The following is a 54,056-nucleotide window of genomic DNA, read 5'->3' on the forward strand; positions in this document are numbered from 1 at the left end:
TTGCCCCACCCCTGTGCTTCAAGAGTTAAGCGGACATCTTCCTGGAGACGCTGAAAAGCACTGAGGCGTAAGAGAGGGCTAAAGTCATCCGTGAGCTGTGTGATGCGCCGCATCGCCGCAGGAATTTGTTTATTGAACTCGTCAAGCCTTCGCCCTCTCTGGCCACTAGCTGTACGCAGTGCCTCACGCAACACGGTTTTAGGATCGGCCAGATTTTCGAGCTGTGCAAGCGTTGGTAGATTTAATGCCGCTCGACTATTTCGGTTTCCTGCTGCCTGTCGTAAAACGCCTATATCAAAGAGAAGCCAAGCTTCCATCATGCGTACAGGGACAACATAAATACTAGGCACTTCGACTTTTGCATCTGTGAGAGCAACCTGAATTTCTTCGTAGCGCCGAATGGGTTCTTCGCGGTCGGAGTCGCGATGAATAAAAAGTAAATCACAAGGAGCATCTTCCATAGCATTACTAATTTTCTCTGCTAAGCCTTGCCCTCTACGATAGGCAAACTCCCCTGTAAAAATGTGCTTCGTGTGCCTTTGAATAGTCCAGTCAAGAATTGGCAGTAGTGCCGCATCCGTTGAGCCTTCCGTTAAAAAGGTGTAGCGTAGCATCATCCTAGAGTAGGGCTCCAAACAAGTTGCCCGACAGCATTGGGTTCTAAATAGGCTTGTTCTAAGGGGCGCAGATACCGCATTAACTTCCCTTTACTAATACTAGGGGTTTGTGGTTCGGCACTTGCTCGCCAGGTTCCTTCAATACAAGAGAGACTTAGATGCTGGTAGCGCTGTCCTTCTTGCTGGCTTGAGATTAGCTCAGCAGCGAGAAGGCAATCGCTGGGAACTAGTCCAACTACTGTAGGAGAATGAGTATTAATAATCACTTGACGTAGCGGATTGTGTTCATCAATGGGACGCGAAGTGTCCACAGCAATAGCCCGCAGCAAGTTTAGCATAGCCTCGATTCGTTCAGGATGAATACCATTCTCAGGCTCTTCCAAGCAAAGTACACCATGAAACTCAGGATCAGCCTCTAAAACGGCTAGGGCTAAAAAACGCAAAGTTCCATCCGAGAGTGCACGCGCCGAGTGCTGTGTGCCATCAGCGCCTGCTGCCCACAGAGTGAGAATATCTCGCTTGTCGTCGCGCTCGATTCCTACCTCACGAATCTCACGTACAAGCTCGCTCACTCGCAGAGCAATACGATCATACACGGAAGTCTCATCACGCTCTCCTTCAGGCGTACGATAGCTCTGTGCAAGCCGATAGAGAGTCGCCGCGAGATGCTCACCACTTGGCGTCAAATGCCCAGGTGTATTGATCTCATCTACTTCACGCAAAGCTGTAGGCTCTAACTGCAAAAGGGACCAAGAAGACATCTCATTTCTAGCAAGAACTGCCGTTCTGTACTCCGCAGCATTTGCCAGATGAATCAGAGTTCGGGGCAACGTTCGCGCAGGACGAGGCGTTGGACGACCACCACCAATACCGCCGCGATCTTGATGAAGACGGATCTCAATTTCCCCGTTTGCATTCTCAAGTGTAGAAATCAAGGGATCAGTACGTCGACCATTAATTACCGAATCACGCCAGCTTTTTGAAGGCTTAAAGGGCAAATTTACTCTAGCATCACTTTTATTGATATGAACTAAAGACTCGTACTTCACCTCAAGGCTACTGTCTATTTCGCGGTAACCCAGCTCTAACGTGTAACGCAAAAAAGTCATGCTGGCAACGGCACGCTGTCCCAAATCATCGTCTCCCTCTTTAGGGACGATCATTTCTGCCTCAAAGTACATTGTTTGTGCATATTGGTTTCCGAATCGATGGAAGAGCGAGCGTGCATCTGGCCTTCGATTGTCTCGTACAGACTTAGCAGCCCCAAGCAAAGTGTCGCTTGCCAAAGCACTTAAGAATCGTATGGCATCGAAGAGGTTCGACTTTCCTACTCCATTTGCTCCCGCGATACAGGTGAAAGCCCCAAAGCGTACATCCACGTCCACAAGATTTTTAAAACCACGTACCTTTAGCCTTGTTAGCATAGACCTATTGTACTCCTGCCAGTGGTTCGGAGGCGCGTGTCTCGAAGTCTAAGTTGGCGGTACGGCCATTTTGTAGGTGCCAGTAGCCTGCGCAGGCGATCATGGCGGCGTTGTCGGTGCACAGGGCGACGGGAGGATAGAACAGCGCGAGCCCCGCCTTGTCGCAGCGCTCCTGCATGACGTCCCGCAGGCGCGTGTTGGCGGAGACGCCGCCCGCCAGCAAGACGCGCTCCACACCCAGCTCTTTTGCGGCCAGAATAGTCTTCTTGCTGAGCACATCCACCACGGCCTCTTGGAAGCTCGCAGCAATGTCGGAGATGCTCGGCAGATTCTCACCTTGTAGGGCGTAGCGCACCGAGGTCTTGAGGCCCGAGAAGCTAAACTCATGGGTGCCTTGGAGCAGGGCTCGGGGAAACGTGATGGCTTTGGGGTTGCCGCCTTCTGCTGCTTTCTGCACGGCTGGCCCACCGGGATAGCCAAGGCCCATCAGTCGGGCACACTTATCAAACGCCTCGCCCGCCGCGTCGTCGCGCGTGCGGCCTAGTAGCACATAGTCGCTATGCCCACGCAGGTGAAACAAGTCCGTATGCCCGCCACTCACGACTAAGGCGACGGCTGGGTAATCTACCTGTACACTGGCTCCCCCCCCCGCCCCCGCACCCAGAGGGTACCCGGGGGGAGCCAGTGTATGCAGCCAGTTGGCGTAGAGATGCGCCTCGATATGGTGCACGGGCACGACGGGCTTTTTCAGCGCCATTCCGAGCGCTTTGGCCGCCGATGTTCCGACCAGAAGTGCGCCGAGTAGTCCCGGACGGTTGGTCACGGCGATGGCGTCAATGTCAGCCCAAGTGCATCCTGCCTCGGTAAGTGCCTGACGAAAGACGGGAATCAGCACTTCGACATGGCGGCGGCTCGCCAGCTCAGGGACAACGCCACCGTAGAGCGCGTGCTCTTCCATCTGCGAGGCCACGATATTGGAGAGCAGCACCCGCCCGTCTTTTACCACTGCCGCGCTCGTTTCGTCGCAGCTTGTCTCGATTCCAAAAACAATCACAAGCTCTATTGTAGCCGACGACGTGCCAGAAGTGTCCCGCCGACGATCAGGCTGGGGGCGAGAAAGAGCCCAACAAAGGGGACGAGGGAGAGAAGCCCTGCGGCGAAAGCGAAAGTGAGGGTGTGGGCATCGGGCTTTTTGAGGAGCAGCCTCGCCTGTGGCCCCAGAGTCGTGCCACGTCGCAGAAACGCGGGCGAGGTGTAGTCCAGCAAGCTCACCAGTCCCGCTCCAAGAACCCCCGCGATTGGCCCCAGAGCGGCTCCTAAAGCGAAGGCAAGGAGACAGATCGCGCCATTGAGTAGCAACCGCTTGCACGTATCGCCAAAGAGCTGCCAGAAATTTAGGGGGCAGACGGGAACTTCTCCCCCCAGCAAGCACTCCGTCTCCCGGCTCAGCGGATCGAAGACCAGCCCGAGAAAGCTGCTGCTCAGCAGGTAGAACGCAAAGGGGAAGAGCACCAGATAGAGAAGAAAAGCGGCAACGCGGGCTCCTTCTTCTAGTCCCGCTCCGTAGCGCTGCCAGCCGATCCAGCCTAGGATGACATAGAGCACCGAGGCGACGAGCCCTGGAACCATCGCGAGAGGCCAGAGGCGCGGGTGCTTGAGGAGAAATCCAATTCCTTTAAGGGCGTCCATTACAAAATAAGACAGCCGCGCCCCCTTGCGGTTGCGCGGCTGTTGAAGGATTCACTCTCTTCGTTAAGCGAAGGCGAAGCGGCCTGCGTCGGCATGCTCTTTGAGGCGCTTGAGGCCACGCTCGGCCTGCTTGCGCACACACGCGGCATTGGTGCCCAGCTCCTCGGCGATCTCATCGTGGCTGGCTCCCTCGGCACGGCGAAGAACGACCAGTGCCTCGTTGGGCTTGAGTAGCTTGAGGAGCGCCTCGCGGATCGCTCGCTGCTGAATCCGCGCGATTACGCAGTCCTCGACGCGGGTCTCTAGGTCTACGATATCGCGGGTCTCCCCCTCTTCGGTATCATCGAGTGAGAGCGCCTGCTTGTCTTGGCCACGGCGAATTAAGTGGCGCTGGCGGTCGATGAGCAGGTTGGTCGCGATCCGGGCGATGTAGGCTCCGGTGGGCTCTGTGCTGGCTGGGCTCTGGAGCAGACGGATCACCACTTCCTGGGTGAGATCTTCTAGCTCGTTGGCCAGAAGCGTCCGTGCCTGTCGCGCGAGCGTCGCCGCGCAGAGTGTCTTAACCTGGCGGCGTAGCTGCTCACCTGCAAGATCACGCTCGCGCTTGGTGCTTTCGGTGCTACGGACGACCGCAAGTAGCTCTTTATTGGTCTGCCGCTTCGGTGCGGCTGGGGCTGTCGCTGTGATGGCGGGGGCAGGTTTAGGGCTGACCTCGTCGTGCCATGCTTTTAGTCCCTGGAGTGCATTTAGCGCCTGTACATTCATTGTATTTAGCCTTCTCTCTGGATCTTTGAATCTTTAGCTACAAAAGAAACGACTACCCGCCACCCTTGGTTGGTGGAGGGGGGGAGGTCACATCGGCATGAGCAGACGGAATCATAGTGATAGCCAGCAACAGTGCGGCAGCGATCAGACTTGCAACTTTTTTCATTTATTTTCTCCCAAAAACAGACGTAGTGAAGAATACTTCGCCACATACTCTGCTAAAACCTCCTGCGACGGTGCGGCTTTTTCCACACGTCGCCAGAGGCGTTGCGCGCTCTCTTTTTCTCCCAGCTCCAGCTTCACATAGGTCCAAGGGCAGAGCAGCTCAAGTCGCTCGTGCTCCGCTAGCGCGTTGGCTAGCTCATACTCTCCCTCTGCCAGTTTTAGGTAGGCCCGATCTCCTGTGCGACGGTAGCGCACCAAACGGGTGTAGCCCAGGTTCTGCCGCAAGATGCTTGCCACCTCACGGGTCAGCCACTCCCCATCGGGCTCGATCGCACAGAGCCGAACGAAGATTCCCTCGGCCTTCTCAATGCTCTCTGCGGTATTGTCCATTAAACAAACAATCGCCAGCTCCACCCAGACCCGGAAGTAGAGCGGATCGTGCTCCAGAGCCTCTTCGTAGGACCGCATCGCCGCAACGGCGTCTTTGTCCTCGTGGAGCGCTCGGTAGCCCTCACGGTAGCACTCCAGAGCCGCTACATTGTCCGAGTGATCGGGCCAGATCGTCCCCTGGGTTCGCTGCCCAATCAGTAAAACGGGAAAGCGCTCGTGAAAAGCCGCCGAGAGGGGCTCCTCCTCTGCCTGCCCTTCCGGGAACAGGCGGGGAAGGGCGGTTAGGTTTTCGTCCACACTCACAGCGCTCTTCATTGCTTTCCTGATTGGTTAGACGTCAGGCGAGTAGGAAATGTGACAGAACTTAAAAATTATTTTTTCAGGCCGCGATATACTGACCGACGATATGAAATTGAAGCTTGGCTTGCCTAAAGGCAGCCTACAAGAAGCCACTTTTAAGCTCTTCGCGCAGGCCGGTTGGAGCGTGCGTGTGGACTCCCGCTCCTACCATCCCGTGATAGATGACCCAGAGATTGAGGCGATTCTGATGCGTCCTCAGGAGATCCCGCGCTACCTAGAGGACGGTGTGATTGATGCGGGCCTCACGGGCTGGGACTGGATCAAGGACAACGGCGTAGACGTAAAAGAGGTCTGTGAGCTGACGTACTCGAAGGCGACGCGCAACGCGATGCGCATTGTCCTAGCCGTTGCCGCCGACTCGGAGATTCACTCCGTCAAAGATCTAGAGGGTAAGCGCCTCGCCACCGAGTACGTGCGTCTGACGAATAAGTGGCTGGAAGAAAACGGTGTCGCGGCCCATGTGGAGTTTAGCTGGGGCGCGGACGAGATGAAAGTCCCGCAGCTCGTGGACGCGATTGTCGTCAACACCGAGACCGGCTCTAGCCTCAAGGCCCATAAGCTGCGCATCGTCGGCGACCCGATCCTCACGTCCACCACGCGCTTTGTTGCCAATCATGCCGCCTGGACAGACCCTGAGAAGCGTGCCAAGATCGAGAGCATGGCGATGCTGCTCACCGGCGCTCTGAATGCCGGAGCCCTGGTCGGACTCAAGCTCAATGTCGCCAAAGACGACTTCGATGCCGTGATCGCCCAGCTTCCTGCCCTCAAGAAGCCCACCGTCAGCCCCCTCTGGGGCGATGAGGGTTTTGCCGTGGAGATCATCATTGAGGAGCACCTAGCCCGCGAGCTTATCCCACGCCTCAAGCGCGCCGGTGCCAGCGGCCTCGTCGAGTACCCTCTCAATAAAGTCGTCTACTAAAGTACGGCCAAACCGCCATCGGGGGCCAGATTGGCCCCCGTGATAAAGTCCGAGAGCGGCGAGCAGAAGAACAAGACGGCGCGGGCGACATCTTCGGGGGTGGCAAGACGGCGCAGGGGCGTGCGCTCGGCGACGGCGGCTTTGAGTGCCTCGGGCAGGCTCTCTGAAAACTCCGTGAGGGCCATGCCGGGCGAGACGGCGTTGACCGTGACTCCCTCCGGGCCGACCTCGCGGGCCAGTGAGCGGGTGTAGGCGAGCACGGCGGCCTTGGCCATGGCGTGGGCTCCCTGCCCTGGCGCGGGGCGCTGTAAAAGTGTCGCGGAGAGATTGACGATCTTGCCAGATTTTTGCGCCTGAAAGTGCGGCAGCGCGGCTCGCGTCACGGTGATCACGGGCTTGACCACGGCCCGCCACTCCGTATCTATCTCGTCCCAGGTGTACTCGGCGAGAGGCTTGAGTGGCCCAAAGCCCGCCGCATTGTTCACCAGAATATCCAGCCCTCCCAGCTTCGCAAAAGCTTCGGCAACCAAACTTTCCGCCTGCGCGGTGTCCGTCAGATCGGCTTGGAGCGCCATGCCCCCGATCTCTTCCGCAAGCTTTTCGGCACTCTCTTTCGAGGCACGATAGGCAACGGCGACCGTTGCCCCCTCCGCGGCCAGCAAACGCGCAATTGCGACTCCAACGCCGCGGCCAGCCCCTGTCACCAGCGCTTTTTTTCCTTGTAGCATGGCTCGTATGGTATCATGAGCAAACAGAAATCAAACTTTAATTTACCATGTTGATTCTTGAAGACTGGATTGTGGACAGGCAGCGGCGCGAGGCGATTCACTTGCCCTCGGGAGACTGGGTTCCGCTCGCCCTGCTCTACCGACAGGCGCGGATTGACGGCGAGATTATCCCGGAGTGTTTGTTTCGTGTCCCCGAGCCCAGCGACGACGAAGTACGGCAGAAAGAGCCCGACGCTTGGGAGAGCTATGCTTGCGAGGAGTGGGACTTCTCTCAGGTCGAGAGAGAAGAAAGAGAAGAATGGTCGGTACTGGATTCGAACCAGTGACCCCCGCCGTGTGAAGGCGGTGCTCTACCACTGAGCCAACCGACCCGAGCGAGAGAGAGTATATCACCTCACCGAATAGCCGTCAAACCTACCTTGCTATTGGGAAGGAATTTACGATATACTATTTATGTAATCGAATCGACTCTATGTGAGAAGAGAAAGCGACTGTGCCGTGCGGCAGGTCGCTGTTTTTGTTTGTAAGGATCAGAATCTATGTTCAATCGCGTCGCCTTGTTAATTCTGGATGGCTGGGGAATCCGTGAGAAAGAGTCTGGGAACTCCACTCAGCTAGCAAAGACTCCCAATGTCTCTCGATGGCTAAGAGAGTACGAGCGCTCGATTCTTGTCGCCTCTGGTGAGGCGGTGGGGCTGCCTGAGAATCAGATGGGCAACTCAGAGGTGGGACATCTTAATTTAGGGGCGGGGCGCATTGTCTACCAGGACATTCTCCGTATTGATCGTGACTTTAAGTCGGGGGCGATTGAGAGCAACCAAGCGCTCGTGGAGCTTCTCGCCCACCTGAAGCCCGGTGCGAAAGTGCATCTGGTTGGCCTACTGAGCTCGGGAGGAGTGCATAGCCATGAGCGCCATCTTCACGCTCTGATTGAGATTTTAGATAAAAAAGGCGTCACCGTGGTCATCCATGCCTTCTCCGACGGGCGCGACACGGGGCCGCAAGAGTCGATTTCCTCCGTGGAGAAGCTCTTAACCCAGATTAAAGAGAAGAAAAATTGCCATCTTGCCAGCATCACCGGCAGGTACTTTGGGATGGACCGAGACCATCGCTGGGAGCGCACGAAGCTTGCCTACGATGCCCTAGTCTCTGGTATTGGAAAGCCAACAGCGGACTTCAAAGCAAGCATTGAGGAGTGCCATGCCCAGGGTGAGTTCGATGAGTTTCTCAAGCCACTCGTGAATCAGACTGTAAGCGTCGAAGAAAATAGTATTTGTGATGGCGATGGGATTATCTTTTTTAACTATCGCTCCGATCGAATGCGGCAGATCACGGAAGTTTTTATCAATAAGAGCTTCAATAAATTCCCTACCAAGGACTTTAAGAATCTAAAGCTCGTCTCGTTTACCGAGTACAGTGACAACGATGCGATTGCAGTCATGTTTCCCTTGGAGAAGATCAAAAACTCTCTGGCAGAGACGCTGAGTGCCCATGGGAAAAAACAATTTCACGCCGCAGAGACAGAGAAATATCCCCATGTGACGTACTTCTTCAATGGCCGCGAGGAGACGATCTTTGAGAACGAGGAGCGTCTGCTGGTTCCCTCACCCTCGGTTGCCACGTACGATCTCCAGCCGGAGATGAGCGCCTACAAGCTCATGGAGGGCGTTCTGGCGCGGCTCGACGAGCACGATGATGCCTTTCTCTTAGTGAACTTTGCTAACCCCGACATGGTCGGCCATACCGGTGTGCTGGAAGCGGCGATTAAGGCAGTCGAGGTCACGGACGAGTGTGCGGGCAAGGTTGTCCAGAAGGTCTTAGAGACGGGCGGTGTCTGCCTCGTCACGGCAGATCATGGGAATGTGGAGTGCATGATAGATGAGATCACCGGCCAGCCCCATACCTATCACACCACCAATCCCGTCTCGTTCTTTGTGATCGCCAAGGACTATATTCCGCTGCATCCCTTGGGCATTCTGGCCGATGTCGCGCCGACAGTGCTCCACTTGCTGGGAATTGACAAGCCTGTGGAGATGACCGGAAAGTCGCTGATCAATGTCGTTTGAGTTCCCCGATCACGAAGGCTTTTTTACCCAAGGCTCGCCGGTTTTCGTGGCGCGGGCTCCGGGCCGCCTCGACGTGATGGGGGGTATCGCGGACTACTCGGGCTCACTGGTGGCGGAGCTGCCCATTGGCCAAGCCGCTCTGTGTGCCGCGCAGGCAGACTCTTCAGGCAAGCTGACGATCCGCTCGCTCAATATCGGTCGGACAGTGAGTGTGGCGACGGGCGGCGAGAAAAGCACCGAGCGCTGGGCGGTCTATCTGGCGGGCTGCGTGGCACTTCTCAAAGCGGAGGGCTTGCTTGCGAAAGACGCGGGTGTGCGGCTCTTGCTCACCTCCGATGTTCCCTTGGGAGCGGGCGTGTCGTCGTCGGCGGCGATCGAAGTGGCAACCATGCGGGCGATTGCCGCCGCGTTTGCCATCGAGCTAGACGGCCTGACTCTGGCGCGGCTCTGTCAGCGCGTGGAGAACGAGTGGGTCGGGGCTCCGTGCGGCGTGATGGACCAGGTGACGAGCGCGTGTGGCGCAGAGGGCAAGCTGCTCTTGCTACGCTGTCAGCCCCACACCATCGAAGGCTACACCCAAGTTCCTACCGGCTGGACGGTCTTTGGAATAGACTCCTGTGTGAAGCACAGTGTGGGGGGCACCGGCTACACGGGGGTGCGCTGTGCGGCGTTTATGGGGGCAAAGCTTCTTGGCCTCGCGCCCACCGACTATCTCTGCAACCTCACCCCGGAGAGCTACAGAGCCCTCGGCATCACCCTGCCTGACTCACTCTCAGGCGCGGTATTTTTAGAGCAGCACGGCCCCACTTGGGACCGTGTCACCACAGTAGATCCCAAGCAGCACTACCCCGTTCTGGCGGCCACCGAGCACCCGATCTTTGAGAACCAGCGTGTCGAGACTTTCTTAAAAGCCCTCGATGCGGGGGACTTCGCGCTTGCAGGCAAGCAGATGCTCGCGGCGCACGCCAGCTACAGCCGCTGTGGTTTGGGAACCAAAGAGACCGATCTTCTGGTCGAGCTTGCCATGGAGCAGAGCGGGGTCGCGGGAGCCAAGATCACGGGCGGTGGCTCCGGCGGAACGGTCTGTATTCTCTGCCCTTCCGACCGAGAAGCCGCTATCGCTGAGAGCGTGGCGGGCTCGTATGAAAAACACACCAGCACCGAGCCGCGCGTGATCCAGGGGACATCACCCGGCGCTCTGAGCACTCCGGTAGGCCTGCTTCAGGTGCGTCAGCGCCGTTTCTAGCTCCGCCTCAAGCTGCCCTTCGGTGAAGTTGCACTCAATAGAGATGCGGGCATCGTAGCCTGCGTCTTTGAGTGTTGCGAAGAGCGCAGCGTGATCGTAGCTACCCGTGCCAGGCGCTTTTCGTCCGGTATCCGCTGTGTGCACATGGGCGAGGCAGTCGGCGCTGGCGATAATATCGGCCAGAGATTCGTCGCCGTTTCGCTCCATATGGTAGGTATCCGCAAGATTTCGCACGCCGGGCCGTCCCACTTCGCGTGCCAGCGCCGCCCCCTCGGCCACGGTGTGCAGTAAGTTGCACTCGTGGCGATTCAGCGGCTCTATGGCGACCACGACTCCCGTTTTCTCGTAGGCATCGGCGCACTGATTCAGAAACCAGAGAAGCTGCGCGTGCGCCTGCTCCACGCTCCAGCCCTCCACAAGCTGCCGCGCACCGCCGCTCCCAAAGACGATTATTTTTCCGCCTACTTCGGCGGCGCGTGTGAGCGCCGTGTGCACATAGCGGGTGAGCACCACTTGGCTGACTTCAGGCCCCGTAATCTTCAGCTTGCCGGGCACAAAGAGATTAAACGTCTCGCACGGTAGGGGCAGGGCAAGAAGCGTGGCTTTTCTCTCCGCCCACACTGCTGAATCTTCCCGCTCAGGAACCAGCTCGCTGGACATGCCCATTTCGAGATAGTCCCAGCCTGCCGCCGCGACTGCCGCCGCTTTGCTCAGCCCCGCACAGACACCAAAACGCATTAGAGCTTACTCTCCTCGATCACTTTTTCCATCTTTTCAAGGCAGTCCTCAGTGAGCTCCTCGCCCGGAGTGAGTTGGTGTGAGCGTGCACTGCGCACCGCCCACCAGGCCCCAATCATAATAATCAGCGCAAAGCCTACCCAGAACGTGGCATCTTTCATCTCGCCGTAGTGAACACTATGTGTTTTCCCATAGAGATGCCGCGAGGAGAACCCAAGCTTCACGCCCGCCCAAGCCACCAGTGCATAGGCCGTACTATCGAGTGCGGGATAGGTGCGCAGGAGCCGCAGAAATGCCGCCGCTCCCAGCCGCAGCAAGACCATCCCTAGTAGCCCTCCCAGATAGACGATCCAGAGCTTCTCAGGCTTATTGACCAGCGAGACCGCAACGAGGATCGAGTCCACGGCAAAGACCACATCCGTAAAGCCGACCAGCGCCACCGTGCGCCCAAACGAGAGCTGCTTCTTCCCCGATGCCAGAGCATCTTCGTCGTCTTCGTCGTGCGACTTGCTGATAAAGTGCTTCACGGCAAGAAAGATCAAGTACGCCGCCCCGAGGCCACAGAGCCACCAGAGCTTGATCAGAAAGCCCGCTAGCAGAATCCCCACACCACGGAGGGCAAATGCCATGACCAGCCCCAGCGAGAGCGCTTTTTGCTGCTCTTTATCTGAGAGATGGCGCACCAGTAAGGCAAGCACGAGCGCGTTGTCCGCTGAGAGCAGACCCTCTAAAAGAACCAGGGTTCCTACAATCAGAAGATCGGGATTTGCAAAAGTTTGACCGAAGGGCATTATGCCTATTCTACCCGCTCCTAAGGAGCATTAGGGTAAGATGGATCTCTGATGAATACCGTCTCTGTTTCTCTTCGACGTCTGCCCGGCAACGACGATCTGCCCTTGCCCGCCTACGAAACGCCCCAAGCGGCGGGTATGGACCTGCGAGCCGCACTCACCCAGCCACAAACCCTCCAGCCCGGCGAGCGCCAGGCCATTCCTACTGGCATTGCCATTGCGCTTCCCGCAGGCTATGAGGCGCAGGTGCGCCCCCGCTCCGGACTGGCGCGTAAGTCGGGAATCTCGATGGTGAACTCGCCAGGCACCATAGATGCGGACTATCGTGGGGAGCTCATGGTACTGCTGATCAACCTTGGTCAAGAACCCTTTACGGTCAACCGAGGCGATCGTATCGCGCAGCTTGTCATCGCTCCCGTTGTCCAGGCGCTCTGGCAGGAAGTGGACAGCCTGGAAGAGACCGAGCGTGGCTCGGGCGGCTTTGGCCACACGGGCGTACAATAGCGGCTATGGAAGAAGAGATCAGTGCCCTGCTCTCTCGGGCGAACCTCGCGCGAGTGCGTGGCAACCTGGAAGAAGCTCAGGCGATCTGTCACACCGCGCTGGAGCTCTCCCCGATGGCCGCCGATGCCCATAGCTTGCTCGGCGATCTTTTTCTCGCCCAAGACAAGCACGATGAGGCGCTGCACTGCTACAGTGTCGCGTCGGATCTCAAGCCCCAGAGTGCCTCGTTTCGGGAGAAGCGTGATAAAGAGCTTCAGGTACGCCACAGCCGCCTGCTTACCCAGCAGCAGAAGGCACAGAAGCCCACTCTTCCCAAGCCCGAGGCACAGGCCACGGGCTCGGACGTTCCTCAGAAAACTCCTTCCAAGCCCCGTCCGCGCTGGCTGACTTACACGCTCATCGGCGTGGGGGGCGTGGTGATGATTCTTTTGGGGGTTTGGTTGGGCACCTTCCTGTCGCATCGCAACGATCTGGTGCCCCTCAAAGAACCCCCTGTGGTGGGGCGCTAAATGCCGGGCTTACTCTAGCGTGAGGTGCGGGCGGAGCTGGGCCAGCTTCTTCTCCCCGATTCCCTTGACCTCCATGAGCTCGCTAATCTCGCTGAACTTTCCCTGCTCGGTGCGGTAGGCGACAATGCGCTCGGCGATGGCGGGGCCGACTCCGGGGAGGCTCTCTAGCTCCTTGGCTGTGGCTTTGTTGAGCGAGACCACTCCGACTTCGGCCTTAGTAGCTTTAGGAGCCTTCGGGGCTTTCTCGGACTTCTTCGTGTCGGATTTCTTGGTCGCCATGGGAGTGGCCTTGGGAGCCGCTTTTTCCGTGGTCTTGGTCTGGGCAAAGCCCGTGGTCGTCATGGTCGTGGTCAGGGTCAGGCTCAGAAGCGCGATGGTTGTTGCAAAAAACTTGGTAAACATTGTCTTGGTTTCCTCTTGTTTGCGGGAGTATCTCCCCCGCTTTCATCCCTAGAACGGGTGAGAACCCCTGATTCTGATAAAAAACGAAAAATTTATTTTTTGGCAAGGTGCCAGAGCAGGCCAGCCAGCGCAAAGCTAGCCGCTCCCAGTCGCACCGCCCTCTCAAGCCCAAAGACTTGTTCTTAGGGCTTTATGGCTTAGTTTACGGGGTCGCAGACGATCCCTAGCCAGCTTTTGCCTTGTGCGACAATGACCAGAGTGGCCTCTGCGCCCTTGCCGCCCCACTTTAAACCCAGCTCTTTATGCACGGCTTCGGGCTCTTTGGGATAGTGGCGCTTCTTGACAACGAGTCTTCCGATTCCCTGCTCACGTAGCCAGCGCCCCAGGGTGCGGTCGCGGTAGGGAAGTGCCACGCGGATTTTATAAGAGCGCACAGCGGCTCGCAAGGACGGCTCTGCGGCGGTGAGGTACATATCTGTCGGGGCGATGAGAGCCGCTTGACAGGCATCGGCGAGCGCTCCTAGTGCCCCCGCACGGATCACGCCGGGGTCAGGGTCGAGCAGATACTCCCCCAGCTCGTCTGCGATAAAGGGCTCTTCACCACGCTCGTAGCTCTCGCCACTGGGCAGGAGCAAGGCACGCGCAGGCCCCGCTTCCCCTCCGAGCACAATGCAGGCTTCTTTACAAGTCCGCTCCTCCGAGAGAAAGAGAAGCTGGCCCCCGAGGCTCGTCAGCGTGTCCTCATGAAGGGCGGGGGAGAGCTTGGCGACGACGATCTTATGGCGTTCTTGGAGCGATTCGAGAAAGCTTAAGGGCGGCTGGTAGCGCTCAGAGTCGGCGGAAAAGCGCGTGTGGCCGTCGCGGCGGGCGGGATCGAAGAAGGCTCCCTCGCAGTGCCCGCTCTCCCCCTCTAAGGCGGTCACATCGGCGCAGACAAAGCGGATTTTTTCCTCCAGCCCCAGAACATGGGCGTTGGCGCGAGCAAAGACCAGCCGTGCCGGGTCGGTGTCTACGGCGACCACGCGCTTTCCCGCCGCCGCCAGCGCCAGCGCGTCCCGTCCCACGCCACAGCAGGCATCTAGGACGCTCTCGCACTCGGAGAAGCACTTGGCATGGAAGGCCGCGATCTCGGTGGAGCTGGCCTGTGCAAGGGCATCGGCGGTGAGAAAGAGCTGGCCTGCCTCCTCCCAGCCGCGCTTGTGAGCACGCTCCCGCCCATCGAGGATTGTCAGTGCACCTGCCCGCAGCTCCGGGGGCAGATCCTGGGCATTGGTGAGCGCCTTCGCGCCGCGTCCTAGTACTGCCGCCCCGGGCTCTGAGACAAGAAACTCCGCAATCGCTTCGGTCACGAGCCGCCCGTGAGGATCTTGACTCCCCAGGTTTGCAGAAAAACCCCCATTGCAGGTCTTGGCTTCGTGGCTGCCTCGGGTCCTGTGGGGTTTTGGGTCGCCGTCAGGGGCTGACCTTGAGCGTCGACGATTAACACGGCTGCATCAGCCTTGCTTGTAGTAGACGATCGCGTGCTTGAACAGAGTCAGCTCACCGCCGTCGTCTGCGAGGACGTGGATCGTGGTCTCATCAAACCACTTGACCTGGCCGTTTAGGCTCTGGCCATTTGCCAGAAGGAAGGTCAATTTTGTCTGCTCATCGCGCAATCGAATCATTGCGGCGGAGCTTAGCTGAATGGTGGGCAGGCGGTCCCGGCTAGGGCCAAAATCCATAATCTATTCCTCATTCTCTCAGTACGGTGAAAGTGTGGCTATTCTACCTCAACTTGCCATCGGAGTGCCCACTTTGTGTTACTATAGAAGCTGTGTTGAGGTGTCCTCGTTTTTTTGCTTTTGCTATCGTCTTTTTCGCTTGGCTCCACTCAGGCGCGGCGCAGGCGCGTCAGTCGGAGAGTGCAGAAGCGTACTGGTACCGCCGTGTCGAGCCGGTGCTGGATAAATCCTGCCTCAAGTGCCACGCGGGGGTGCGTCAGCAAGGCGGGCTGGACCTGCGCTCGCTCCAGACAATTCTTCGGGGCGGCGACCAGGGGCCTGCGGTTGTCCCTGGCAAGCCCGATGAGAGCCGCCTTGTCGAGTATGTCGTCCCCAAGGCAGGTGTCGCCCACATGCCGCCTGATCCCAAAAAGCAGCTCAGTGCGGAGGCCGTCAAGACTCTCAAGACCTGGATCGCGATGTTGCCCCCGCGTGGCACGAAGTCGGTGCCAGAGTACATCGAGGCCTACCAGCGCACCCTGCCATCGCTGGGCACGCCACCGCTCACTCTAAAGCTCAGTGCGACCGCAACCATAGACTGGTTTCTACAAGCGAGCTGGAAAAAAGACAAGCTCGAACCCGCCCGTCTTGCCAGCGACTCTGTGTTTGCGCGGCGTGTCTATCTGGATCTAGCCGGGCGCATTCCGACCCAGAGTGAGCTGAGGCAGTTTGTTGGAGACTACCATGGGGACAAGCGCGAGCTCTTGGTCACCAAGCTCCTCGCTTCCGAGGACTACCCGCGCCACTTCCGCGAGGTCTTTGACACCCTGCTGATGGGGCGAGGCTCTGGCAAGAACGCCGCGTGGAGCGCCTATCTTGAGGAGGCCTTGCGCACCAACCGCCCCTGGAATGCGATTGTCCGCGAGATTCTCGTTGCCCGACCCACAGAGAGATCCCAGCAGGGTGCGACTTGGTTTCTGGCGGCGCGGAAAAACAACTACCAGGCCATCGCCGAAGCCGTCGCGCCAGTGGCCTTTGGGGTGAAGATCGGCTGCGCACAGTGCCACAATCACCCGCTCGCCTGGGAGATTGAGCAGCGACACTACTGGGGCTTGGTCGCGGCCTTCAATCGTGGCAAGAATGTCGACACGGACTCGGGCACCGGAATCTCCGAGAGCGCGATTGGCGGCTTTGTCAACTTTGCCAACCTCAAAAAAGAGTCCCAGCCTGCCGCGCTGGCTTTTCTCAACGGCAAGAGTGTCTCGGAGCGCATCCCGAGCGCCGACGAAAAAGAAGTGGACAAGCCTGAGCTCTATACCGTGCCCGCTGGGGCACGCACAGCAGCCGTCCCGAAGTTCTCGCGGCGCGAAGCCCTCGCCGACTCCGTGACTCGTGAGAATCCGCTCTTGGCTCGCGCTTTTGTGAATCGCCTCTGGGCCAAGCTAATGGGCCGTGGTTTTGTCCAGCCCGCTGATCAGCTAGACTCTAAGCACCGCGCCAGCCACCCCGAGCTTCTGGACTGGCTCGCCAAAGACTTTGAGGCAAGCGGCTACAATATCCAGCGCCTGGTGAAAAACATCGTCCTGACCCGTGCCTACCAGCTCGATGCCAAGATGGCAAGTAAAACTCTACCCCCGCCGGAGTCGTTCGCCCGAGCGCTGGAGAAACCGCTCTCTGCGGAGCAGCTCTTGCTCTCTCTACAGGTTGCGACAGGCAGTAAGGGCGATAGTGGCGAGCTGGAGCGTGGGTTTGTCAAGGCTTTCCCGGACCTGATGCCCGACACCTATAACCCGTCGCTCCAGCAGGCGCTCTTTCTGACCAACTCGCCTTTGGTAGAGAAGCTCCTCAAGCCCGCGCCTGGTAATACGACGGCAGCTCTTGCCATCCTCCCCACTCCCGAGGCACGCGTCCGAGGCGCGTTTCAAGCCGCGTTTGGCCGAGCACCCGACGCCACTGAGCTGGCACAGTGTCAGGCAGTTCTAAAAACGGCTTCGTCGCCCGAGCGCGGTGTCCAGAATCTCCTCTGGGCGCTCCTCACCAGCGCCGAGTTTCAGGTGAACCACTAATGACCGAAAAAGACGAAAAAGGCTGTACGCCCCCTGAGCATACGCTCCACCGACGGCTGTTTCTGCAAGGACTGGTCGGGGCGGGGGCAGCATCGGCGCTGAGCTGGACGGGGCTGTTCTCGCCCGCCGCGATTGCCGCTGAGGCCAAGCGCCAGGAGAAGCACTGCATCTTGCTCTGGCTCTGCGGGGCACCAAGCCAGTTCGAGACCTGGGATCCCAAGCCGGGGAGCATCTACGGCGGGCCGTTTCGCGCGATCCCGACCAAGCTTCCGGGAGTGCAGTTCAGCGAGCTGATGCCCAACTGCGCTAAGATCGCCGATAAGCTTGCCGTGGTGCGCTCGATGAAGACCAAGCCCAACGAGCACTTCCAGGCCATTGATTTACTGACACGCGGTGCGGCTCCCCGCGAGCCGTTTGTGCGTCCTATCTTGGGCTCGGTGCTCGCGCAGCAGCTTGGGCACTTAGATAGCCCGATTCCCAACTTCGTCTTTCTCGATCCCAATCCCAAGGGCAACGAGTTCGAGTCGTTTAAGGCAGGCAACTGGGCGGGCTGGCTTGGGGCGCAGTACGGCCCGGTGCGCGCGGGCGGCGAGTACAAGCTGGAGAATGTCAAGCGCCTCGCCGACAGCACCACGCAGGACTTCGAGCAGCGCGAGGCATTAAGAAAGTTCCTCACGAAAAAATACGAGAACGACCGAACCAGCGCCGCGGCAAGCTCCCAGAACGCGACATTCTCACGCGTCAAGGGTCTGATGAGCTGTGCGGATCTCTTTGATCTGGAGAAAGTCAAGCCCAAAGACCGCGAGCGCTACGGCCCCGGTACGTTTGGCCTGCACACGCTGCTTGCGCGAAACTTGGTGGAGAATGGCGCGCCGTTTGTGATGGTCGCCAACGGCATGCCCTGGGACTGCCATGTCTTCCAGCACGAGATCTACCAGATGCTGGTGCCGGAGACGGATCGTATTGTCGCCAACCTCATCAATGATTTAGACGAGCGTGGCCTTCTCGACAAAACCTTGGTGGTGGTGATGGGTGAGTTTGGCCGGACGCCGTGGCTCAATGCCGCCCGTGGTCGTGACCACTACCCGGATGCCTGGAGCCTGGCGATGGCGGGAGCAGGGATCAAGCGCGGCGTGGTTGTGGGCGCAACCGACGCTGATGGGGTGGACGTAGCCGAAAAGCCCTTTGATGAGAAGAATCTCTTCGCCACGATCTTCACGGCGCTGGGCCTCGATCCGTATGCCGAGTACGAAGCCGAGGACATCCCGACGTTTTATCGCGTTGAGGACAAGGCCGCCCCGATCCGGGAGATCCTGAAATGAGCGAGCTGAAATTAACGTCGCTAAAAGATATTAAGCTACCGACCGCCGTGCTTGCGCTTGCAGCCACGCCCGAGGGCAAGCAGCTCTTTGCTGCGTGTCTGGACGGCGGCGTCTACGCAGTGCCCGTAGACTCGGGCGTGCCCCAAAAGCTCGGTAAGCATGAAAGCTATGCCAGCGGCGTGCAGTTTCTCACCAAGACCAACCAGCTCATCTCGGCGGGCTACGATGGCACGCTCCGCTGGCTCTCGCTCACGGAGGGCAAGGAAACGCGCGTTGTCAAAGCCCATAGCTTCTGGTCGTGGAAGCTGCGCCTCTCCCCCGATGAGCGCTTTGTGGCCAGCGCAACCGGGCAGTATCTTGCAGGCGGCGAAAAGTACGAGCCCGCCAAAGAGCGCGAGCCTAGCATAAAAGTTTTCGACACAGAAACGGGCAAGCAAGTCGCGGCACTTGCGCACACGCCCCCCGTGCTTTCTGTGGCGTTTAGTCCGGATAGCAAACATATTGCGGCAGCGAATCTCATGGGGGAGGTTCGGGTCTGGGAGCTGGCGACCGGCAAGCAAGTCGCCGCTTGGACGACGCCAGACTTTACGTGCTGGGGGATTATCAAGAGCCACCATTATGTGGGCGGTATTTTTGATCTGGCGTTTAGCCCCGATGGTAAAGAGCTGCTGGCCTGTGGCATGGGCCCGATGGTAGATCCGATGGCGGGCAATGGCAAGCAGACCTGGCAGCGCTTTGCCTGGGCCGAAAATCCGCCGCGAAAAGTCTCGCAGATCCAAGATGCCGATGCCGGGGCGGGCCTGATGGAGGCGCTTCGCTTCCACCCTGAGGGCAGGCACTTTGTGATGGCCGGAAAGCTCGCACAGGGCAAGTGGAATGCCGCGCTCTTTGAGAGTAGCACTGGGGCCATGGCGCACTCGCTCGACTGCAAGATGCGTGTCACCGATGCCGCCTGGCTCACAGGTGGCACGCAGCTCGCACTCTCGGGCGCGACAGCGCAGGAGAAAAAGAACAAGGAGGGCCGCTACACGGACTTCGGCCGTATTAAGCTCTTTACGGTAGTCCCAGGCCTGGTGTCTTGACTCTGTGTGCAATCCACGATAGAATTTGACGCCTGTTGGTTTGTCAGAGGGTTTCCCGTTGTAGCTCAGCCCGGATAGAGCGGTCCCGTCCTAAGGGAAAGGCCGGGGGTTCGAATCCCTCCGACGGGATTTTCTGACAGTGTCCAAACACGACCTGGAGAGGTCGCATAGTTGGTCTAGTGCGTCCGCCTCGAAAGCGGATGAGTGCAAGCTCCGTGGGTTCGAATCCCACCCTCTCCGTTTTTTTACACTACTCGGTCATAAACACCATCTCCTATGACCCGCGAAACTGCCTATAAAACGGTAATTCCCCCCACGGCCCGAGAAAAGGTCACTGCGCGCGGACAAGCTCGCTGTCCTGTACGGGCAGAATACTAAATTGGGAAAGCGCTTGTCGGAATACGACTCTGGCATCCCAGTGGGCTTCCTGCAAACGAGTACGCCTTTCAAGATGGCAGCAAACACGGCTGGCAGTTTTTCTGGAACACCGACGGTAATCTGATCTCTGCACAGCCCTACGAACAGGAGCGACAACATGGCACCGCCTACCAGTGGGCCAACGATGGGCGACTGCTCGGTACCTATACCATGGACAAGGGGAACGGTCTCGATCTCTGGTGGTGTGAAGACGAAGACGGCAACGTCACCCTAGCGGAAGCCTGCACTTCACTCCTGGCTCCACAGCGAGCGTGCGCGCAAACATGAACAGGTGGGGTGTCTTCCATTAGGGGTTTCATAAGGACATTTTACCTCCCTTCAGGTATTCTATGGGCATGAACCTCTGCGTTACCGACAATGGCCGCTTTCTTCAGTGGGACGACCAGACCCCCTTTTTCTACCTCGCTGACACGGCCTGGGAGCTGTTTCACCGGCTGACACTCGACGAGGCCAAGCACTACTTAGAAGTGCGGGCGGAGCAGGGCTTCACGGTGATCCAGGCGGTTCTGCTCGCCGAGTTCGATGGGCTGACGGAGCCTAATCAAAACGGTGACCTGCCCCTTCATGACCTCGACCCGACCAAGCCCAATGAGAAGTATTTTTCGCATGTGGACGCCGTGCTGGACTACGCGGACTCGCTTGGGCTGATGGTGGGGCTATTGCCGACGTGGGGCGATAAAGTGGTGAAGGCATGGGGAGTCGGGCCGGTGATCTTCAACCCAACCAATGCCTACGCCTACGGCAAGTGGCTGGGGCTGCGCTATCTCCACCGCGAGAATATTCTCTGGATCAACGGCGGGGACCGCAAGCCGCAGACGGACGACGAGAAAGAGACGTTTCGTAAGCTAGGGCAGGGGCTGTGCGACGCCGACCCGAACCATCTCATTACGTTCCATCCCCAAGGCGGCTGTCACTCTAGCGATGATTTCCATACCGAAGACTGGCTCGACTTCAACCAGATTCAGTCCGGCCACGGAGCGCGGCGGATTGACAACGCGGCGATGGTGGACAAGGACTACGCCCTCACGCCCATCAAGCCGACGCTGGATGCGGAGCCGTGCTACGAGAACCACCCGATCAACTGGAAGCCCGACACTAGCCGCTTTCGCGATGACGATGTCCGTGCGGCGCTCTGGCGCTCCGTGCTGGCGGGAGCGTGCGGCGTGACCTATGGCTGTCAGGATGTCTGGCAGTTCTTCGACTCCAGCCGCCATCCCGCCATTGCCTTTTCCGACACGCACTGGACCGAGGCGCTGCACTTCTCCGGCGCGTGGCAGGTGCGGCACCTGCGCTCACTGATCGAGGAGCGCGACTTCACGACAGGCGTTCCCGCCCAGGAGCGCATCCTCACCGACGACACCGGCGCACGCTGCCTCACCGGCGACGGCTGGCTGCTCTGCTACTTCCCCGAGGGCGGCGAGCTCACCCTGAGTGTGGACGAGCTGGGATTTGATGTCGCCGCCGTGAGCTGGTACGACCCGCGCACCGGGATCGCCGTGGACGACGAGGAAGTGGACTGTGAGGACGAGATTATCGTCTCCTCCCCCACGTCAGGCCGCCACAACGACTGGGTTCTCTGCCTCGAAGCCACCGAGCTCGCCGATGAGGATGAAGACTAGCACTTATTTTGCTTTTTCATCCAGCGCTTCCAGCGAGCGGCCTTTCGTCTCGACAATAAAGGGGAGCAGAAACAGCCCGACAATCGGGACGCAGCCGACAATTACCAAGGCCTTGAAGGCGGCATCGAGCCCTTGCTGGGCGATCAGTCCGACCAGAAACGGCCCTGCGGCGGCGATGATGCGCCCAATGTTATACGTAAAGCCCGCTCCGGTGCCACGCAGGCGGGTCGGGAAGAGCTCGGGGAGGTAGTAGGTAAAGCTGCCAAAGACACCAAAGACCGTCAGGCCAATCGGGAAGTAGCCGTAGAGCCGGGTCGCGCCTGCCCAGGGGAAGGCAAAGGTTCCGATAATGCTGGCCGCGCCCAGCACAAAGTAGATCGCAAACATCGCCCGGCGGCCCATGAGCTTGGCAACGGGAACCGTGAGAAGCGTCCCGATCAGCCCCCCGAGGCAGAAGCTCACCAAGGCAATAGACTTCCAGCTCTCGACCAGCGCTTGCGTTTGTGGCTTATCCAGCCCTTGGAGCTTGGCCTGCGCTCCCGCCATCTGCGAGGCAATCACCGACGCGAACGTGTTGCAGCTCCACCAGGTGATTAGCGCGATGAGCGCCATCGCCATCCCACCGAGAGTGGCACGGCGCAGCTCGGGTGTGAAGAGCTCGGCAATAGTGGGGCTCTTCTTCTCGCTGGCCGCCTCCTGCCACTTCTCCGGTTCTTTGATAAAGAAGCGGATCACAAAAGCAACAATCGCGGGCAACAAACCGCAGGCAAAGACCCAGCGCCAGCTTGTCTCCGGGCTGTCTTTGAGCAGACCACCGACAATATAAAAACGCATGGCATCGGCGGCGAGCAGCCCCAGTGGTGCCGACGTGTAGAGAAGCGCCCCCGCCTCGACACGGCGCTTCTCCGGAACCACTTCCGCCACCATCGCCGCGCCCGCCGCCCACTCGCCGCCGATCCCAAAGGCCACAAAGACGCGGCAGAGCAGCAGCACCCAGATATTGGGTGCCAGCGCACACATCGCCGTCCCAGCCGAGTAGAGCAGCATCGTCAGGAGCAGCGTCTTGGTGCGCCCGAGCTTGTCGGTGATGCGCCCAAAGAGCACGCCGCCAATCGCCCAGAAGATCAGCAGCAGCGAGCCCATGATCCCGTTCCAGTACGGCACCGACGCCTTGGCCTCGGGGCTCCCAATCGCTTGCCCAAGAAGCACCGGGATCGCCTTATCCGCCACTAAGGCATAGAGAAGCCCGTCGAAGATATCAAAGCCCCACCCCAGCCACGCGGCAAAGAGCACGGTCCACTGATAGCCGTTCATGTCCAAAAAACGCCGTTGTCCACTTCCACTCATGCTGGGCATTATAGCGGAAAGTCAGACCCATGATAAAATCCTGTCCAATATGGGCTATGAACTTCACATTACCCGCGCTCCTTTTTGGATGCGATCTCAAGAAACTCCAATTACTCATGCCGAGTGGCAAGCCTATGTAGATGGCAATCCTGAACTCATCTGGGAAGGCTGGACGGATTGGAAGACTCTAGGACGAATACCAACAGCCGTTTGGCGGTCGGGTTCTTTGGAGGTGCATTTTCACTGGTACGAGGGTGAAGTTACTGCCAGACCTGCAAGTCGTGAAGGTATTCAGAAAATGGTGGCCCTCGCTGAAGCACTAGGTGCACAAGTTTTTGGTGATGAGAATGAGCGCTATGGCCCCGATGGTGAGGCTGTTTTTGAAGAATGGCCTGAGATGTCAGACGACCCAACCACAAGCTAGTTGTCGTAGCGCACGAGCGGAAAATCTCGGGTGGTCTGTCCGGGGAGGGCTTGCCAGATGTGGCGCTCGGGCATTTGCAGGGCAGTGAGGGGGCCGCTACGGCACGCGCCGGTGTCTATTCCTATCTGCCACGCTGAGACATCTGGTTCTGTTGTGGGCGTGTGGCCGTGGATCGTGAGCCGTCCCGAACGATCAGCGTACTCCAAAAACTCCCAGCGAATCCAGAGGAGAGTATCAGGCGATGTGTCTTCGACGGGCTTGCCGCGCTCTGTCCCGGCGTGTACCCAGACACAGTGGGCCAGCTCGGGGAAGCGTTCGGTGGGGGCTTTCCAGTAGGTTTTGAGCAGGGAGAAGTAGCGGGCTAGGTCAGCGGGGCACTCGCGCTTGAAGCACTCAGGGGGATCGCGCTCCCAGCTTTTCATCGTCTCGATCCCGCCGTTGCGAAACCAGTCAAAGTCGTCGTAGACAATCCGGCAGGGATGCTTTCCCGTGAGATAGGCCGCCGCCATGTCCTCGTGGTTGCCCCAGAGCAGCACGGTTCTGTCAGGAGCCGCGTCGTGCTCGGCGAGCAGGCGATTCACCACCCCGCGTGAGTCCGGGCCACGGTCAATCGCATCGCCCAGAAAGACCGTGATGTCCTCTGGCCCACGAGGAAGTGCCACCAGCAGTGTCTCCAGACGCGCGTCCATCCCATGAATATCGCCGATTGCCCAGACAGATGCCATGTCTCATTATACGGTTACGTCAGCTGTTGGAGAGTGGGCAGGGCGAGCTCCCACTGCTGGCGGAAGTTGTCGTAGTGCTGAGCGCGCTCGGTCTGAAGGCGACGGCGCAGAACCGCGAGGCTCTCTCGCTCGCGCCGACGGGGGCGAAGGCGACGCTTTTTCTCAGACTCCAGCCCGCGTAGCCAGAGGCGGAGAATATCCAGGTCGTGAATCGTCCCCAGCACGGTTTGCAGCGCCGCGACGGACTTCTTAAGCGCCTTCTCCGTCTCGGGGAACCGGCTGAGGGTGAAGCGCAGGCGCTTGACGGCGATCCGCAGCTCATGCAGCTCGGTGATGTTTTTCGGGTCGCGGATGAGCGTGTCAAAGCGCAGCGCATTCTCGGCGGCGAGGCTCACCTCCGCCCGAGTCGCGGAGGGCTCTTCGTTTGCCACGGTCAGCAGCGCTTTCTGCGCCTGACGGGCTTGCTCTAGCCACTTGCCCCCCACTTTGCCGCGTCGAACTCCCTTCATGGCCTGCGTGCGCCGCTTCTCCAGAACCCGCAGCGCGAAGGCAAAACCTCGGTGCTCATCTTGGGTCGCTGTGGCCTCTGCTGCCTTCAGGAGCTCTTGCTGGGCATCTAGATCGCGCACCACACCGAGCGAACGGGTGAGAGTTTGGGTACTGTCGAGCAGGCGCTGGCGGAGCTTTTGGGGAAGCATCGCCGTGGCAAGGGGAAGTGCTACCCGCAAGCGCCGCCCGGTCGTCCGCGCTGTCTTCACCGACACCGAATCGCCTTTCTGTGCCAAGGGAAGCGCCGTGCTCAGCCGCTCTAAAAGTACTGCGATAGGTTCCATAGAGCAGTGTACCGTTTCTGGAAATACAAAGGCACTGCTCATGGGTAAGGAAATAGCCATCTCCCCCTGCCCCCTCTTCCCCGACTTGCTCCTTCGTCGCGGGAAGAGGGGGGAGTCAGTCCTTGACTTCTTTGCTCCGGAGGCGCTTTTTAAGGCGCTCTACCGCTTCTGCTTTTTCAGGGCTGAGTGAGGGGAATGGCTTTCGGGTGGGAGCCACCTGTAGTCGCCAAAGCTCTCGATCTAGTTCGTCATCGGTGACGTAGTCAAGGCCCGCCTGCTTACGCTCGGCGAGCCATTGCTTTAGCTCGTGGGCGACTCCACTTACATCCACGGCACGATTTATCCGACGCCTTGGGCTCTTTGGAGTGACTTGCCTTCGTTGGGGAGGCTGGGCGCGACGAACATCTCGACGTGCTGCATCTCCTTGAGGTTGTGCGCTCCGAGCGAGCCCATGGAGAGCTTGAGCGCCCCGACAAGGTTCATCGTGCCGTCGTCTTTGTGCGCTGGGCCGTGGAGAATCTCTTTCAGCGAACCGGAGATCCCCACCTTGATGCGTGTGCCACGGGGCAGGTCAGGGCTCATGGCGGCCATGCCCCAGGAGTAGCCCGGTGCGGGCGCTTCGGCGGCGGCGGCAATCGTGGAGCCGAGCATCACGGCATCGGCACCCGACGCAATGGCCTTGGCGATATCACCCCCGTTGCGGATTCCGCCGTCGGTGATGATCGGGACATAGCGGCCCGTTTTCTCGAAGAAGTCATCGCGGGCGGCGGCGCAGTCGGCGGTGGCGGTGATCTGTGGCACGCCGATCCCGAGCACTTTCCGGCTGGTGCAGATATGCCCCGGCCCCACGCCCACCAAGATTGCAGCAGCGCCGGCCTCCATCAGCTCCATGGTCGCCTGATAACCGACCGTGTTGCCCACGATCACCGGAATCGGGCAGTTTTTGCAGAACTCTGCGACGGGAAACTCGGGCACGACCGAAGACTCAAAGCTCACACTGCCAACCGTGCTCTGGATAAAGAAGAAGTCCGCTCCGGCGGGAATGGCGGCCTCGGCGGCTTTCTGCGCGGAGTGCGGCGCGGCAGCCACGGCAGCAATTCCCCCCGCGTCCTTGATCTCCTTGATACGCTTTGCGATCAGGTCGGGACGCACAGGGGCGGCATTGTAGAGGCTCTGAATATAGGCAATCACGCCCTCACCATCGTGGTCGGCGATGCTCTGGAGGATCTCTTCGGCGTTCTCGTAGCGGGTCTGGATGCCGTCCAGGTTGAGCACGGCGATCCCACCCTGCTTGCTGAACTCTGCCGCAAGTCGTGGGTTGACCGCACCATCGAGCGCCGATGCCAGGATCGGAACCGCGATCTTACGACCCGCCAGCTCCCAGGAAACGTCCACGTCCCGTGCATCAATCACCAGCGGCCCTGGTGCCAGTGCCACCTCATCGAACCCGTATGCCCGTCGCGCTTTCCGACGCCCGCCCAGAACAATCTCCAAAATATCGCCTCCCGAATAATTAGGACTATCCTATCACACCGAACCCATCCCGCCGATCAGAACGGCGGGACTGGAGAGCGTCGCAGGCTCCGCTACGAAGGCCGTTCCGGCCATACAGAATTCTTATGGCCGGAACGGCCTTCGTAGCTTTAGCTCGCGAGTCCCGCCGCTCCAACCGGCGGGATTACTTGTCGTCGAGCGCCTCGACGCCGGGGAGCTTCTTGCCCTCTAAAAACTCCAGGCTCGCGCCGCCGCCGGTGGAGATATGGCTCATCTTGTCGGCAAAGCCCAGTAGCTCGACAGCGGCTGCGGAGTCGCCGCCCCCGACGATGGTGATCGCACCGTTTGCCGTTGCGGCGGCCATGGCCTCCGCGACAGCTTTGGTACCTGCGGCGAAGTTGGGGAACTCAAAGACCCCCATTGGGCCGTTCCAGATCACGGTCTTGGCCGTGGCGATGATCTTGGCGAAGGCCGCAGCGCTCTCCGGGCCAATATCCAGCCCCTCACGCTCGGCAGGAATCGCTTCGACACTCACGGTGATGCGCTCGGCATCGTTGGAGAACTCGGTGACGGTGACGCAGTCCGTCGGCAGGGCGATCTTCTCGTTGCCCAGAAGTGTCTTGCAGAACTCCAGCGAGTCGGCATCTAGAAGGCTCTTGCCGATCTCAAAGCCCGCCGCCTTCACAAACGTGTAGCCCATGCCGCCCCCAATGATCAGAGAGTCCACCTGGGGAAGCAGGTTCTCGATCACCGGAATCTTATCGGCGACTTTCTTGCCACCCAGAATCGCGACAAACGGGCGGGCAGGATTGACCACCGCGCCCCCGAGATAGTCCAGCTCTTTTTGCATCAGCAGGCCACTGACACAGGGCTTGCCTTGGCTTTTGCAGACCGTCGCCACGCCTTCGGTGGAGGCGTGCGCGCGGTGTGCGGCTCCAAAGGCATCGTTGACATAGATATCAGCCAGCGCGGCCAGCTTTGCGCTGAGCTCGGGATCGTTGCCCTCTTCCGCATCGGTGAAGCGCGTGTTCTCTAGCAGCGCAATGGCTCCTGCAGCAGGCGTCACGGTTGTGATTCCCAGCGGGTCGCTCTCGGAGGCCGTCGCGAGATTTACCGTCACGCCGGTGAGCTGTGCCAGGCGCTCTGCCACGGGCTTCAGGCTATACTTCGCGCTGATCTTGCCCTTGGGCCGCCCCAGATGGCTCATCACGGTCAGCGCCGCGCCCGCTTCTAAGAGCGCCTTGAGGGTCGGAAGCGCCGCCTCGATCCGCCGGTCGTCGGTAATGACCCCAGAGTCATCCTGAGGCACGTTGAAGTCCACACGAACCAGTACCCGCTTGCCCGCCACATCCACATCCGAAATCGTCTTCTTATTCATAGCGACATTATTGTACAGCCTTCTTCCCCCCTAACCCCCGCCCGGCGGGGGGACAATAAAGAAAAACCATGAGCGCCCGGGAGAGGAGGGTTGGGGCGGTGAGGTTTTTACTCTCGGACGATACGAAAGCCGACATAGGGGCTCTTGAAGCTGGGGAGGTTGCCGCCGCGCTGGCCGACGCGCTGCTTGGCGGGATCGAGGGCGAAACTACCGCCGCGTAAAACACGCTCGGTGGCGCTAGGGTCACGGGCAACGGGGTCGAGGAGTGAGCTGGTGGCGTAGAAGCTCTTGATGTAGCTATCCTCGCACCACTCCCAGACATTGCCGCAGACATCAAAAAGCCCCCAAGCATTGGGCGCTTTCTGCCCGACTTTATGGGTTTTCTGCCCAGAGTTGGCAAAGACCCAGGCGAGCTTGGGCAGGGTCTCCAGAGTGATCTCGCCCGTTTCGCCCATTTTCGTGGCGGGAAAGAGACCCGTACTTCCAGCCCGCGCCGCGTACTCCCACTCGGCCTCGGTGGGCAGGCGAAAGACCGCGCCACTGCGCTTGCTCAGCCACTGACAGTAGGCTTTTGCATCGTCCCAGCTTGTCGAGTCCACGGGCAGCTCGTCGCCCTTAAACGCCGACGGATTGGCGCGGAATTTTTTCCACTGCGCCTGCGTGACTTCGGTCTCGGAGATAAAGAAGGGCTTGGTAATCCGAACCGCGCGGGCGGGCTGCTCCTCACGGAGTAAGTTTGTCCAGAGTCCTGCTTTTTGTAAAACGCTCTTTTGCGGCTCAGTGAGCCCGCGTGTGAACGTCCCGGCGGGAATCTTGACAAACCAGATGCCCCCAAAGCGTGCCCGACCGAAATCGGGGATTCTGGTGGGATCGCTGTCGGCAGCATCGAGTACCAGGCCGGGCGGCGGTGGATTGGGTGTCCCTGCCACCAGGTTCACGTTGCTAATCCAGAGCGTCGGGTTTTCGGGCGTGGTCTTGGCGATGGAGAAGAGTAGGAGGTTTTTCTCGGGATCGGGGGCGCTGGCGGTGAACTGGACCGCGAAGGGCTTGTCGTCGGTGGTGAGCTTAAAGCTCTCCTCCAGCCCGATACCGCGCACGACGCCTTGGCTGTCTGCCGTGGTGGTGGCAGCGAGAGGGAGCACGTACGGCTGGCTGGCACGGGCCGTGAACCACAGGGTGTAGGTCTCGCCGTCTTTGAGGCCTTCCAGCCGATGGCTGAGCCGCGCAACGGTTCCGGGGCGACGGGCGAGATACTCCAGCCGCATGGTCTCACCTTCATAGCTCACCGACGGCCCATCGCCCACTTTTTTGGGCGTCACTTCCCACCCTGAGCCACTTCGATCGCGCAAATCGGAGACGAGGCCGCGCTTGGGGAACTTGACCACAGGTGGCTCGACAAACCCGACGAGGCTATAGTTGTTCTTGGCGTAGAACTCGCCCCGCGCATTGTTCTCGCCGCCGCCTTTTGCCGTCACGTGGCAGAAAATGCAGGGCTTCATCTCTTTTTTGGCATAGCCCGGCGTCGCGTGGGCCGACACACTGGCCAGAAAGAGAGTACTAAAGAGAAAAAGTCTGGTAGTCGCTCTGATCGGGCGGGCCGTCGGTGAGGTGAAGAACCTTTGCGTCCAGATCCATAACCGCGCTGGTAACCGTGACATAGTGTTGCTCCGGGGGCTCGGCCAGATTCCGGTGGCGACAGAGCCCAAAAGGGTCATCGAGCGTGTCGCGAAGTGCTGTCTGGATTTTCTCCAGTGTGGTCGGCTTTGCGGCTAAGAGCAGCTCTGCCAAGCGGGCTTCGCGGCGGCGCGAGTAGATACGGCGAGGGTTGGGAGGCTCGGTGAGGCCGAGCGCTTCCGGGTTGACAAAGTGATTGGCATGGGTCAAGACACCGTCCACGGGCATCAGCATCCCTTCGGTGTCGGGTGCAGCTTCGATGTCTAAGACAAATCCGGGTGGCTGTGCGATCAGAAAATTTGTCGAACAGGCGCGGGGCTCGCTCGTAATCACCGAAACCGCGTCGTTGAAGTCCCGCTGGCGTAGAATCTCGTAGAAGCGCACGTGGGCGGGCTTGTTAAAGCGTGTCCAGTCGTCGTCGGTGGTGGTGATCCCATTGATCGCCAGCCCGATTCCCTCCGAGTTGAAGCCCAGCTTCGCCCCCACAATCCCGGACTCCGTAAACGCCAGCGTCTGCAAGCCATCCGGCTCGTGTGTGTGCAGAACCGCGCCCTGCACCTCCGGAATCCAGTCCCAGTTCTGCCCGATAATCAAGTGCCCCTCAGTGGTCGCCTCAGGGAGCAGGGCAAAGAGCGTACAGCCATCGGCCTGCGCCTCACGCGCCATGGCCATCTTGCCAAACTGGTAGTAGAGAATCTCGTAGCGGACGTTCAGCGCGACAATGTCCAAAAACTCGAACCCGCCGCCCTCAGCCACGCCCTGCATGCCCGCAAAATAATCTGGGCTCTGGCGCTCGATATGCGTTGCGTACTGCGCCGCAATCTCGTGGACTTGCTCGCGCTCCAGCAGCGTCTCACGCAAGAAACGATCAAAGTACACCGCGATATTGGCCGCGACCCGGTCTTTGAGCTGTGCACCGTGCTGGCGGCCTTGCTCCAGAGCGGAGCCACGAAGGGTTACAAGAGGAAGCATTGTCGCTATTGTACCTACTTAACTTCGCTCGACGGGCTTGGGGTCTTCCGCACCAACGCCTAAGCGATGAATGGCAAGTAGGTCTTCGAGGGAGTGGAGCTTGCGCACGAGGGCTTCGACATACTCCGCCGACGGGGCTTCAAAGTCGAGGCGCAGAACAGCGATCCCTTTGGCGCGGTCCGAGCGGGTATTGATGCCTAAGATAAAGACTTTATTCTCCGAGAAGAAGTCGGTGACGTCGCGCAGGAGGCCCGTGCGGTCGAGGGTCTCGATAATCACGCCGGTCTCGAAGCGCTCGGTCTCTAGTGGGTGCCAGTCTATCGGGCTGAGGCGCTCGGCTTCGTAGGCGGCGACATTGGGGCAGCCCTCGCGGTGGAGGATCATTCCCCGACCACGGGAGACGTAGCCTAAAACCTCATCGCCGGGCAGCGGCAGGCAGCAGCGGCCACGGGTGATCGCCACGCCATCCACACCGCCCGGAGCCAGCGCGAGTTTTTCTTTTCCGCGTGGCTTGGAGAAGTCCTCACTGGTGGGCTTTTTCTTCTCTTTCTCCAGCTCCGGGCGCAGGCGATTGACCACCATCCCCAGCGCCACATCCCCAAAGCCCAGCGCGGCAAAGAGATCGTCCACGCTCTCTTTATTCAGCAAGTTGGCCAGCGGGAGCATCTTCTTGCTGTCTTTAATCACCGCGGTTGAGAGCCCAAGCCGCTCTAGCTCCTCCATGAGGCGCTCACGGCCTTGCACGAGGTTGTCGCTGTACTTGAGCTTGCGGAAGTAGTTCTTGATCTTGCCACGGGCATGGCCGGACTTGGCGTGCATGAGCCAGTCCAGCGACGGCGTGGCCTGGGGACGCGTGAGCACTTGGCAGATGTCACCGTTCTGGAGCTTGTAGGAAAGATTGACGACGCGCCCATTGACTTTTGCCTGCACCAGGTGATCGCCCACATTGGAGTGTACGCGATACGCAAAGTCAATCGGGGTTGCGCCCGCCGGGAGATCCAGAACATCGCCCTTGGGAGTGAAGACAAAGACCTGATCCGTAAACAGATCGGCGCTGGCGCGGGAGAGGAACTCACCCGGGTTGGCCTCGGCCTGCTGGGCATCGAAGAGCTGGGCGCGCAGAAAGGCCATCTTGCGCTCAAAGACATCTTTGCCTACTCGTGCGCCCTCACCCTGCTCTTTATATGCCCAGTGCGCCGCGACCCCAAACTCGGCGGTCTTGTGCATCTCCCAGGTGCGGATCTGCACTTCGAGCGGCTCGCCACGCGGCCCATAGACTTTCGTGTGCAGGCTCTGGTAGAGGTTGGCCTTACGCTTGGCGATGTAGTCGTCGAACTTGCCGGGAATAGGGAGATAGGTCTCGTGGATCACCCCCAGAGCGCCGTAGCACTCCGGGACGGTCTGCGTGATCACCCGAAGCGCAATAAGATCGTAGATATCGGTGAGCTCCAGCTCCTGCTTGATCATCTTGTTGTAGATGCTCCAGAGGTGCTTGGGGCGGCCCTGAATATCCACCTTGAGACCGGCGTGCGTGAAGCCATCGCGTAGCTTCTGGATCGCATCGCGGATGTCGTCCTCGCGCTCTACTCGCGTGCGTGCAATCCGCTCGCTTAGCTCTTTGTACTCGGTGGGATAGAGGTACTTAAACGCCAGGTCTTCGAGCTGCCACTTCACCTGCCAGATCCCGAGGCGGTGGGCGAGTGGCGCGAAGATCTGCATGGTCTCTTCCGCCACTCTTTGCTGTCGCTCGGGGCGCAGCCCTTGAAGGGTGCGCATGTTGTGCAGGCGGTCAGAGAGCTTGATGACCATCACCCGAAAATCGCGGGCAGTGGCCAGTAAAATTTTCCTTAAGTTCTCTGCGGACGAGTGCGTCTCCAGGCGCTTACGGCGGCGCGAGTCCACTTTCCCAGTCTCTGCCTCTTTGGCGGCGGCTTCTTTGGCAGCGGCGGCGAGCTCGGGAGCGAGACGCTCAAAGTCTGCGAGCTTGAGCTTGGTAACCCCATCCACTAAGAGCGCCACTTCTTCGGAGAACCGCTCCTTGATCTCGTCGCGCGTGACGCCACAGTCCTCGATCACGTCATGGAGAAAGCCCGCCGAGATACTCGCCTCGTCCATCTCCAGCTCCGCGAGAATATCGGCGACGGCAACCGGATGGATAATATAGGGCTCGCCGCTCTTGCGGAACTGCCCCTCATGCTTCTGGGTTGCAAAATCGTGGGCGTGCCGAAGGAGCGCCACATCCGCGTTGGGGTTGTAGCGTCTCACTCGCTCTAGGATACTCTCTAGACTTGCCAGCATCGGTAGCGAGCATTATAGTCTATACGGCTAATTCTCGCCTCATTCTCCTGCAAAAAATCTGGTGTGAGCTGTATAGTGTGAAATTTCGTCTAATGAATTATTTTTCAGGTCTAAAATTAGCATCCATGTATTTTTCCTGATATAACTTGGCTATTACCTGTCGAGGAGAAAATTAGTCCTCTTTTATCAAGGTAGAAATGAGAAAACATGGGAAGACGACCTAAAGTATTGACAGAAGGCGCAGAAGCCGCCGCAACGACGCCTGTGGTACGCCGCCGCCGCCGCACGACCGTGGATCATGCCGCTCAAGGACAGATCCTAGTGGCCTCCTTACTGAGTTCACGCGGTGAGCGCGGTGCAACGCAGGAAGAAGCGCTGGCAGTGGTGATGTGGGCACGTGGAATCCACGACGAAGCCGCAGAACTCAAGGCTCTCTCAACACGTGTGCGCCGCGCCAAGACCGAAAACGCCGCCGAGCGCCAGATTGCGCTGATGCTGAACCAGTCCCTCCTCGACGGAGTGATCTCGGGTTCGCTCGCGGTAGATGTCAACGAAGCCGGTGGCATCACCTTCAGCCAAGCCTAAAAAGACAAAAAAAACGCCCCGCTTGAGAAAGCTCAAGCGGGGCGTTTTTTGTTTTATATTCGCAGACGAATCACGTTCCAAGACGCCGCTGGAAGCGTGGCTTTGAGCGTCTCGCCGCTGACGGTTGCTCCGGTTGCCGCTTGCGGCACGACATTATCGGGGCTCTGCTCGGTGTTGACCGCTTTTAGATCGGCGTGGTGCATGGTAATCCACTCCATCACCTCAGCCTTGCCAAAGCCATGGAGCGTGGTGGTCAGCTCCAGTGGCTCGGTGAGGCTGCGGTTGATCGCAAAGATCGTTAATTCATCACCAGACTCGCTCACGACGGCAGATGTTGCCAGATACGGCGCTTTGTCGCGGCTTTTTGAGTCGTACGTGGGGGAGCTGATAGCGGTGCGCAGCGCGGTGCCACGCCCGTACTGGGAGCAGTGCTGGAGTGGGTAGAAGATGGTCTGCCGCCACGCGCCGCCACCAGGCCGGGTCATGATCGGCGCGATCACGTTCACAATCTGCGCAATACAGCCGATCTTGAGGCGATCTGCGTGTTTCAGCATCGCCAGTAGCATCCCACCGACCACCAGAACATCCTCCATGTTGTAGATGTCCTCAAGCTGGGGCCGGACATCGTCCCAGCGCGCCCCAAGCTGGCCCCAGTCGCCGCTGTGGTACCAGACATTCCACTCATCGAAGCTCAGGTTGACGGTCTTCTTGCTCTTCTTGCTTGCCTTCACCGCATCACAGAGCGCCACAGCCTCGGCGATAAAGTCGGCCATGTTCTCGGTCTCGGCCAGAAACGCGGGGGTGTCATTGGCGCGGTTGTTGTAGTACGTGTGCAGCGAGAGGTAGTCCACGTTCTCGTAGCTCTCTTGCAGCGACTCCCACTCCCACTTGCCGAAGCTGGCCATGCCGCGCCCCGATGAGCCACAGAGAATGGTCTCGATACGGCCATCCACCCACTTCATGAGCTTGGCTGTCTCGTTGGCGACACGCCCGTACTCATAGGCTGTGCGCGAGCCCATCTGCCAGGGGCCGTCCATCTCGTTGCCCAGACACCAGACCTTGATGCCATAGGGATCGGCCACACCGTGGCTCTTGCGCAGATCACTGAGCTGGGTGCCGCCGGGATGGTTGCAGTACTCCACCAAGCGCCGCGCATCGTCGGGGCCGCGTGTGCCGAGATTCACCGCCATCATCGCCTCGGAGCCCACTTTTTTGCACCAGCTCATGAACTCATTGGTGCCAAACTCGTTGGTCTCAGTGATTCCCCACGCCAGCTCCAGCCGCCTTGGACGCTCCGCGCGTGGCCCAACGCCGTCTTCCCAGTTGTAGCCGCTCACAAAGTTGCCGCCGGGGTAGCGGATAATCGGCATGGAGAGCTCTTTGACCAGCGAAATCACATCCTCGCGGAAGCCCTCGTTATCAGCCGTCGGATGGCCCGGCTCGTAGATTCCGGTGTAGATATGGCGTCCCAGGTGCTCCGCGAAGCCCCCGTAGACGCGCGGGTCGATCTCAGAGAGGACGAAGTCCTTGTCCAGTGTCAGCGTTGCGTTCATAAAGACAGTTTACAAAATAATCGAGGCTTATGCCAGCGTCACCTCATGTGCACCTGCCGTCACCGCACCGATCACGCTTGCAGTCTCACCCGAGGCGCGGAGCGTTGTGAGCGTGGCATCGGCGTGCTCGGGGGCGACCACGAGCACGAGGCCGACTCCCATATTAAACGTCCGGTACATGTCTGCCTCGGGGACATTACCGATGCTCTGGATACGCTCGAAGATGGGAAGCACCGTGAAGCTGGATTTCTGCACCACCGCGCCGCAGTTTTCCGGAAGCGAGCGGGGGATATTGTCGTAGAAGCCGCCGCCGGTGAGATGCGCCATGGCCTTGATAGTGTCGCCGGCGTCGAGAATCGGCAGGATCGCGGGGGCGTAGCAGCGGTGCGGCGCGAGCAGCTCGTCGGCGACCTCCTCCACCGGGAGCTTACCGATCTCAAATAAGACTTTTCGGGCGAGCGAGTAGCCGTTGGTGTGCAAGCCCTCCGACGCCAGCCCGATGAGTACATCACCGGGCGCTACTTTATCCCCCGTAATGATCTTGCTCTTGTCCACCATCCCGACAATGCAGCCCGCGATATCGTACTCGCCCTCTTGGTACATCCCCGGCATCTCCGCTGTCTCGCCGCCAATTAACACACAGCCACTCGTGCGGCAACCCTCGGCCAGACCCTTCACCACATCGGCTGCGACAATCGGGTCCAGCTTGCCGGTGGCGAAGTAGTCGAGAAAGAACAGCGGGCGTGCGCCCTGCACCAAAATGTCGTTGACACAGTGCCAGACCAGGTCGCGGCCCACGGTATCGTGCTTGCCGGTCATAAACGCCACTTTGAGCTTGGTGCCGACGCCGTCCATGCTGCTCACCAGCACGGGCTCGCGCATGCCGCCAAAGTTGGGCTGGAACATGCCACCGAAGCTGCCCACATCTGCCAGAACACCGTCGTTAAAGGTCGAGCGAATGTGCTGCTTCATCCGCCGCACCGCCTCGTTGCCCGCATCAATACTCACACCGGAATCAGCATAGGTCACGCTCATAAAACTAGCTCTCTTCTCCTCGAAAAGCCGGGTAGAGAGGCATTGGCTCTAAATCCGCCCAGCGCGTTTTCAGGATACCATATGGGCCTTTAGCAAATAGGACTTGTTTTGCGATAGAGAGAGCATCATGAACTTTACTCGGGCTATCTTTGGGAACGGACGCTTCGGCGGTGGCGTGGGCTGACAAGTTCAAGAGAATCTTGTGAGAAACCAGCTCCCGCCACGCGGTGAGAGCTGGATTTTTTGTTTTTCGGGCTTGTGGCTCAATTGGGTAGAGCATCGGTCTTGCACACCGACGGTTGCAGGTTCAAGTCCTGTCGAGTCCACTTTTCTGCGCAAGGACGACGCGGGGAGTTCCCGCCAAGTCCTCGCGCACTTCGATGTTAGTTAGCCCGGCGTCTGCAAAAAGCCGGGCGACGGCCTCCGCCTGTCCTTGTCCCACTTCTACCATCAGCCAGCCGCTAGGTCTGAGCCGTGCGGGGGCTTCGCTCGCCAGCCGCCGGTAGAGTGTCAGGCCATCGCTGCCCGAGATCGGATCAAAGAGCGCGGTGTGCGGCTCAAAGACGCCCACTTCCGGCTCTAGTGTTTTGGCATCTGCAGGCGCAATGTAGGGTGGGTTGCTGACAACTATCTCAAAGCGCTGCTCGGGCGGAAGGGGAGCCAGCAGATCACCGAGGCAAAACGTCACCGCCGCCCCATGTCGCGCCGCATTCTCCCGTGCCACGTCCAGCGCCGCCTCCGAGATATCCGTCGCCCAGACCTGAACGTCGGGCAAGAGCTTAGCCAGTGTGACCGCGATACACCCCGAGCCTGTACCAATGTCCAGCAAACCCTTCGCGAAGCCGGAGGGTGGTGAGCCTAAGCGAGCCGGGAGGTTTATTACCGCCTCGACCAGCAGCTCTGTCTCGGGGCGGGGGATGAGCACGGCGGGCGTGACGCGAAAACTCAGGCCGTAGAAGCCTCGCTCTCCTAAAATATAAGCCAGTGGCTCACGGCTGGCGCGACGGGCAAGCAAAGGCTCCAGGACGCTGGAATCTAGCTCTAGATCAGGGCGCAGTATAAGCTGCTCGCGAGTGAGGCCAAAGGCGTGCTGGAGGAGAAGCCGCGCTTCGGTGCGGGCCTCATCAGCGGCGATTCCAGCATCCGTGAGGCGCTGGGTGGAAGCGATCAGCAGGTCGCGGAGAGCTACCATGCGAGAGCAACCGCATTGCGGGCAGGGTGACGGGGCGGGTGGGGTTTGGTGGGGACACCTGCATCTTTCGTGTCGTCGTTTGGGTTGTTGCCGTAGCCGAGAATGCGGGCTTGTGCCTCTTGGTGCTCGGTGGGGGTGGCGAAGACAAACCAGATGCTGGGCTCCGCATCGTCTGTCGTATCGCGCAGGATCAAGACATAGCGCCCCGGCAGGCGGGGATCGTCGCTGACGCCGCTGAGGGCATAGCCCCAAGAGAAGTAGCGTAGCTCTGTCAGCTCAGCAAAGCTACTTGGGTTTGGCGTGTCGTCGGCGTTGGGCTCCCAGCGCATTGGTCTTTTTCTCCTCTTGGGGCATTTTACCGTAGAATAGCCCCGATGACAGAGACAAACGTGGTGCGCTGGGGACGGATACTGGGGCTGGCGCTGCCGCTGATCGTGCTCAACACGGGCTGGATCGCCAACTCCGAGATGCGCACGAAAGTGACGGAGATCACGATCACGACGCTGTTTATCGGGGTGGCGTTTCTGCTGTTTCTGCTGAGCATTGCCAATGCGCTGGTGCGAAAACTCTCCCCACGCGCGGCACTGCGTCCCGCGGAGTTATTTGCGGTCTATGTCATGCTCTCGCTCAGCTCATCGGTGGCGGGGATTGGCAATCTAGGCTTCTTCACGCCGTTTCTCACCAATGCCTGGCGCTACGGCCCTGAGCGTGGCTGGGAGAAGTTCTTTCCGTATCTGCCTGGGAATCTGCTGGGCCCGCGCGACCCGGCGCGGCTGAAAGACTTCTACGAGGGGCACTCCAGCTTCTTCACTCGCGAGGCGCTGCTGGCGTGGGGACCTGTGCTCGCGTTCTGGGGCGTGTTTCTGTTTTTTCTCTTTGCGACGCTTCTCTGTCTGGCCTACTTACTTCGCCAGCGCTGGGCCGATCAGGAGCACCTGACGTTCCCCGTGGTCGCGCTGCCGCTGGAGCTCTGCCGCGAGGGCGTGCCGCTCTTTCGGAATAAATTGTTTTGGGCAGGCTTTGCGCTCCCCGCGTTCTTCTATACCCTCAACACGCTGGCTGGGATGTACCCGAGCCTGCCATCGCTGCCGTTTAACAAGCCCGTGGACCTAATGGCCTTAAATGCGCCGCCGTTTAGTGGTTTCGGGATGGTCGTGGCGCTGATCCATCCGTCCAGTATCGGCTTTGGGTTTCTGATCAACACCGACATGCTGCTCTCGCTTTGGGTGTTTCATGTGCTCAAGAAGCTGCTGAATTTCTGGGGTGTGACCCAGAACTGGCGGGACTTGGGCACGGACACGCAAAACGAGCACCCTGATCAGTTTCCGTTTATCCAGTTCCAGGCGTGGGGCGCGTGGTTGGTGGTCTGCCTGGCTGCGCTCTTTACCGCACGGCGCTACTTTTCCACACTTCCCCAGCAGCCTGGCGCACGGGTCGCACTCACAGGCGCGGCCATCGGGTTTCTGACCGTCTGGGCGATGCTGGTGCTCGCCGGTGCCCCGTGGTGGCTCCCGCTGGTGATCCTCACGATCTATGTTCTGCTCCAGCTCACCCTCGCCCGCCTGATCGCCGAGACGGCGGTGCTCTCGCCGCTGCTCAACTGGGTGGATCCGCAGAGCATGCTCACGACCCTGGCTGGAACCGCTGCGCTCTCCCCGACAGATCTGGCCTACACCGCGACTCTCTCTTGGTGTAACCTAGACTACCGCGCCGCGATAGCTCCCCAGGCGCTCCAAGGCTTTGTGGGGATGCGCCGCGTGGGCTCCCGCCTGCGCCCGTTCGCCCTCGCCTGCCTGCTCGCCCTTGCGGTCGCTATCGCCTCCGCCCTGCTCTGGGACATGCAGTTCTACCACGTGAACGGCGCGGCGACCGCCAATGTCAACCCCTACCGGCTTGGGATGGCAAGCTCCCCGTGGGCGCAGCTCTCGGGTTGGTGGGCTCGCAACCGCGCCCCGGACTCCCATGCCTGGCTCGGAGCACTCTTCGGCGCGGCCACGACGCTTCTGCTTGGCTTTCTGCGCACGCGCTTTATGGGCTTCCCGCTCTCGCCCGCTGCCTACGTGCTCAACCTCACCTGGGCCAACGAGCTCTTCTGGCTCGATCTGTTTATCGCCTGGGTGCTCAAAGCCAGTGTCCTGCGCTACGGTGGCATCAAGCTCTACCGCACCGCGCTCCCGTTTTTCCTCGGTCTCATCCTCGGCGACTTTGTCACGGGAGCGTTTTGGTCGCTGGTTGGCTTAGGATTGGGCGCGGAAATCTACCGAACCTTCCCAAACTAGCTAAGGTATAATTGGCTATGTCACAGCCGATCTCACGCCGAAAACTGGCGACCCTCGCCTCTGGGCTCTTTGTCGCCTCCCACGCCTCCGCGCAGACCCCGCCGGAGGGAGGCCCCACGGAGGCCCCGCTTACCCGCGACTACGACGCCCCCAAGTTCAAGCCGGGCTGGAAGAAGCCGCAGGTGAACCGCCAGCTGGCGCAGGACTTTATTATCTACGCCCACTCGGACTTGGAGATGGTCAAGAAGCTTTTGGAGAAAGAGCCTGGCTTGCTCAACGCCACCATCGACTGGGGCGGCGGCGACTGGGAGACCGGCCTCGGCGGCGCCTCGCACATGGGCCGCCGGGATATTGTCGAGTTCTTGCTAGAGCGCGGCGCCCGCCCTGACCTCTTCTGCGCCACGATGCTCGGGCAGCTAGAGACCGTCAAGGCATTTCTCACCCTCCAGCCCAAGATGATCGACACCAAAGGCCCCCACGGCTTCACGCTCCACTGGCACGCCCAAGTCGGCGGGAAAAACTCCGAGGCGGTGCTGGACTACCTGCAGTCCATCAAGAAGCTGGAGCTCAAGCCCATTCCGTTTCTCAAGAAATAGCCGGCTTGTAGTACGAGTTTACCCCCGGCTGGCCCGTGAAGTTGGGGGCGTCGTGATCCTCGGCTCCGAGGTACTCAAGTGGCAGCGGCTGGCTCCGTCTCGGAGAGAAGCGCGGCGTACTGCGCTAATATCCCCAGCTTATCGCCGAGATAGTGGAGGCCATGCACACAGGTGATCAGCTCAAACGGCCCCTCCAGAGCGCACTCCGCCAGCGGACTCTCGATCAGGCGCAGATGCGAAAAGCTCTCGCCGCCATCGGCAAAGATCCAGCCACCGCGCCGGACGCCGCGCCTCCAGCCACTCCAGCGGCGCAAACCCCAAGTCTTTGGTGTAGCTATTGGCCCCCGAAAGCCCCCGCTCCCGGTTCATCGTCGAGTTCGCGACTACGGAGGATTGTGCCAGGGATTTATCGTCAAGAAGCATCACGACGGCGTAATTTTCACGACACCATCTTCTTGAAAGACAACCGTTAGTTCTGAATCGCTCAGAAGTGCTGTCCCTAACAAGGGACGGCGGCCCAGCGCGAGCAGCGCCACCTGGGTTACGTCACCGTTCCAGAGAATGGTGGCTATATGCACATCGGTCTTGACGTTATTATCATCCGCCAGATTCGCGACCATTTCCTGCAAGTACGGCAGCTCCAGTGCCGCGACGGCTTCAGGCGGTAACGTGAGTGCGCCCGCAAAACCGGTATCCACCACAAACTCAATGCTCAAGTTGGGTTTACCAGGAAGCACAAAAGTGACGTTCACAAGTGCCTGGAGATCATGAACAATCCCCTGCGTCACGCCACCGACCTCGTGAGGGTTCCTCCTAAGGCAAACGCTGCATTGTAGCCGATTCGCTTCCCGTAAATCGCAGCCCCAGGATGCTTTGCCTGCACCTGAAGACCCGCACGAACCGGATCAGCATCCACGGCGAAGTCACCAGTTTCGACATCAATGGAGACAATCTTGCCAATATTTTCGTCGGTCTCTACCAGAGCACGCACAGTAGCTTCGTAGAGCTCTTCCCCAAGGCGCACAATCTCGTCGCCAGAAAAACGCGGGTGTGGCATAGCAAACATCCTTTCACCTAGATTTTACCATTTCTCCTCAACTAGTGCCGAATTAGGCAACCCACTCCGCGAGGTACTCCATGAGAAGTGCTTCGGGGTTGGCACGGCGTGTCGCTATGTCACCCCGTTCTTCATAAACCAGATTGTGAATAATAATGGGCACGCTTCGCCCGAGGGTTTCAACGAGGATATTTTCCTGATGGAGACGCTGAGCGATGCGCGTGTAGCACTCTATCAAGGCTTCAGAACTCTTCTCATCGCTGCCTTGTTCTGCAAGCCATGTTTGACGAAGCTCCCAGTCGTCTGGATCAACGTAGCCATACTCATGTACTTGCGGCATCTCGGCTGTGTCTTTCCGTAACCAGAAAGCATAGTTCCACTTGGCTTCCTCAGCATCCGATGCCTGCTCTATCTGAGCCAGGTAGTGAGAGATGGTATTAAAAGTGACTGAGAGGCCATCTCTGATACAAACTTCATTGCCCTCAATATCCTCACAGAAACTTGTGGAATAGAGAAACGAGAGAGCATAGATGTCTGAGTACTGCTGGGTATCCCAGGAGCGAATCTTAGCAACAATCCGGGTGTAGGTTTCTTCTTCGAACGACTTCATGATGCACCTCTCCCCTCTTCCCAACCCTCCTCCCGTGATTCTCGGGAGGAGGGGCTGGGGGAGGAGGGCCTACGCCCGCTGCAACGATCTTCGCTTGTAGAGGAACTCGAAGAGGTTGCCTTCGTGGGGCTGGTCCCACGACGTCACCATCGTGGAGATGGGGCCGAGGTTGAGACGGTCGATCAGCGGGCAGTCGAAGAGCTGATCGATGAAGGCTTCATCTTCGGTGATCGCCATCACCACTAGCGACGGGCCGATCTGGGCGAGCATCTCGCTCTGGGGCACCTCGACCACGCTGGCGTAGGGGAAGAGATACTCTTTGTTGGAGAGCGGGTGCTGGAAGTTGTTGCAGTGGATGATGGTCGGGCGCAAGTAGGTGCTGCCATCCAGCTCCACCAGACGCTCACCGGTGCGGTGCTTGGCAGTGACATCCTCGGCCCCCGACGTTTTCAGGCCGTCGGTGACCGCGCCGTCCATCCACTCGGCCATCTTGGGGTTGGCAAAGCCCGAGAGCACCGCATCAGGATCGGCGGCGGGGCGCGGCTCGATAGCGGCGAGCTTCTTGGCCAGCGCATCGGCGATCTCGGCACCGTACTTGGGAACGACCACGGCGCTGGCGTTGATACAGCTCCGGCCGCCGTTGTCGGCAATCGACGACGCGATCACATCGATAAACTCCGGCCAGCGCTCGATCATGTCACTGCCGATGAGGACTTTGCTCCAGCCGGGGCCATGAACACTCACGCCGGGATTGCCTGCGTAGCGCTCGACGGTCGCTTGGTCGCCGAAGATAATCGCACGCTTGCAGTGCTCCATCACGGCGGCGCTCCCCTCGTGGTCCGTGGGGTAGAAGCTAAACGCCTCAGGCGGCGCACCGGCGGCGATAAAGGCCTGAATGATACGAAACGGGGTCCACGGCTCCTCGCGACCCGGCTTGAGGACGATCGGAATCTTGAGGGCGATGCAGGGAATCCAGAGCGAGTTGACGCCCGGGGAGTTGCTGGGAAGCACCACGCCCAGCGCCTCGGTGGTGGCGTAGTAGCTCACGGGGACGCCGTTTTGCTCGCCGTAGCCGTTGTCTAGGACGTCGAGCGGCATTCCACGAGTGAGGCCCTTGAGGATAGTCGGCATCTGGGTGAAGACCTGGTTGATCTTGGCCATGTTGCGCCGGATCATCACGTGCGGCAGGCCACTGGTAGCCGCCAGCTGCGCGATGTAGTCGTCGGGGGTCTGCACTTGTCCATCGCCCAGCGGGAGCGCGGACTCCATGAAGTGCTTCCCGGCCTCGGCGCTGATCTCTAAAAGCCGTGCCACAGGGATATCCCGCAGGCACTCGCGCGACGGCTTGCGCAGGTCGCGGCGGATGACACCGGCATTGACCTGCCCCACATGAGCGACAATCTCGCCGCTCTTGACACTCTTCAGCTCCGCCTTCTCCAGGCTCTCATAAACTTGGCCCCGACGCAGGGTCGGCAGATACGGCAATGACATGTTTTGGATTCCTTTAATGTTCCGGCCGATTGGAACGGCCAGACGGGAGAGCCTGTGGCTACAAAGGCCGTTCCGGCCATAAAAATAATTCAGTATGGGCCGGGTACCCTCGGGGTGGCCCTTGGTAGCGCGAAGCGCTCTCCAGTCCCCCCGCTCTAACCGGGGGGACTACTTCCCGCCTACCGCCATGAGATGGTTTAGCGTGCGCAGATACAGCGTCTTCTCGCCAAAGGCAGGCGTGGCGTTGGTAATCTCGCCTAGATCGCGCCGGGCAAGAAGCTTGAAGGTCTTCTCAGCGGCGATCACGATCAGCTCGCCTTTATTGCTCATCGCCCAGAGCTTCCCCTCACAAAACACGGGCGAGCCGTAGAAGTTCCCGCCCACACGCTCCAGCCAGATTGTCTCTCCCGTCTCGGGCTTGACGCAGTGGACAATGCCTCCATCGCCCCAGAGAAAGAGCAGGTCGTTGGCATAGAGTGGGCAGGGAACATAGGGCGTGTTGCGGGTCTGCTTCCAGGCGATCTCCGGCTTGCCGCCGTTCGCGCCCGGCTTTAGTGCCACAAAGAGCCGGCTACCATTTCCCACGCCCGTTCCCGCAAAGATCAGCCCGGCGGCAACGGTTGGGGAGCCGACACAGCGGTAGGTAAAGAGCCCTGGTGTCTCCCAGAGCACTTTTCCGGTCTTGGCTTCGACGCTGGTGATTCCCTGAAGTGTGCTCGCAAAGAGCAGCTGCATCGGCGCAGTTTTCTCGGGCTGGTAGAGCATGGGCACGGCGTAGGGCGCGTCTTTACTGGGCCGCTTGACCTCCCAGCGCGTCTGGCCAGTCTTGGCATCTAAAGCCAGCAGGCTCCCCGGCGCGTTCTCGGGCTCGCGGGAGAAGATCAGCATGCCATCATAGAGAATCGGGGCCGATGCGCCTCCATGCTGGGTGGGAAAGGCACCAAACTCCCGCTGCCAGACCAGCTTTCCCACCAGTGAGTGCGCCGTCACCACAAAGTTCTCATCGCTGGGCCAGGTGGTGTAGACCCGCTCTTTATCCACCGTGGGAGTCGCGCTGGCCGCCGTGTTGAGCTCGTGGGTGTGGTAGGCCTTGTAGTCAAAGCTCTGCCGCCAGCGCTCTTTTCCCGTCTTGGTGTCCAGACAGACCAAGTGCCGCTTCCCCGCCTCGCGCTGGGCCGCCGTCACAAACACCGACTCGCCCATGAGCACCGGCGACGAGTGCCCCTCGCCGGGCAGTGTGGCTTTCCAGCGAATGTCTTTCTCCGTAAAGTCCGCCGCGACTCCCGTGGGCAACCCGATCCCCGTGCCATTGGGTCCTCGAAACCGTGTCCAGTCTTGCATGCGCTCATTTTACCTGTCAAACTGAGCTGTGACGATTCGAATGGATGATTTACGCGGCCCGGAGATTGCGCAGCTCTTGGAGGAGCACCTCACGGACATGCGGGCGGTCTCGCCGCCGGAGAGTGTCCACGCGCTGGACTTAGACGGCCTACGCCAGCCCGAGCTCACGTTCTGGACGCTCTGGGACGGCGACACTCTGGCAGGCTGCGTCGCCCTTAAAGAGCTCACCCCCCAGCACGGCGAGCTCAAGTCCATGCGAACTGCGTCGGCGTCTCGGCGCCGAGGAGTCGCCGCCAAGCTTCTTCAGTACGTCCTTGACGAGGCCAGCGAGCGGGGCTACACGCGCCTCAGCCTGGAAACGGGCTCACAGCCGTTCTTTGCCCCCGCCCACCAGCTCTATGCACGCTTTGGGTTTGTGGCCTGCGGCCCGTTTGCCTCCTACAAGGACGATCCCAACAGCACTTTTATGACCCGCACGCTCGCCGCGCGCAGCGATGGCACGGTGCGCCTGACCCGCTTCGCCGCCACCGATGCCCCCGTGCTCTGCGCCGGCGACCACGACCCCGAGCACCGCCTGCGCTTCGACTTTCCCGCAGACTTTGTCCCCAGCCTCGCGCACGCCGAAGCCGTTATCGCACGCTGGGAACAAGAGCGCCTAAGCGGGGTACGCTTTCCCTTCGCGGTCCGCGACGCACACTCGTCCACGCTCCTCGGTGGTTGCGAGCTCCAGCCGCTTGAGAGCGACAGCCAGAGGCGCACGGCCAACCTCTCCTACTGGACCTACCCCGAGCACCGCGGCAAAGGGGTCGCCACCCGCGCAGTCGCATTGGCCTGCCAGCTCGCCTTCGAGACATACGGCTTCGAGCAGCTTGAGCTGCTCACTGCCCCCGACAACACCGCCTCCCGCCGGGTCGCACTCCGTAGTGGCTTCCAAGAGCTCGGCCTGCGCGACGGCGAGGTTCTCCACACGCGACTCTCCTAGCCGGGTGTCATAAGAGTGCGCCGCCCACAGCGCTGACGTTCTACACGCTAAGCACCACGAAGGTGGAGGGAGGGCAGTTTCTCGATACCGAGCACTACCCCAAGCTAGGCTATATCGCCGCGACACCCGAGCTCTCCCTTACCCATCTGGAGAGTGTCGCCCCCCAAACGACCTTGCCGAAGGGATCGAAAGCGTCGGTGATCCAGGTACGGCTCACTCCTGAGGACACCAAGAAGCTCGCTGCCTTCACCCAAGGAGCGCTCCATAAGACCATCGTCATCCGCTTGGGCGAGACGATCCTCATGGCCCCCAAGGTCAACGAAGCCCTCACCCGCCCCGACCTCGGGATCGCGCTACGTGAGGGACCGAACACGCCGACCATCGAAGCGGGCCTTAAAAAACTCGCGGAGTAGGCTCCCCAAACAAAAGCCCTCTTCCTGTGAGCTTGCGAACAAACCGGGGAAGAGGGCAACGAGCCTAAGCGAGTGGAGATGACAGAGAAGCCTAGTAAACGCCCTCGATGGCCTTGGTCTCTAGTGCGCCAAACGGGCGGACTTCGGCGACGCCGTCCCAGGGGAAGCGTCCCCAGGGGGTGCGGCGTAGGGCTTCGTCGCGCTCCAGGAAGCGCGGCATGAAGAATTCTTTGGTGAGCGTGGAGAGCTCGACGCGGCCCCAGGTGTCGTAGTCCACGGTGGTCTTGGTGTCGTTGGGATCAACGACGCGCAGGATCGCACGGGGCTGTGGGGCGTGGTAGGTGATGGAGTAGTTGTCCTCGCGGGTCACCGGGCGGCTCTGGGCGAGGCCCATGAGCGTGTTGCCGTAGGTCGGGACAAACTGAGCGCGGTTGTCGAGGATCTCCTCGATCAGGAAGCGCACGGTCTGTGGGTTCATCGACGTGCCACCACAGAAGACGCCTTTAATGCCTGCATCAGGCACATTGACGTACTCATCCAGCGCCTCCAAAAGCAGCGGCGTGGTGAAGAGGCAGCTAATCTTCCGGTGCTTGAGCAGAGTCGCGCCTTGTTCCACGGCGTGCTTCTTGTATTTTTTCGCCGTCTCGAACTCTTTGTCGGCGATCAGGCGCTTCACCCAGCGCGGGTCCAGATCCGTGTGGTAGCACGAGCCGCCACGGAAGTTGGCCAGGTGCTCAATGGAGAGGCGTAGGCGGCGTGGGCCGGTGGGGCCGAGCATCAGCCAGTTGCCGCCCTTGGGGAAGAACTTGTCGTCGAGCCCCTCAGAGAACTCCTCGTAGTCGTGCTTGTGGTCGTCCCAGCCGATGCGCTGCTTGGGCATCCCGGTCGTTCCACCCGTCTCGAAGACAAAAAAAGGACGCCCCATGTATTGTTTCGGCACCCAGACTTCGTTGGGCAGATCGCGTAGCCACTCATCCTGGAAGTGTGGGAACTGGGCCAGGTCAGCGGCGCAAGTGACGGCTTTTATCGGGTCGAAGTCCGCGCTCTTGGCCCAGTCCAGCCAGAAGGGGCTGCCGGTCTCGGGAGAGAAGTGCCAGGAAATGATCTCGCGCACATGGGCATCGAGGGCATCTTGCGCGGCCTGGATCGCGTCGGGGGAAACAGTGCTCATAGTTTTAGGATACCTGAAAGCTCTAACGAAATCTTCGTGGAAGAGTTCCGTGCAAAGTGTGGCATAATTGCCCTATGCAAGCAGACCCTAAAAAATGGGAGAAAGAGATCGCGGCCTTCGAGGCGGCGGATCGGAAACGCTTCCCCAGACCTGGCGGCATTGTTTTTGTCGGGAGTTCGACGATTCGGATGTGGAAGAGCCTCGATAAGGACTTCCCTGGCTACGGCACGCTCAATCGGGGCTTTGGGGGCTCCCAGCTCCCCGACTCGACCCACTTTGCGCCGCGCATCTTGCGGCCCTACCAGCCGCGCCAGATTGTTTTATTCGCGGGCACCAACGATATCAATGCTAAGCGCACGCCTCCCCAAGTGGCCCAAGACTTCAGTGATTTTGTGCTGACGGTGCGCTCACTTCTGCCACGAACGCGGCTCTCGTTTATCGAGCTGACCTCCAGCCCCAGCCGCTGGGCACAGCGCGATGCGGTGGTGGAGACCAATCGTATTATCCAGCGCCTCTGCCAGCGCAACGGTGTGGACTTTATCCCGGTGCGCGAGAAGCTCTTTGGCCCGAGCCGTGAGCCGCGCCCAGAGCTGTTTATCACCGACAAACTGCACCTCAACGCCGACGGCTACAAGATCCTCGCCGAGGCCGTGCGCCCGTTTCTGAGCCGCTAAGATGAAAGAGCGCCTCGTCTCCCTGGATGCCTACCGTGGCTTTGTGATGCTCCTCATGCTCGCCGAGGTGCTCCACTGGGAGGATATCGCCAAGGCGGTTCCCGGCAACGCCTTCCTCGCCTTCATGGGCCACCACCAGAGCCACGTCAGCTGGGAGGGCTGCTCCCTCCACGATCTGATCCAGCCCTCGTTTTCGTTCTTGGTAGGAGTCGCGCTCCCCTTCTCGCTGTCCAGCCGCCTCGCTCAAGGCCAGAGCAAGGCACAGCTTATCCGCCATGCTTTTGGGCGCGCACTCACCCTGATCCTCTTGGGGATTTTCTTGCGCTCTCTGAGCCATCCTCAGACCTACTTCACCTTTGAGGACACGCTCACCCAGATCGGACTGGGCTACGGTTTTCTCTTTCTTCTGGGCCTCGCACCACGCAAAGTCCAGTGGGCCGCGCTGGGCGTGATCTTAGTGGGGTACTGGGCGGCGTTTGCCCTCTCCCCGCTCCCTCCCCCTGGCTTTGACACCCTCACGGTTGGAGTGAAGCCGGAGTGGCCGCACCACCTCTCAGGGTTTGCGGCGCACTGGGAGAAGAACGCCAACGTTGCGATGCGCTTTGACCAGTGGTTCCTCAACCTCTTCCCCCGCGAGGAAACGTTTCGCTTTAATGGCGGCGGCTACGCGACCCTGAGCTTTATCCCAACCCTGGGGACGATGCTCCTCGGCTTGCTGGCGGGCGGTATCCTGCGCAACACGCAGTCGCCCCAACAGCGCCTTCGGGTCTTTCTGATGACTGCCGCCGTCTTGCTTCTGGTGGGCTCACTGCTGGGGTGGCTGGGAGTCTGCCCGGTGGTCAAGCGCATCTGGACACCGTCGTGGGTTCTCTTCAGTGGCGGCTGGTGCTTTGTGTTTCTCGCGGCATTTTATTATTTTGTTGATGTGCGAGGCCAGAAGCGCCCCGTCTTTGCGCTGGTGGTGATCGGGATGAACTCGATTGCGGCCTACTGCCTCTCCTGGCTGGTCATGGAGTTGGTAGAGAAAGCACTCTACCGACACCTCGGGCATACTCCATTTCTGATTTTTGGTACGGCCTACGAGCCACTGCTTCATGGAAGCGCCACTCTGGCACTTCTCTGGTGGATTCTCTTTTGGATGCACCGCCGTCAGCTATTTCTACGAATCTAAGGAAAAACAACAATGAAGATTTCGATCGCGGGCTATAGTGTTCATGGCCTTCTCTCTGAGGGCAAGACTGATATTTTTGGCTACCTGGAGAGCTGCCGCTTTCGCTATGGCCTCGACACTGCCGATATCTGGAACGGGCTCTTGCCCTCGCTTGAGAGTGGCTTTATCCAGAAAGTGCGCCAGGGGCTCGAGGAGCGCGAGCTGACTCTGGTCAACTACCACGCCGACGGCTGCCATGTCTGGGAAGACTCTGCCGAGGCGCGGGCCAAGAATCGGGAGCTGGCCTTTGAGCACTTGAGAGTGGCGGCGGCGCTGGGGGCCAAGACGGTGCGCATTGATACGGGCGGCAAGCTGGAGCGCATGAGCGCCGAGCAGCTTGAGATTATCTCCAACCAGTTCCGTGAGTACTGTGAGTTTGGGCAAGAGCATGGCTTCTCCGTCGGCCCGGAGACCCACTGGGGCATCTCGCTAATCGCCGACAACATGGAAGACATCGCCAAGACCGTCGCGCACCCGGCCTATGGGATCCTGCTGCACATCGGGCACTGGGAGCTGGGCGACCCCGATGAGGGCGATAGGCGGCTCGCGCCGTATGCGATTCACACCCACGTGGACGCCAAGATCACTCATAGCTGCCTAGCCGAGAAGATGCAGCTCTTGCTGGATGCGGGCTACACCGGCTGCTGGGGAGTCGAGCACCACTCCAAGAAAAACGAGTACGCCGAGATTGCCGTGCAGCTCGCGATGGTGCGTCGTGTGCTCTCGCGCCTGCTCTGGGAAGAGCAGAGCCAGGCAAGCACCGTGCACCGAGGCAACCCGCTCCTCACCGACGAACAAGAGGGCCGCACGTCAAAGCCTGCGTGAACCGTCGGCAAGTTTGTTGCGTCTACGGTGGCATGAAAAAGATACTCTTTCTTGCTACCGTCGCGCTGGCCACGCTGAGCCTGCCCGCCGAGGCGCAGAAACCCGACAAGCAAACCCGTAAAGCGGAGCGCAGCACCATAGCACAGCCGCTCCGCAACCATAACTCCGTCACGGCGCTCGCGGAGGCACTTCAAGCACTCACGCTCACCGAGGCGCAAAATAAAAAGCTCGAAGGCGCGGCCTTTAAGCTAGAGGTCGAGATCCTGGGAATGCTCACGCCCGAGCAGCAGGCACAGTTTAAAGAAGCGCAAGAGCGCCTGAAGAAGCCCGCACGCGGGAATGGGAAAGAGAGCACGGCGGCCACGCCGCGCAGTCCTCTGACAGAGCTCCAGGAAAGCCTCAAGCTCACTGCGGGCCAGAAAGACCTTACCGACCCGATCTTCAACGCCAGCCAGAAGCAGCTCACGGAGCTGGAAGATAACGTGCAAAAAAGTGGCGGAGCAAAAGACCCACAAGTGCGTAAAGAGGCCACACGAAAATTTAAAGAACTTACGGAGAGCTTGAAGACCCGCCTGCGCTCTCTTCTTAACCCAACTCAGCAGACAACTCTGGATGCCTGGAAGCCTCGAATGCGAAAATAGGGTCTTAGCACAGAAGCTGCAAAGCCTCTCTTTGTTTCTTCCCATGCTCAGGAGCCCATTTTGGGGGCTGGAATGGCAGGCCACACAAGCGCACGTCGTGTGGGCGTTCCCTCCTGGGAGCTGACTCACTTCCGCAGCGAGGGCAATGGCAACACTCTCTCCGCAACAGGAATCTCCTACATCGAGCGCGACCGTGCCCGCAACAACTCTCGAAACTTCTACGGCTTCGGGCTGGGAGTCTATGATCTGCGCCTCGATGTTGCTGGTAGCCCTACTAGTCCTATCTTCGCCAGCAGTCGCGCAAGAGCCACGAGCCTAGGAACACAAGACAAGAGTGGTATCCGTGTTGTCCCGACATTCTTACTGGGTTTCTCCTTAAGCACGAAGACTTTCCTCGAAGTGCGCTACACGGACCTCGGCTCGCTCTCTGGGGTTCGTGCCGACCAGTACAACGCCACCTTCGTCCTGCGGCTCTAGGTAGCGTTTAATCCTGCAAGGGGTACAATCCTATCATGAAAGTTATTGTGACGGGTGGAAGTGGTAAGGCGGGCGCGTATGTTGTCCGTGAGCTCGCGATTGCAGGCTATCAGGTGACGAACCTGGATCAGCGACGGCTTGAGGGCCTGCCGGGGCAGTTTATCAAAGTGGATCTCTGCAACGCAGGGGAGGTCTACGATGCCCTTGCGCAAGTGAAGCCCGACTTTGTCTGCCATGTCGCGGCCAATCCCGCGCCGAGCGGCGATCCCCGTCAGACGGTCTTTGCCAACAACACGCTCTCGACCTATCACATGCTCCAGGCCGCTGGAGATTTTGGGGTCAAGCGCTTTGTCTATGCCTCGTCCGAGATGGCCACGGGCTGGCTGACCACCGATCAGCTCCCGGCTAAGTTCCCCTTCGATGAAGAAGACCGCACCACCACTCCCAATGCCTACGCGCTTTCCAAGTACTTAGGAGAGGTAATCGCCGACTCCCTCTCGGTGCGCTACCCTGAGATGCCGATTGTCTCCCTACGCATCAATAATGTGATTACGCCAGAGACCTACACCTGGCTGGCAGATCGGCGAGCAAGCTATCCCCACGGCGGAAGCGGCAACTTCTGGAGCTACATTGATGTGCGCGATGTCGCCACTGCGTTTCGTTGCGCGATTGAGGCCAGCACAATCAGCCACGAGGTCTTTCTCATCGCCGCCGCCGACACCTGCCTCGAGACCCCACTCCACAACGCGCTCCAAGACCACTACGGCAACGAAGCGCTCGCACTCTTGGCTGAGGGCCACGGCGAGTTCCAGTCCGTCTTTAATTGCAGCAAGGCCGAGCGCATCTTGGGCTGGAAAGCCGTACACTCCTGGCGCGACCAGTAACCCCCTCATTTTCAACGAGTGCTCAGTCGGTGAAGTGCCCAGCGTGCGTGCTCGCGCACCATCTCCGAGGGATCGGTCTGGGCAACCAACGTCAGAGGCGCGAAAGCTTCTTGCCCTCCGACATTTCCCAGCGCCACACAGACATTGCGCCGTAGCCCCGTGCGGCCTGTGCGCAGGATCGGGCTTCCGGCAAAGCGCACCTCAAAGGCCTCGTCGGTGGCCAGAAGTACAAGTAGCTCTAGCAAGTCCACGCGCCCCTCGCCGCCGTAGAGTTTTTGCTCACGGGCCACCTGCGCCTTGTCGTTCCACGGGCACGCCGCGAGGCAGTCGTCGCAGCCGAAGATATGATCGCCCATGAGAGGCCGCAATTCTTCTGGGATGCTGCCGTGGAGCTCAATCGTGAGATACGAGATGCAGCGGCGTGCATCAAGTGTCATGGGGGCAACAATCGCGCCCGTCGGGCAGGCCGTAATACAGCGTGTACATGTCCCGCAGTGGTGATGGGCAAACGGTGGGTCGGGCTCCAGCTTCAGCGATGTCAGAAGTGCGCCCAAAAAGAAAAAATTCCCGAGCTTGAGGGAAATTAAATTTGTGTGCTTGCCCTGCCACCCCAGCCCCGCCCGCGCCGCCAGCTCCCGCTCCCGGATCGGCCCCGAGTCCGTGTAGCCCCGGCTGACCGTCCCCGGAAACTCCTCCGCCAACCAATCACGCAGCGTGTTGAGCTTGTCCCACATGACCCTATGGTAGTCCGCGCCCCGTGCATAGCGTGCGATGAGCCCTCCTCCCCTTGTCCCTCCTCCCCCTGCCCCTCCTCCCAACCCTGCGGAGGCAGGGAGGGAGAGGGGAGAATTCCCGTCTCTGACTCCCCTCCTCCCGGGATCGGGAGGAGGGGCAGGGGGAGGAGGGTACGGAAAATCGTAGCTTTGGGCGACGACGATCACGCTTCGGGCTTTTCCCAGCAACTTCTGTGAGTTGAGCGGGCCACCGCGCAGGCGCTTGCGGGTCTTGAGGTAGCTCATCTCGCCGTGGTAGCCTGCCTCCAGCCATGCATCCACAAATGCCGCGTGGCCGGGTGCGGCAGGCGTGGTAAAGCCCACATCATCAAAGAGCGTCAGCGCATACTCACGGACGATCTCGTGGATTCCCCCGGTGAGAGCGGGGGAACTGGAGAGCGTCGCAGGCTCCGCGGCAAAGGGCGTGCCGCCCATAAAATTCGGTATGGGCGGCACGCCCTTCGTAGCCGAAGGCTCTCCAGCCCCGCCGTTCTCATCGGCGGGGTTATCGGTTTGCTTCAATAAACTCTGCCCAGACACCATCGGGGTGCCAGATATCGTGTAGATCGTCGAGCGCCTCAGTCTCATCATAGCCGTTACGCAAGCGCCAGAGGTAGAGAAAGGCCGATGCCCGCATGTTCGCCGCGCAGTGGACAAAGAGCTTTTGACCCTGGCGTGCGTCCATCGCGGTGCAGAATGCGTCGAGATTCTCACGCGTCGGGTTGCGCCAGATCACGGGGATGCGCACGAACTCCATACCCAGTGCCATAACTTTCTCAGGCTCCTCGGGGAACCAAGCATCAGACTCATCGGGCAGGAGGTTGAGGACGCACACAAAGCCCTCTGCGGCGATGATCTCGAGCTGCTCGGGCCGCACCAGCCCCGAGGTTCCGAGGCTGTCGTCCAGCCAGAGAAAGTCGCGAATTTGGTGTAGGCTCTGGCTCATGTGCCCCAGACCCGCGGCGAGTGCGCCTCATCCTCGACCACTTGATTGTGCCGAAAAATGTGCTTTGCGTCCTCGCTCCACGACTCCCAGGTGGTCTTGGGGACAGTGATGACGGGCGTGCGCAGAAAGCCACGCTCGTAGACAATGGCGTACATCGTGCGCGGGTAGTCGGCATCGTTGGGCATGCCACGGTGCCACATCCTCATATCACGCAAGATAAAGCTCCCGGCCGGCACTTCCGTCCGCGCCGAGGGGAATGCGGCGGCGCGGGCATCGTCTACGGGGCCCTGTGTCAGATGCGTTCCCGGCCACACCTCCGTGGCGCCGTTGGCAATTGTAAAGTCGCAGAGGGGTATATTGAGAACTAAAGTCGCGACGGGATGTGGGACGCCCATTAGGTTCGCCGTGTCGCGGTGTACGGGCTGAATCCCTGATCCAGGCAACGCACTGTTGGTATGAAAGAACGCGCACTGTAAATCATCCCCCAGAAGCGCTTTCATGATCTGCACCGCAATCGGCTGCGCGGCGAGCTGCGTGTCGGCAATCGGCAGGTTCAGCGGTGGGAAGAATCCAATGTGGTTCTTGCCAAAGGTCTTGCCCTCCAGCGCTTCCAGTCCGCCTTTGCTGGCGATAAAG

57 protein-coding genes, 4 tRNA genes and 2 pseudogenes (1 of these 63 running past the window's edge) are annotated in these 54,056 nt (G+C 59.9%); 26 read left to right on the forward strand and 37 right to left on the reverse strand.

Going from position 1 to position 54,056, the window contains the following annotated elements; all coding sequences use genetic code 11:
* The 6 genes from AC1XOS_RS00005 to AC1XOS_RS00030 form a co-directional block, all read right to left on the reverse strand.
* Nucleotides 1-617: hypothetical protein (locus AC1XOS_RS00005; RefSeq protein ID WP_481960161.1), on the reverse strand; the 617-nt coding region annotated here is incomplete at its 3' end.
* On the reverse strand, nucleotides 614-2,041 hold the full coding sequence (locus AC1XOS_RS00010; protein ID WP_481960162.1) for an AAA family ATPase: 1,428 nt from the start codon (nucleotides 2,039-2,041) through the stop codon (nucleotides 614-616). The genes AC1XOS_RS00010 and AC1XOS_RS00005, both read right to left, overlap by 4 nt.
* A 4-nt stretch (nucleotides 2,042-2,045) precedes the next feature.
* On the reverse strand, nucleotides 2,046-3,095 hold the full coding sequence (gene tsaD, locus AC1XOS_RS00015) for a tRNA (adenosine(37)-N6)-threonylcarbamoyltransferase complex transferase subunit TsaD (protein ID WP_481960163.1): 1,050 nt from the start codon (nucleotides 3,093-3,095) through the stop codon (nucleotides 2,046-2,048).
* Nucleotides 3,096-3,100: 5 nt separating this feature from the next.
* Nucleotides 3,101-3,730, reverse strand: a complete 630-nt coding sequence (locus tag AC1XOS_RS00020; RefSeq protein ID WP_481960164.1) for an EI24 domain-containing protein — start codon at nucleotides 3,728-3,730, stop codon at nucleotides 3,101-3,103.
* Nucleotides 3,731-3,793: 63 nt separating this feature from the next.
* On the reverse strand, nucleotides 3,794-4,495 hold the full coding sequence (locus AC1XOS_RS00025) for an RNA polymerase sigma factor (protein WP_481960165.1): 702 nt from the start codon (nucleotides 4,493-4,495) through the stop codon (nucleotides 3,794-3,796).
* Between the two features lie 162 nt (nucleotides 4,496-4,657).
* A complete protein-coding gene (locus AC1XOS_RS00030) occupies nucleotides 4,658-5,365 on the reverse strand; it encodes a tetratricopeptide repeat protein (protein ID WP_481960166.1) in 708 nt (235 codons plus the stop codon).
* 91 nt (nucleotides 5,366-5,456) lie between these two features.
* On the opposite strand from AC1XOS_RS00030, the gene hisG reads away from it, so the two are divergent.
* Nucleotides 5,457-6,329 carry an ATP phosphoribosyltransferase gene (gene hisG / locus AC1XOS_RS00035; RefSeq protein ID WP_481960167.1) on the forward strand — a complete coding sequence of 291 codons (873 nt, stop codon included), beginning with the start codon at nucleotides 5,457-5,459 and terminating at the stop codon, nucleotides 6,327-6,329.
* Here hisG and AC1XOS_RS00040 read toward each other — a convergent pair.
* Nucleotides 6,326-7,057 (reverse strand): SDR family NAD(P)-dependent oxidoreductase, encoded by a 732-nt coding sequence (locus tag AC1XOS_RS00040; protein ID WP_481960168.1) that lies wholly within the window; start codon nucleotides 7,055-7,057, stop codon nucleotides 6,326-6,328. The genes hisG and AC1XOS_RS00040 overlap by 4 nt on opposite strands.
* A gap of 47 nt (nucleotides 7,058-7,104) precedes the next feature.
* On the opposite strand from AC1XOS_RS00040, the gene AC1XOS_RS00045 reads away from it, so the two are divergent.
* Entirely contained in the window at nucleotides 7,105-7,383 is a 279-nt protein-coding gene (locus tag AC1XOS_RS00045) for a hypothetical protein (protein WP_481960169.1), read from the forward strand.
* On the opposite strand, the gene AC1XOS_RS00050 is transcribed toward AC1XOS_RS00045, so the two are convergent.
* Nucleotides 7,357-7,428: transfer RNA gene (locus AC1XOS_RS00050), tRNA-Val, on the reverse strand. The genes AC1XOS_RS00045 and AC1XOS_RS00050 overlap by 27 nt on opposite strands.
* Nucleotides 7,429-7,596: 168 nt before the next feature.
* On the opposite strand from AC1XOS_RS00050, the gene gpmI reads away from it, so the two are divergent.
* Nucleotides 7,597-9,123 carry a 2,3-bisphosphoglycerate-independent phosphoglycerate mutase gene (gpmI, locus tag AC1XOS_RS00055; protein ID WP_481960170.1) on the forward strand — a complete coding sequence of 509 codons (1,527 nt, stop codon included), beginning with the start codon at nucleotides 7,597-7,599 and terminating at the stop codon, nucleotides 9,121-9,123.
* Nucleotides 9,113-10,369, forward strand: coding sequence for a galactokinase (locus AC1XOS_RS00060; RefSeq protein WP_481960171.1), 1,257 nt, complete (start codon nucleotides 9,113-9,115; stop codon nucleotides 10,367-10,369). Before gpmI ends, AC1XOS_RS00060 begins: the two co-directional genes overlap by 11 nt.
* Here AC1XOS_RS00060 and AC1XOS_RS00065 read toward each other — a convergent pair.
* Together AC1XOS_RS00065 and AC1XOS_RS00070 are read right to left on the reverse strand one after the other, a co-directional pair.
* A complete protein-coding gene (locus tag AC1XOS_RS00065; RefSeq protein ID WP_481960172.1) occupies nucleotides 10,310-11,107 on the reverse strand; it encodes a sugar phosphate isomerase/epimerase family protein in 798 nt (265 codons plus the stop codon). The two genes, AC1XOS_RS00060 and AC1XOS_RS00065, sit on opposite strands and share 60 nt — an antisense overlap.
* Entirely contained in the window at nucleotides 11,107-11,898 is a 792-nt protein-coding gene (locus AC1XOS_RS00070; protein ID WP_481960173.1) for a TerC family protein, read from the reverse strand. Before AC1XOS_RS00070 ends, AC1XOS_RS00065 begins: the two co-directional genes overlap by 1 nt.
* A gap of 51 nt (nucleotides 11,899-11,949) precedes the next feature.
* Here AC1XOS_RS00070 and dut point away from each other — a divergent pair, with 51 nt between their 5' ends.
* Nucleotides 11,950-12,402: a dUTP diphosphatase gene (dut, locus tag AC1XOS_RS00075; protein ID WP_481960174.1), complete on the forward strand. Its 453-nt coding sequence runs from the start codon at nucleotides 11,950-11,952 to the stop codon at nucleotides 12,400-12,402.
* Between the two features lie 5 nt (nucleotides 12,403-12,407).
* Nucleotides 12,408-12,911 carry a tetratricopeptide repeat protein gene (locus AC1XOS_RS00080; protein ID WP_481960175.1) on the forward strand — a complete coding sequence of 168 codons (504 nt, stop codon included), beginning with the start codon at nucleotides 12,408-12,410 and terminating at the stop codon, nucleotides 12,909-12,911.
* Nucleotides 12,912-12,920: 9 nt separating this feature from the next.
* Here AC1XOS_RS00080 and AC1XOS_RS00085 read toward each other — a convergent pair whose 3' ends face one another.
* The 4 genes from AC1XOS_RS00085 to AC1XOS_RS00100 all read right to left on the reverse strand — a co-directional run bounded on the left by AC1XOS_RS00085 (nucleotide 12,921) and on the right by AC1XOS_RS00100 (nucleotide 14,977).
* The gene (locus AC1XOS_RS00085; RefSeq protein ID WP_481960176.1) at nucleotides 12,921-13,313 is read right to left on the reverse strand and encodes a ComEA family DNA-binding protein; all 393 of its coding nucleotides are present in this window, start codon (nucleotides 13,311-13,313) and stop codon (nucleotides 12,921-12,923) included.
* Between the two features lie 197 nt (nucleotides 13,314-13,510).
* On the reverse strand, nucleotides 13,511-14,662 hold the full coding sequence (locus AC1XOS_RS00090; RefSeq protein ID WP_481960177.1) for a class I SAM-dependent methyltransferase: 1,152 nt from the start codon (nucleotides 14,660-14,662) through the stop codon (nucleotides 13,511-13,513).
* A complete protein-coding gene (locus AC1XOS_RS00095; protein WP_481960178.1) occupies nucleotides 14,659-14,799 on the reverse strand; it encodes a hypothetical protein in 141 nt (46 codons plus the stop codon). Before AC1XOS_RS00095 ends, AC1XOS_RS00090 begins: the two co-directional genes overlap by 4 nt.
* A 7-nt stretch (nucleotides 14,800-14,806) precedes the next feature.
* On the reverse strand, nucleotides 14,807-14,977 hold the full coding sequence (locus AC1XOS_RS00100) for an RNA chaperone Hfq (protein WP_481960179.1): 171 nt from the start codon (nucleotides 14,975-14,977) through the stop codon (nucleotides 14,807-14,809).
* 149 nt (nucleotides 14,978-15,126) lie between these two features.
* On the opposite strand from AC1XOS_RS00100, the gene AC1XOS_RS00105 reads away from it, so the two are divergent.
* From AC1XOS_RS00105 to AC1XOS_RS00130, 6 genes are all read left to right on the forward strand, one after another.
* Nucleotides 15,127-17,079: a DUF1553 domain-containing protein gene (locus tag AC1XOS_RS00105; protein WP_481960180.1), complete on the forward strand. Its 1,953-nt coding sequence runs from the start codon at nucleotides 15,127-15,129 to the stop codon at nucleotides 17,077-17,079.
* On the forward strand, nucleotides 17,079-18,401 hold the full coding sequence (locus AC1XOS_RS00110) for a DUF1501 domain-containing protein (protein ID WP_481960181.1): 1,323 nt from the start codon (nucleotides 17,079-17,081) through the stop codon (nucleotides 18,399-18,401). Before AC1XOS_RS00105 ends, AC1XOS_RS00110 begins: the two co-directional genes overlap by 1 nt.
* A complete protein-coding gene (locus tag AC1XOS_RS00115) occupies nucleotides 18,398-19,483 on the forward strand; it encodes a WD40 repeat domain-containing protein (protein ID WP_481960182.1) in 1,086 nt (361 codons plus the stop codon). The genes AC1XOS_RS00110 and AC1XOS_RS00115 overlap by 4 nt, the downstream gene beginning before the upstream one ends.
* Before the next feature lie 54 nt (nucleotides 19,484-19,537).
* Nucleotides 19,538-19,612: transfer RNA gene (locus AC1XOS_RS00120), tRNA-Arg, on the forward strand.
* 27 nt (nucleotides 19,613-19,639) lie between these two features.
* Nucleotides 19,640-19,723 (forward strand) — tRNA-Ser (locus AC1XOS_RS00125).
* 533 nt (nucleotides 19,724-20,256) lie between these two features.
* On the forward strand, nucleotides 20,257-21,540 hold the full coding sequence (locus AC1XOS_RS00130) for a glycoside hydrolase family 140 protein (RefSeq protein WP_481960183.1): 1,284 nt from the start codon (nucleotides 20,257-20,259) through the stop codon (nucleotides 21,538-21,540).
* Nucleotides 21,541-21,543: 3 nt separating this feature from the next.
* Here the strand turns inward: AC1XOS_RS00130 and AC1XOS_RS00135 are convergent, their stop codons facing one another.
* Complete coding sequence (locus AC1XOS_RS00135; protein ID WP_481960184.1) at nucleotides 21,544-22,887, reverse strand: MFS transporter; 1,344 nt, start codon at nucleotides 22,885-22,887, stop codon at nucleotides 21,544-21,546.
* On the opposite strand from AC1XOS_RS00135, the gene AC1XOS_RS00140 reads away from it, so the two are divergent.
* Entirely contained in the window at nucleotides 22,886-23,311 is a 426-nt protein-coding gene (locus AC1XOS_RS00140) for a hypothetical protein (RefSeq protein WP_481960185.1), read from the forward strand. The genes AC1XOS_RS00135 and AC1XOS_RS00140 overlap by 2 nt on opposite strands.
* Here AC1XOS_RS00140 and AC1XOS_RS00145 read toward each other — a convergent pair.
* The 8 genes from AC1XOS_RS00145 to AC1XOS_RS00180 all read right to left on the reverse strand — a co-directional run bounded on the left by AC1XOS_RS00145 (nucleotide 23,308) and on the right by AC1XOS_RS00180 (nucleotide 32,685).
* Entirely contained in the window at nucleotides 23,308-24,036 is a 729-nt protein-coding gene (locus tag AC1XOS_RS00145) for a metallophosphoesterase (RefSeq protein WP_481960186.1), read from the reverse strand. The two genes, AC1XOS_RS00140 and AC1XOS_RS00145, sit on opposite strands and share 4 nt — an antisense overlap.
* A 14-nt stretch (nucleotides 24,037-24,050) precedes the next feature.
* Nucleotides 24,051-24,869 (reverse strand): CHAD domain-containing protein, encoded by an 819-nt coding sequence (locus AC1XOS_RS00150; protein ID WP_481960187.1) that lies wholly within the window; start codon nucleotides 24,867-24,869, stop codon nucleotides 24,051-24,053.
* A 115-nt stretch (nucleotides 24,870-24,984) separates the two neighbouring features.
* Nucleotides 24,985-25,200: a hypothetical protein gene (locus tag AC1XOS_RS00155; protein WP_481960188.1), complete on the reverse strand. Its 216-nt coding sequence runs from the start codon at nucleotides 25,198-25,200 to the stop codon at nucleotides 24,985-24,987.
* 8 nt (nucleotides 25,201-25,208) lie between these two features.
* Nucleotides 25,209-26,363 (reverse strand): GuaB3 family IMP dehydrogenase-related protein, encoded by a 1,155-nt coding sequence (locus AC1XOS_RS00160; protein WP_481960189.1) that lies wholly within the window; start codon nucleotides 26,361-26,363, stop codon nucleotides 25,209-25,211.
* Nucleotides 26,364-26,547: 184 nt separating this feature from the next.
* Nucleotides 26,548-27,741 carry a phosphoglycerate kinase gene (locus AC1XOS_RS00165; protein WP_481960190.1) on the reverse strand — a complete coding sequence of 398 codons (1,194 nt, stop codon included), beginning with the start codon at nucleotides 27,739-27,741 and terminating at the stop codon, nucleotides 26,548-26,550.
* Between the two features lie 107 nt (nucleotides 27,742-27,848).
* The gene (locus AC1XOS_RS00170; protein WP_481960191.1) at nucleotides 27,849-29,240 is read right to left on the reverse strand and encodes a formylglycine-generating enzyme family protein; all 1,392 of its coding nucleotides are present in this window, start codon (nucleotides 29,238-29,240) and stop codon (nucleotides 27,849-27,851) included.
* A gap of 58 nt (nucleotides 29,241-29,298) precedes the next feature.
* Complete coding sequence (locus AC1XOS_RS00175; RefSeq protein ID WP_481960192.1) at nucleotides 29,299-30,387, reverse strand: C45 family autoproteolytic acyltransferase/hydolase; 1,089 nt, start codon at nucleotides 30,385-30,387, stop codon at nucleotides 29,299-29,301.
* 18 nt (nucleotides 30,388-30,405) lie between these two features.
* Nucleotides 30,406-32,685, reverse strand: coding sequence for a RelA/SpoT family protein (locus AC1XOS_RS00180; protein WP_481960193.1), 2,280 nt, complete (start codon nucleotides 32,683-32,685; stop codon nucleotides 30,406-30,408).
* A gap of 207 nt (nucleotides 32,686-32,892) precedes the next feature.
* On the opposite strand from AC1XOS_RS00180, the gene AC1XOS_RS00185 reads away from it, so the two are divergent.
* A complete protein-coding gene (locus AC1XOS_RS00185) occupies nucleotides 32,893-33,270 on the forward strand; it encodes a hypothetical protein (protein ID WP_481960194.1) in 378 nt (125 codons plus the stop codon).
* Between the two features lie 53 nt (nucleotides 33,271-33,323).
* Here the strand turns inward: AC1XOS_RS00185 and arfA are convergent, their stop codons facing one another.
* Entirely contained in the window at nucleotides 33,324-34,823 is a 1,500-nt protein-coding gene (gene arfA, locus AC1XOS_RS00190) for an arabinosylfuranosidase ArfA (RefSeq protein ID WP_481960195.1), read from the reverse strand.
* A gap of 27 nt (nucleotides 34,824-34,850) precedes the next feature.
* Nucleotides 34,851-35,858, reverse strand: coding sequence for a phosphoribosylformylglycinamidine cyclo-ligase (gene purM / locus AC1XOS_RS00195; protein ID WP_481960196.1), 1,008 nt, complete (start codon nucleotides 35,856-35,858; stop codon nucleotides 34,851-34,853).
* A 252-nt stretch (nucleotides 35,859-36,110) separates the two neighbouring features.
* On the opposite strand from purM, the gene AC1XOS_RS00200 reads away from it, so the two are divergent.
* Nucleotides 36,111-36,184: transfer RNA gene (locus AC1XOS_RS00200), tRNA-Ala, on the forward strand.
* Here AC1XOS_RS00200 and prmC read toward each other — a convergent pair.
* Both prmC and AC1XOS_RS00210 read right to left on the reverse strand, forming a co-directional pair.
* Nucleotides 36,166-37,050 (reverse strand): peptide chain release factor N(5)-glutamine methyltransferase, encoded by an 885-nt coding sequence (gene prmC, locus AC1XOS_RS00205; protein WP_481960197.1) that lies wholly within the window; start codon nucleotides 37,048-37,050, stop codon nucleotides 36,166-36,168. The genes AC1XOS_RS00200 and prmC overlap by 19 nt on opposite strands.
* Entirely contained in the window at nucleotides 37,044-37,379 is a 336-nt protein-coding gene (locus AC1XOS_RS00210) for a hypothetical protein (RefSeq protein ID WP_481960198.1), read from the reverse strand. The genes prmC and AC1XOS_RS00210 overlap by 7 nt, the downstream gene beginning before the upstream one ends.
* 45 nt (nucleotides 37,380-37,424) lie before the next feature.
* Here AC1XOS_RS00210 and AC1XOS_RS00215 point away from each other — a divergent pair, with 45 nt between their 5' ends.
* Nucleotides 37,425-39,329: a DUF6785 family protein gene (locus tag AC1XOS_RS00215; protein WP_481960199.1), complete on the forward strand. Its 1,905-nt coding sequence runs from the start codon at nucleotides 37,425-37,427 to the stop codon at nucleotides 39,327-39,329.
* Between the two features lie 17 nt (nucleotides 39,330-39,346).
* Complete coding sequence (locus AC1XOS_RS00220; RefSeq protein WP_481960200.1) at nucleotides 39,347-39,925, forward strand: ankyrin repeat domain-containing protein; 579 nt, start codon at nucleotides 39,347-39,349, stop codon at nucleotides 39,923-39,925.
* Nucleotides 39,926-39,999: 74 nt separating this feature from the next.
* Here AC1XOS_RS00220 and AC1XOS_RS00225 read toward each other — a convergent pair whose 3' ends face one another.
* The 6 genes from AC1XOS_RS00225 to AC1XOS_RS00250 all read right to left on the reverse strand — a co-directional run bounded on the left by AC1XOS_RS00225 (nucleotide 40,000) and on the right by AC1XOS_RS00250 (nucleotide 44,424).
* A complete protein-coding gene (locus tag AC1XOS_RS00225) occupies nucleotides 40,000-40,239 on the reverse strand; it encodes a hypothetical protein (RefSeq protein WP_481960201.1) in 240 nt (79 codons plus the stop codon).
* A 108-nt stretch (nucleotides 40,240-40,347) separates the two neighbouring features.
* Entirely contained in the window at nucleotides 40,348-40,713 is a 366-nt protein-coding gene (locus tag AC1XOS_RS00230) for a clan AA aspartic protease (protein ID WP_481960202.1), read from the reverse strand.
* Entirely contained in the window at nucleotides 40,710-40,991 is a 282-nt protein-coding gene (locus AC1XOS_RS00235; protein WP_481960203.1) for a hypothetical protein, read from the reverse strand. The genes AC1XOS_RS00230 and AC1XOS_RS00235 overlap by 4 nt, the downstream gene beginning before the upstream one ends.
* 43 nt (nucleotides 40,992-41,034) lie before the next feature.
* Nucleotides 41,035-41,592 (reverse strand): hypothetical protein, encoded by a 558-nt coding sequence (locus tag AC1XOS_RS00240; protein ID WP_481960204.1) that lies wholly within the window; start codon nucleotides 41,590-41,592, stop codon nucleotides 41,035-41,037.
* 69 nt (nucleotides 41,593-41,661) lie between these two features.
* Nucleotides 41,662-43,083, reverse strand: a complete 1,422-nt coding sequence (locus AC1XOS_RS00245; RefSeq protein ID WP_481960205.1) for an aldehyde dehydrogenase family protein — start codon at nucleotides 43,081-43,083, stop codon at nucleotides 41,662-41,664.
* A 168-nt stretch (nucleotides 43,084-43,251) separates the two neighbouring features.
* The gene (locus tag AC1XOS_RS00250) at nucleotides 43,252-44,424 is read right to left on the reverse strand and encodes a PQQ-binding-like beta-propeller repeat protein (protein WP_481960206.1); all 1,173 of its coding nucleotides are present in this window, start codon (nucleotides 44,422-44,424) and stop codon (nucleotides 43,252-43,254) included.
* Between the two features lie 40 nt (nucleotides 44,425-44,464).
* On the opposite strand from AC1XOS_RS00250, the pseudogene AC1XOS_RS00255 reads away from it, so the two are divergent.
* From AC1XOS_RS00255 to AC1XOS_RS00265, 3 genes and pseudogenes are all read left to right on the forward strand, one after another.
* Nucleotides 44,465-44,905, forward strand: a pseudogene (locus AC1XOS_RS00255) (GNAT family N-acetyltransferase); the annotation flags it as partial.
* Between the two features lie 33 nt (nucleotides 44,906-44,938).
* A pseudogene (locus AC1XOS_RS00260) lies at nucleotides 44,939-45,406 on the forward strand (GNAT family N-acetyltransferase); the annotation flags it as partial.
* A gap of 62 nt (nucleotides 45,407-45,468) precedes the next feature.
* Nucleotides 45,469-45,819 carry a hypothetical protein gene (locus AC1XOS_RS00265; RefSeq protein ID WP_481960207.1) on the forward strand — a complete coding sequence of 117 codons (351 nt, stop codon included), beginning with the start codon at nucleotides 45,469-45,471 and terminating at the stop codon, nucleotides 45,817-45,819.
* Between the two features lie 91 nt (nucleotides 45,820-45,910).
* Here the strand turns inward: AC1XOS_RS00265 and AC1XOS_RS00270 are convergent, their stop codons facing one another.
* Nucleotides 45,911-46,990, reverse strand: coding sequence for a phenylacetate--CoA ligase family protein (locus tag AC1XOS_RS00270; RefSeq protein ID WP_481960208.1), 1,080 nt, complete (start codon nucleotides 46,988-46,990; stop codon nucleotides 45,911-45,913).
* A gap of 74 nt (nucleotides 46,991-47,064) precedes the next feature.
* On the opposite strand from AC1XOS_RS00270, the gene AC1XOS_RS00275 reads away from it, so the two are divergent.
* The 6 genes from AC1XOS_RS00275 to AC1XOS_RS00300 all read left to right on the forward strand — a co-directional run bounded on the left by AC1XOS_RS00275 (nucleotide 47,065) and on the right by AC1XOS_RS00300 (nucleotide 51,701).
* Entirely contained in the window at nucleotides 47,065-47,664 is a 600-nt protein-coding gene (locus tag AC1XOS_RS00275; RefSeq protein WP_481960209.1) for a GDSL-type esterase/lipase family protein, read from the forward strand.
* Between the two features lies 1 nt (nucleotide 47,665).
* A complete protein-coding gene (locus AC1XOS_RS00280) occupies nucleotides 47,666-48,835 on the forward strand; it encodes an acyltransferase family protein (RefSeq protein ID WP_481960210.1) in 1,170 nt (389 codons plus the stop codon).
* Between the two features lie 12 nt (nucleotides 48,836-48,847).
* Nucleotides 48,848-49,699: a sugar phosphate isomerase/epimerase family protein gene (locus AC1XOS_RS00285; protein ID WP_481960211.1), complete on the forward strand. Its 852-nt coding sequence runs from the start codon at nucleotides 48,848-48,850 to the stop codon at nucleotides 49,697-49,699.
* Nucleotides 49,700-49,731: 32 nt separating this feature from the next.
* Nucleotides 49,732-50,340, forward strand: a complete 609-nt coding sequence (locus AC1XOS_RS00290; RefSeq protein ID WP_481960212.1) for a hypothetical protein — start codon at nucleotides 49,732-49,734, stop codon at nucleotides 50,338-50,340.
* Between the two features lie 72 nt (nucleotides 50,341-50,412).
* Nucleotides 50,413-50,817, forward strand: a complete 405-nt coding sequence (locus AC1XOS_RS00295; RefSeq protein WP_481960213.1) for a hypothetical protein — start codon at nucleotides 50,413-50,415, stop codon at nucleotides 50,815-50,817.
* Nucleotides 50,818-50,852: 35 nt separating this feature from the next.
* A complete protein-coding gene (locus tag AC1XOS_RS00300; protein WP_481960214.1) occupies nucleotides 50,853-51,701 on the forward strand; it encodes an NAD-dependent epimerase/dehydratase family protein in 849 nt (282 codons plus the stop codon).
* An 11-nt stretch (nucleotides 51,702-51,712) separates the two neighbouring features.
* Here the strand turns inward: AC1XOS_RS00300 and queG are convergent, their stop codons facing one another.
* The 3 genes in view from queG to AC1XOS_RS00315 are tightly spaced (each overlapping or abutting the next) and all read right to left on the reverse strand, a layout consistent with a single transcriptional unit that may run on beyond the window.
* On the reverse strand, nucleotides 51,713-52,996 hold the full coding sequence (gene queG, locus AC1XOS_RS00305) for a tRNA epoxyqueuosine(34) reductase QueG (protein ID WP_481960215.1): 1,284 nt from the start codon (nucleotides 52,994-52,996) through the stop codon (nucleotides 51,713-51,715).
* Nucleotides 52,980-53,420, reverse strand: a complete 441-nt coding sequence (locus AC1XOS_RS00310; protein ID WP_481960216.1) for a protein tyrosine phosphatase family protein — start codon at nucleotides 53,418-53,420, stop codon at nucleotides 52,980-52,982. Before AC1XOS_RS00310 ends, queG begins: the two co-directional genes overlap by 17 nt.
* A protein-coding gene (locus AC1XOS_RS00315) for a phytanoyl-CoA dioxygenase family protein (protein ID WP_481960217.1) crosses the window boundary here: on the reverse strand, nucleotides 53,417-54,056 show its 3' portion. The gene runs 164 nt beyond the window's last position; only the last 640 of its 804 coding nucleotides appear in the window; its start codon lies beyond the right edge, outside the window; the stop codon is at nucleotides 53,417-53,419. The genes AC1XOS_RS00310 and AC1XOS_RS00315 overlap by 4 nt, the downstream gene beginning before the upstream one ends.

It is taken from the genome of Armatimonas sp. (assembly GCF_964826245.1).

Coding starts and splice junctions, on each gene's coding strand:
- AC1XOS_RS00110 (WP_481960181.1), top strand. CDS start 17,079: ATGACCGAAAAAGACGAAAAAGGCTGTACGCCCCCTGAGCATACGCTC.
- AC1XOS_RS00290 (WP_481960212.1), top strand. CDS start 49,732: ATGAAAAAGATACTCTTTCTTGCTACCGTCGCGCTGGCCACGCTGAGC.
- AC1XOS_RS00025 (WP_481960165.1), bottom strand. CDS start 4,495: ATGAATGTACAGGCGCTAAATGCACTCCAGGGACTAAAAGCATGGCAC.
- gpmI (WP_481960170.1), top strand. CDS start 7,597: ATGTTCAATCGCGTCGCCTTGTTAATTCTGGATGGCTGGGGAATCCGT.
- AC1XOS_RS00310 (WP_481960216.1), bottom strand. CDS start 53,420: ATGAGCCAGAGCCTACACCAAATTCGCGACTTTCTCTGGCTGGACGAC.
- AC1XOS_RS00070 (WP_481960173.1), bottom strand. CDS start 11,898: ATGCCCTTCGGTCAAACTTTTGCAAATCCCGATCTTCTGATTGTAGGA.
- AC1XOS_RS00030 (WP_481960166.1), bottom strand. CDS start 5,365: ATGAAGAGCGCTGTGAGTGTGGACGAAAACCTAACCGCCCTTCCCCGC.
- AC1XOS_RS00085 (WP_481960176.1), bottom strand. CDS start 13,313: ATGTTTACCAAGTTTTTTGCAACAACCATCGCGCTTCTGAGCCTGACC.
- arfA (WP_481960195.1), bottom strand. CDS start 34,823: ATGAACGCAACGCTGACACTGGACAAGGACTTCGTCCTCTCTGAGATC.
- AC1XOS_RS00065 (WP_481960172.1), bottom strand. CDS start 11,107: ATGCGTTTTGGTGTCTGTGCGGGGCTGAGCAAAGCGGCGGCAGTCGCG.
- AC1XOS_RS00135 (WP_481960184.1), bottom strand. CDS start 22,887: ATGAGTGGAAGTGGACAACGGCGTTTTTTGGACATGAACGGCTATCAG.
- AC1XOS_RS00020 (WP_481960164.1), bottom strand. CDS start 3,730: ATGGACGCCCTTAAAGGAATTGGATTTCTCCTCAAGCACCCGCGCCTC.
- AC1XOS_RS00215 (WP_481960199.1), top strand. CDS start 37,425: ATGACAGAGACAAACGTGGTGCGCTGGGGACGGATACTGGGGCTGGCG.
- purM (WP_481960196.1), bottom strand. CDS start 35,858: ATGAGCGTGACCTATGCTGATTCCGGTGTGAGTATTGATGCGGGCAAC.
- prmC (WP_481960197.1), bottom strand. CDS start 37,050: ATGGTAGCTCTCCGCGACCTGCTGATCGCTTCCACCCAGCGCCTCACG.
- AC1XOS_RS00295 (WP_481960213.1), top strand. CDS start 50,413: ATGGCAGGCCACACAAGCGCACGTCGTGTGGGCGTTCCCTCCTGGGAG.
- AC1XOS_RS00235 (WP_481960203.1), bottom strand. CDS start 40,991: ATGTTTGCTATGCCACACCCGCGTTTTTCTGGCGACGAGATTGTGCGC.
- AC1XOS_RS00245 (WP_481960205.1), bottom strand. CDS start 43,083: ATGTCATTGCCGTATCTGCCGACCCTGCGTCGGGGCCAAGTTTATGAG.
- AC1XOS_RS00130 (WP_481960183.1), top strand. CDS start 20,257: ATGAACCTCTGCGTTACCGACAATGGCCGCTTTCTTCAGTGGGACGAC.
- AC1XOS_RS00300 (WP_481960214.1), top strand. CDS start 50,853: ATGAAAGTTATTGTGACGGGTGGAAGTGGTAAGGCGGGCGCGTATGTT.
- AC1XOS_RS00010 (WP_481960162.1), bottom strand. CDS start 2,041: ATGCTAACAAGGCTAAAGGTACGTGGTTTTAAAAATCTTGTGGACGTG.
- AC1XOS_RS00060 (WP_481960171.1), top strand. CDS start 9,113: ATGTCGTTTGAGTTCCCCGATCACGAAGGCTTTTTTACCCAAGGCTCG.
- AC1XOS_RS00040 (WP_481960168.1), bottom strand. CDS start 7,057: ATGCTACAAGGAAAAAAAGCGCTGGTGACAGGGGCTGGCCGCGGCGTT.
- AC1XOS_RS00165 (WP_481960190.1), bottom strand. CDS start 27,741: ATGAATAAGAAGACGATTTCGGATGTGGATGTGGCGGGCAAGCGGGTA.
- AC1XOS_RS00115 (WP_481960182.1), top strand. CDS start 18,398: ATGAGCGAGCTGAAATTAACGTCGCTAAAAGATATTAAGCTACCGACC.
- AC1XOS_RS00175 (WP_481960192.1), bottom strand. CDS start 30,387: ATGCTTCCTCTTGTAACCCTTCGTGGCTCCGCTCTGGAGCAAGGCCGC.
- AC1XOS_RS00240 (WP_481960204.1), bottom strand. CDS start 41,592: ATGAAGTCGTTCGAAGAAGAAACCTACACCCGGATTGTTGCTAAGATT.
- AC1XOS_RS00140 (WP_481960185.1), top strand. CDS start 22,886: ATGCTGGGCATTATAGCGGAAAGTCAGACCCATGATAAAATCCTGTCC.
- AC1XOS_RS00275 (WP_481960209.1), top strand. CDS start 47,065: ATGCAAGCAGACCCTAAAAAATGGGAGAAAGAGATCGCGGCCTTCGAG.
- AC1XOS_RS00170 (WP_481960191.1), bottom strand. CDS start 29,240: ATGAAGCCCTGCATTTTCTGCCACGTGACGGCAAAAGGCGGCGGCGAG.
- hisG (WP_481960167.1), top strand. CDS start 5,457: ATGAAATTGAAGCTTGGCTTGCCTAAAGGCAGCCTACAAGAAGCCACT.
- AC1XOS_RS00145 (WP_481960186.1), bottom strand. CDS start 24,036: ATGGCATCTGTCTGGGCAATCGGCGATATTCATGGGATGGACGCGCGT.
- AC1XOS_RS00185 (WP_481960194.1), top strand. CDS start 32,893: ATGGGAAGACGACCTAAAGTATTGACAGAAGGCGCAGAAGCCGCCGCA.
- AC1XOS_RS00270 (WP_481960208.1), bottom strand. CDS start 46,990: ATGAGCACTGTTTCCCCCGACGCGATCCAGGCCGCGCAAGATGCCCTC.
- AC1XOS_RS00250 (WP_481960206.1), bottom strand. CDS start 44,424: ATGCAAGACTGGACACGGTTTCGAGGACCCAATGGCACGGGGATCGGG.
- AC1XOS_RS00080 (WP_481960175.1), top strand. CDS start 12,408: ATGGAAGAAGAGATCAGTGCCCTGCTCTCTCGGGCGAACCTCGCGCGA.
- AC1XOS_RS00220 (WP_481960200.1), top strand. CDS start 39,347: ATGTCACAGCCGATCTCACGCCGAAAACTGGCGACCCTCGCCTCTGGG.
- AC1XOS_RS00100 (WP_481960179.1), bottom strand. CDS start 14,977: ATGATTCGATTGCGCGATGAGCAGACAAAATTGACCTTCCTTCTGGCA.
- AC1XOS_RS00280 (WP_481960210.1), top strand. CDS start 47,666: ATGAAAGAGCGCCTCGTCTCCCTGGATGCCTACCGTGGCTTTGTGATG.
- AC1XOS_RS00285 (WP_481960211.1), top strand. CDS start 48,848: ATGAAGATTTCGATCGCGGGCTATAGTGTTCATGGCCTTCTCTCTGAG.
- AC1XOS_RS00210 (WP_481960198.1), bottom strand. CDS start 37,379: ATGCGCTGGGAGCCCAACGCCGACGACACGCCAAACCCAAGTAGCTTT.
- dut (WP_481960174.1), top strand. CDS start 11,950: ATGAATACCGTCTCTGTTTCTCTTCGACGTCTGCCCGGCAACGACGAT.
- AC1XOS_RS00150 (WP_481960187.1), bottom strand. CDS start 24,869: ATGGAACCTATCGCAGTACTTTTAGAGCGGCTGAGCACGGCGCTTCCC.
- AC1XOS_RS00180 (WP_481960193.1), bottom strand. CDS start 32,685: ATGCTGGCAAGTCTAGAGAGTATCCTAGAGCGAGTGAGACGCTACAAC.
- AC1XOS_RS00045 (WP_481960169.1), top strand. CDS start 7,105: ATGTTGATTCTTGAAGACTGGATTGTGGACAGGCAGCGGCGCGAGGCG.